Genomic DNA, 55,881 nt, shown 5'->3' on the forward strand with positions numbered 1-55,881 from the left:
GGCGGTCGGCCGAGCTGAGGCTGCGGGCCGGGCGTGGGGTGCGGGCCGAGCTGAGGCGGTCGGCCGAGCTGAGGCTGCGGGCCGGGCGTGGGGTGGGGGCCGGCTGGGGCGGTGGCGCAGTCCGTAGGCCCAGCTTGGGTTGGGGTCGCTGCGGGGCCGTGGCGTGGTCGGCCCGGCGTGAGGTGGACGCCATTGCGAGGCCGTAGCGCCGCAGGTCCACGTGAGGTGGAGGTCACTGCGGGGCCGTAGCACGGCGGCCCGCGTGAGGCGGAGGTCGCCGCGGGGCCGAAGCGGGTGCCAGCCCTGCGTGAGATGCATGCCATTGCGGGGCCGTAGCGCCGCAGGCACGGCATGAAGTGGACTGCCACTGCGAGGCCGTAGCGCCGCAGGCCCGCGTGAGGCGGACGCCACTGCAACGCCGTAACGCCGCAGGACCGGCATGAAATGGACCGCCGCTGCGAGGCCGAAGCGGGTGGCGGCCCGGCATGAAGCGGAGGCCGCCGAAGGGCCGAAGCAGGGGCGGCCCGGCGTGAGGGGGACACCACTGAGGGTCGTAGCGCGGCAGGCCCGACGTGAGGCGGAGGCCGTCGCGATGCCGAAGTGGGTGCCCGGCCCGGCGTGAGGGGGACGCCCTTGCGGGCCGTAGCGCGGCAAGCCCGGCGGGAGGTCGAGGTCACTGCAGGGCCCGTAGCGCGGTCGGCCCGGCGGGAGGTCGAGGTCACTGCAGGGCCCGTAGCGTCGCGCGGTCGGCCCTGCGTGAGGTGGAGGTCACTGCGGGGCCGTAGCGGGGTCGGCCCGGAGGGAGGTGGAGGCTGCTGTGGGGATGGGGCGGGGTGGGTCAGGGGGTGGGTTCGGGGTGGTGGGGGGACGGGGGTGGGGGTGTGGGGGTTGCGGTGGCGGTGGGGGTTAGGTGGGTGCGTACGAGGAGGGCTGCGCCCGCTACCGCCGCCGGCATCGCGATGACCGCCACGAACGGCACCAGGAACAGCAGGAACACCGCCACCCCGAACCCCAGCGACGCCGCCTTGTTACCGCGCAGCAGCGCGAACCGTTGCTTGCGGATCATCCCGCGCCGTTCCAGTGGCAGGGTGGTGAGCTCCACCGTGAGGAAGAAGCCGGACACGGCCGCTCCGAGCACCGGCACCACCGTCTGGCCGAACACGGGGATGAAGCCCAGGAAGAACAGCGGGATCGTGAAGAGGAGCACGTAGCACAGCGTGACCAGGCTGTCCCTGATCGAGCGGGGCAGTGTGCGCCACCACGGCTGCTCGTCGGCCGCCTTGAGCGCGTCCACCTCCGCCGACAACCGCTCGTAGAACGGCTCCCCGATCACCAGCGTCAGCGCGGTGAACGTCAGCACCGCCACCGCCAGCCCGCCGAGCACCAAGGAGATCGCCACCACCGTACGGAAGACCTCGCGCCAGCTCCACGTGTCCGCGAACGGCGTCAGGAACTCGGCCAGGTCGGCGGCGTTGGTGCCGAGCAGGATCAGCACCACCACGTAGACGGCGAACGCGACAAGAGCGGGGATCAGCCCGAAAGCCCACCACCGGCCGTTTCGGGCGACCCACCCCCAACCCCGCAGGAAGAAGCCGACACCGGCCGTGAAGTCGCGCAGTGATCGCATGCCCGGCAGGCTAGCGCCAGAACGACGTCACCGCGTAGCCCAGTTCGGCGAACAGGTCGCGCAGCAGCGGCAGCGAGATGCCGAGCACGTTGCCGTGGTCGCCCTCGATGCCCTCCACGAACCACCCGCCGCGCCCCTCGATGCTGAACGCCCCGGCCAGGTTGAGCGGCTCGCCGGTCGCGGCGTAGCTGGCGATCTCCTCCTCGGACGGCTGGCCGAAGTGCACCACGGTGGTGGCCACCTCGGCGACCTGCCGGCCCGCCGCGACGTCGATCACGCAGTGGCCCGTCACCAGGCGCCCGGTGCGCCCGCGCATGAGGCGCCAGCGCTCCGCGGCCTCCTCCTTCGTGGCGGGTTTGCCGTAGGGGCGGCCGTCGAGCTCCAGGATCGAGTCGCAGCCGATCACCAGCCCCTCGTCCAGCCCGCTCGCGACGGCCTCGGCCTTGGCTCTGGCCAGCACCAGGCTGAGCGCCGCGGGGGTGTGGGCGGTGAACGCCTCCTCGTCGACCCCGCTGACGATCACCTTGGGGTCGAGGCCGGCACTGCGTAGCAGGGCCAGACGGGCAGAGGAGGCAGAGGCCAGAACGATCACTGAGCCAGCCTACCGGTCACCGGTCGGGGTTCGGCGTCCCCGGTGCCCGCTGCGGCTCCTCCACTGGCTCGGACGGGCCTGCCTGCCGCGGCACGACCCCGCCGAAGATGCTGCCGAGCAGCGCTCCGAGCGCGTCGGGCACGGCCGACTGCTCCCGGTTCAGGTGGTCGGCCATCGTGCCGGCGTCCATGTCGGCGTTCGCGGCCCGGGTGGCCAGCAGCGACATGATCATGGGGGCGATCAGAGGCAGCAGCCGCATGATGGTCCCCCGGTCGATGCCGGCCAGCTGCGACAGACCGGACACGACCGCCTCCGTGCCCTGCCCGCCGAGCACGTGGCTGAGGATGCCGTGCCCGTCGCGGGTCAGCGAGGCCACGTCGCCGTTGAACGGATCGGTGTCCACATGCTCGTCCAGCGCCCCGCGCAGGGCCTCGGCGCCGTCCGGGTGCTCGGCGTTGCGGGCCAGTCCTCCGACGATGGTGCCCGACACAGCCTGGACCACGTCGCGGGCCGTGGCCGTGTCCGTGCCGAGCATTCCGGCGATCTGCTCCAGTCCCGAGTCTCCGAGCTGGGCGAGAAGCTCGTCATGCAGAGTCACGACAGTCCCCCCATCGTTGACACGGGAGACGTTCCCCTGCTGATCTCGACCCAACGCCCGGATTGTCTTATTTATCGGAAAAGGTGGCCCGGCTCACCCCGCGGAGCCGGCGGCGGCCACCGAACGGCTTCCTGCCAGGCCCGCGGCGGCGTACGCGTCCGCCTCGTCGAGGGTCTCGTGCTCCAGCAGGGCCGCCACGATCGCGTCCAGCTTCTCCCGGTTTTCGGAGAGCACCTGGATGGCACGCTCGTAGCACTCGTCCACGATCCGCCGCGCCTCCTCGTCCACAGTGGCGAGCATGGCGGGCGAGGCCTGCGGCGGCTGGCCGTCGTTGGGCAGGATGGTCAGCGGTCCGACCTTCTCCGACATGCCCCACCGGCCGACCATGCCACGGGCGATCATGGTGACCTGCTCCAGGTCGTTCTCGGCGCCGGTGGTGATGACGCCGTAGACGACCTGCTCGGCCGCCATGCCGCCGAGCGCGCCGGTGATGCGGCCGCGCAGATACTGCTCGTCGTAGGCGTACCGGTCGGTGTCAGGGGTGGACAGCGTGACGCCGAGCGCCCGGCCGCGCGGGGTGATCGAGATCTTCCTGACCGGGTCGGCGCCCGGCTGGAGCATGCCGAGCAGCGCGTGCCCGGCCTCGTGGAAGGCCGTCCTGGTGCGCTCCTCCTCCGGCATCACGATGCTGCGGGCCGCGCCGAGCTGCAGCTTCTCCAGCGCGTCGGTGAGGTCGGCCATCGCGACCTTCTCCTTGCCGCGCTTGGCGGCGAGCAGGGCGGCCTCGTTGACCAGGTTCGCGAGGTCGGCGCCGGTCATGCCGGGAGTGGTCTTGGCGAGCTTGTCGAGGCTGACCTCGCCGTCGAGCGGCACGCCGCGCGTGTGCACGGCCAGGATCGCGCTGCGGCCGGCCGCGTCCGGCAGGCCCACCTGCACGGTACGGTCGAAGCGCCCGGGACGCAGCAGCGCCGGGTCGAGGATCTCGGGCCGGTTCGTGGCCCCGATGACGATCACGCCCTCGGCCCCGGAGAACCCGTCCATCTCGGTGAGGATCTGGTTGAGCGTCTGCTCGCGCTCGTCGTGGCCGCCGATGCCGCCCGCGCCGCCGCGCGCCCTGCCGATGGCATCGATCTCGTCGATGAACACGATCGACGGCGCCACCTTCCGCGCCTCCTCGAACAGGTCACGCACCCGCGAGGCGCCCACGCCGACGATCATCTCGATGAACTCGGAGGCGCTGGCCGAGAAGTACGGCACCTTGGCCTCGCCCGCGACCGCCCTGGCCAGCAGCGTCTTGCCGGTGCCGGGAGGGCCGGCGAGCAGCACGCCCTTGGGCAGCTTCGCGCCGAGCCTGCGGTATTTGTCGGGGTCCTTGAGGTAGTCGACGATCTCCACCAGCTCGTTCTCGACCTCGTCGATGCCCGCGACGTCCTCGAACGTCACCCGCACCTTCCCAGCCTCGACCGGCTTGGCCGCCTTGGACTTGCCCAGCCCGCCCAGGCCGCCGCCCATCATGCTGGCGCCGCGGCGCATGATCCAGATCCACAGTCCGGCCAGCAGCAGCACGGGCAGCAGTGACAGCAGCAGGTTGGAGAAGAAGCCACGGGTGATCGGCTGCGAGGTGATCTCCACCTGGCCGGTGGCGAGCTGCTGGTCGAGCTGGTCGGTGTTGGCGAAGGCCGGGATCTCGGTCTGGAACCGGGTGTAGGCCGTGTTGCTCTCGGGGTTCTGGGCGGAGGACCGCAGGTCTCCCTCGACGGACAGGCCCTGGGCGTAGATCTCCTTGACGTTCTTGGCGCTCACCTGCTTGGTGAACTCGGTGTACGAGATCGTCTCGACGGATTCGCTGTCGACGAACGACGACACCACGAAGAAACCCGCGTACACGATGAGCAAGGTGACGATGAAACGCCACCAGTTGATCTTGGGTCGGCCGCCCGGCGTCCCGGGCAAGCCCTCCGAACGCCAGGGCGGCTTGCCCTTGCCCTTGTTCGAGGTTTGTGGTGATCCAGAGCGTTCCACGGCGTCACTCCCCATATCGCCGCATACATGATCTTCTAGCCTAGAACACGCACTCCTGACACCACGCGGCCAATGTCCCGCCACTGTTTGTGCTGCGAGTCCGGCACTGTCACGAACACCAGTCCGGGCTTGCTCATTCCCCCGTCTATGACGACAACGGCCGCCCGAGACGTCTTTTTTCCGTATTTAACCCGATAGACGAGTGCCCATCCGCCTTTGACCTGCTGCGACGCCAGCCAAGTGATCTTGGAACCCTTGGGATGGTGGTTGAGCGTCCAGCGGGCGGCCAGCAGCGCCGTGTCACGCGGGGACTCCTGCTCCATGATCGGCAGCGGGCACGATACGACTGTCCCGCGCAGGGTGGTGCCGCGCTGCCGGGGCAGCACCTGCCTGGTGGAGAACGGCGCCGCCCCGTACGCCTTCCACGGCCTGCCGAGCCTGGGGACCACCAGGCCCGAGCGCTTGTCCGTGACCACCTGCTTGCCCGGCGAGCTCAGGGACATGCGCTTGACCCCGCCGGTCAGCCTGGGCACGCGCGGGTCGGCGTAGAGGGCCTCCATGGCGGTGTAGCCGGGCGCGAGCGAGCCGCTGGGGGACGGCGCGCCCTGCTCCTCGGTGGCGCCCTGCTCCTCGGTGGCGCCCTGCTCCTCAGTGGTGCTCGGCTCCTCGGTGGTGCTCGGCTCCGGGCTGGGCGTGGGGACCGCCGCCGCCGGTGCCGGGCCGGACGGGGACGGTACGGCCGGCGGCGCGGTGACCGGCCCCGCCGCGACCTCGTCCGGCCCTGACGGGAGCACCACGATCACTGCCACGGCCGCGGCCACGACGGCGGCGACCACGGCAAGCCCCCGGTACACCACCCGCATGCGGAGATCTCCGATACGGGAGCGTTTGGGGGGTGAAGCCACCGGGGCTCCAGGTCTCGTCGCGGTTCTCACTTCGGAACCCTTGATCACTTCATCCCCATCGAGCACGACGGGAGCGTACGACATATCCCGGCATTGCGCTCAAGAAGCGACCGAAGTGCAATCATGGACTTCGTGCAACAGGTTGAGCTGCGATTCGACCACGCCTCCCGAGCGTCACAGACGCACACGAACCTTTCGGCCATCCGGCAGGGCTCGACCGGCCTGTGGGTGGCCGGCGACGAGACCGCGACGTTCGAGCACCTGGAGTGGACGGGCGACCACTTCGGCGCGCAGCGCACCTTCCGCCTCGCCGACTACGTCAATCTCCCGGCGGGCCCGGAGGACGAGGCCGACATCGAGGGAATGGGCCGGGCCGACGGCCACCTCTGGCTGGTCGGCTCGCACAGCCTCAAGCGCAGGCGGGTCAAGTCGAAGGACCCGGACAAGGCCGCCGACCGGCTGGCCACGGTGGTCAGGGAGGAGAACCGCTTCATCCTGGTACGGCTCCCGCTCGGCGACGCCGAGGCCCCGGAGCGGGGGGCGATCATGTCCGGCGGGCACAACCTCACCACGTACATGAGCGACGACCGGCACCTGGCACCGTTCCTGACGCTGCCGGGCAAGGACAACGGGCTGGACGTCGAGGGCATCGCCGTCCTGTCCGGGCGGGTCTACCTGGGGCTGCGCGGTCCGGTCCTGCGGGGCTGGGCGGTGCTGCTGGAGCTGCGGGTCGAGGACGCCGGCAAGGGGCGGTTGCGGCTGCGGGAGCCGTACCGCAAGCACTTCCTGGACCTCGGCGGGCTCGGCGTGCGGGACCTGTGCCCGGACGGCGACTCGCTGCTGCTGCTCACCGGGCCGACCATGGACCTCGACGGGCCCGTGCGCGTGGTGCGCTGGCGGCCGGGCCACAAGCGGCCGACGGTCGTCCCTGAGGACGAACTGGAAGCCGTGCTGGAGCTGCCCTACGGCGTCGGCTGCGACCATCCGGAGGGGCTGGCGCTGCTGGACGACCGCAGGCTGATGGTGGTGTACGACAGCCCGTCGCCCGCGCGGATCACCCCGGCGGGCGGCGTGCTGGCGGACATCTTCACGATCTAGAGACACGCCCCAGCAACCACGGGGCCTCCGCGACGAACGTGCACGAGCCCGGCTCGATCTCGGTGAACCCCGCGTCCCGCACGACCGGCAGCCCGGCGGCGACCAGGGAGTCGAAGTCGCCCCGGCCGGGGGCGGCGCGCACGGACACCGCCAGCCCGCGCTCCCGCCAGGCCGCCCGCTCGGCCGCGTCACTGGCCCACCAGGCGAGCTGGGCGGCGTGCCCGGCCTGGGCCATGGCCTTGCCCGCCGACATGGCCAGGTCGGGGTTGGCCCACAGGATCGGCCGCTCGGCGGGCGGCGGCGGGGCGGTGTCGGTCAGCTCGGTGCCGGACACCTGCAACCGCGCCAGGTCCCTGGGCCAGTCGTCGAGCGGCACGGGCGGGTGCACGCGCACCTCGGCCGTACGGTGCTCGACGGTGCGGCCGGGAAGCGCGAGCGCGCGGCGCCACTCGGCGCCCCTGGCCCGGCGCACGACCTTGCGGATCTTGCCGGTGGACTGCCAGGCGTGCACCTCGGCGGCCCACTCCCCCGGGTCGTCCAGCAGACTCAGCACGGCCATGGCGGCGGCCTCCAGGGCGTCGGTGCGCTCGGGAGGGCTCACGGTGGGACCCGCACGCTCGATCCGGACGACGAGGGGCAGGACGTAAAGCTCGGAGTTCATCGCCCTCTAGCATGCCCGATGGCCAGGGACATGGCGGCGGCGAGGAGGCAGAGGGCGCCGGCGGCGTACCAGGCCAGGTCGTAGGCGCCCAGGTGGTCGCGGGTGAGCCCGGCTCCGACGGCGGCGATCGCGGCCCCGACCTGGTGCGAGCCGAACACCCAGCCGAACACCACGGCGCCGTCGGCCCCGTAGATGCGCCGGCACAGCGCGACCGTGGGCGGGACGGTCGCCACCCAGTCCAGGCCGTAGAACACGATGAAGATCAGCATGCTGGGCTCGGTGGTGGCCGCGAACAGGCCGGGCAGCACCATCAGCGAGAGCCCGCGCAACGCGTAGTAGACGCCGAGCAGCACCTTGGGGTCGATCTTGTCGCTGAGCCAGCCGGAGGCGATCGTGCCCACGATGTCGAAGATCCCGATGACCGCCAGCAGGCCCGCCGCGACCGGCTCGGCCATGCCGTGGTCGTGCGCGGCGGGGATGAAGTGGGTGCCGACCAGGCCGTTCGTACTGGCGCCGCAGATCGCGAAGCCGCCGGCGAGGAACCAGAACGGCCGCGTCCGCGCCGCCGAGGCCAGCACGGTGACCGCCCGGACGGCCGCGTTCACCTTGCCGGGCTCGGTACGGACCGAGCCGGGTTCAGCGCCGAGGGCCGTCGTGCCCACGTCCTGCGGGTGGTCGCGCAGCAGCCACCACACGAACGGCACCACCGCCAGCGCGGCGGCGGCCACGGTCAGCGACGCAAAGCGCCATCCCGGCCCCTCGGCGAGCTGGGCGAGCACGGGCAGGAAGATGAGCTGCCCGGTGGCGCCGGCCGCGGTGAGCACGCCGGTCACCAGGCCCCGGTGCCGCACGAACCAGCGGTCCACCACCGTCGCGGCGAACACCAGCGCCATCGAGCCGGTCCCGAGCCCCACGAGCACGCCCCAGAACAGCAGGAGGTGCCAGCTCGCCGTCATCAGCACGGTCAGCCCGCTGCCCGCGGCGATCAGCAGCAGCGCGACGGCGACCACCCGGCGCATGCCGAAGCGGTCCATCAGGGCGGCGGCGAAGGGGGCGGTCAGGCCGTAGAGCACCAGGTTGATCGACACGGCCAGGGAGATCGTGCCCGCCGACCAGCCGAACTCCTCGTGGAGAGGAGTGATCAGTACGCCGGGGGTGGCGCGGAATCCGGCGGCGCCCAGGATCGCCACGAAGGCGACGGCGGCCACGAACCAGGCCCGGTGCAGCCGGCGACCCGAGTGGGTGGTGCTGAGTGTCATGCGCCAATACTTATTTACCCCTTACAGGCATACGAGTGGCCGGAAAGCCAATATGTGCAAGAATCCGGCCATGACCCATCGCATCGCGGTCGTGGTGCTCGACCACTTCGCCACGCTCGACCTCGGCGTCCCCGGCCAGGTGTTCAGGACGGCGGTGACCCCGGCGGGCGAGCGCCTGTACGAGGTCGTGACCTGCTCGGAGGGCCGTCAGGCGGTGCGCTGCGAGGCCGGCTACAGCGTGCTGCCCGACCACGACCTCGACGTGCTCGACACGGCGGACACGGTCCTGCTGCCCGGCATCCACGGAGGCCCGGCGATGCAGGGCATGATCTCGGACACGCTGCGCGCGGCGCTGCAGGGGCGGCCGCGGATCATGTCGATCTGCACGGGCGCGTTCGTGCTGGCGGCGGCGGGCCTGCTGGACGGCCGCCCGGCCACCACCCACTGGCGCGACGCGCCCAGGTTCACCACGTTGTTCCCGAAGGTCAGGCTGGACCCCAACGTGCTGTTCGTGGACGACGGCGACGTGCTGACCTCGGCGGGGGTGGCGGCCGGGCTGGACCTGTGCCTGCACCTGATCAGGCGCGACCACGGCAGCGAGGTGGCCAACCGCGCCGCCCGCCGCTGCGTCATGCCGCCGTGGCGGGAGGGCGGGCAGGCCCAGTTCATCGACCGGCACGTGCCGGAGGCCGGGGCCGGCGGCACGGCGGCCACCCGGGAGTGGATGCTCACCCATCTCGAACGGCCGCTCGACCTCAACGCGCTGGCCGGGCACGCCAGGATGAGCGTGCGCACGTTCACCAGGCGCTTCCGCGAGGAGACCGGCGTGAGCCCGGCCCGGTGGCTGACCGGGCAGCGCGTGCTCCACGCCCGGCGCCTGCTGGAGAGCACGGACCTCGGGGTGGAGGAGGTGGCCAGGCAGGCCGGCTTCCGTACCGCGGTCTCGCTGCGCCAGCACCTGCACGCCGCGGTCGGGGTGCCGCCGCTGGCCTACCGCAACACCTTCCGTCGCACGTGACCGGCCGCTCGGCGCACGCCTCGGGGTGTTGATCCGGGTTCGCCCTAGAATCGGCGCTAAAGATCCATATCGAAGGGATCGCCACATGGCCGAGGCGGATCGCGCACCCGCCGGAATCAACCCGAACGTGCCCAGCGTCGCCCGCATGTACGACTACTACCTCGGTGGCAGGGACAACTTCGCGGCCGACCGCGAGGCGGCGGAGAAGATGATCCAGATCGGCCGCCGGCTCGGCAACGACGCCCGCGAGATCGCCCGGGCCAACCGCGCCTTCCTGGGCCGGGCGGTACGCGTGATCGCCGAGGCGGGCGTGCACCAGTTCATCGACATCGGCGCGGGCCTGCCCACCCAGGAAAACGTGCACCAGGTGGCCCAGCGGCACGTCCCCGGCTCCCGCGTCGTCTACGTGGACAACGACCCCGTCGTGCTGACCCACGCCCGCGCGCTGCTGGCCAGGGACCCGAGCGTCGTGGCCGTGGCGGGCGACCTCAGGGACCCGGACGCGATCCTGGACCACCCCCAGGTCACCGGGCATCTCGATCTCACGCGGCCCTTCGCGATCCTGCTGGTCGCGGTGCTGCACTTCGTCCCGGACGACGCCGAGGCCGCGCTGATCGCCGCCCGCGTGCGCAAGCGGCTCGGCCCCGGCGGCTATCTGGTCTTGTCCCACCTGTACGCGGGCGACGTCACGGACGAGGCGGCCCGGGAGGGGCGGCAGGTCTATTCGAGCACCGCCGCCGGCGGCCTGGCCAGGCGCGGCCGCGACCAGATCGCCGCCTACTTCGACGGCCTCAACCTGCTCGGCCCCGGCGTGGTCCCGGTCGCCGACTGGGCGCCCGGCGCCTCCCCCGACGGCCCGTACGACTTCGTCAGATCGGGCATCCTCGCCGGGGTCGGCGCTATTCGAAAAGATCAGGCTGCTCCCGCACGATCTGGTCGTGCAGCGGCTGGTAGTTGACCCAGCCGACCAGGTCGTTGCCGATCTGCCGGTAGGTCAGCGCGGCGTTGTCCGGCTCGATGGGCACGACCTGGCCCGCGGCCTTCGCGAGCAGCTGCACCTGGGCCGAGCGCTCCATCGTGATGAACCACCAGGCGGCCGCGTCCACGGTGTCGCCGACCGTGAGCAGGCCGTGGTTGCGCAGCACGACGGCCTTGTTGCCGCCCAGCGCCGCGGCGATGCGCTTGCCCTCCTCCAGGTCGGTCACCACGCCGGTGTAGCCGTCGAAGAGGCCGCAGTCCTGGTAGAACGCGCACGCGTCCTGGGTGATGGGCTCGATGACCTGCCCCAGGGCCGACAGCGCGCGGCCGTGGACGGAGTGGCTGTGCGCGGCGGCCACCACGCCGGGCCTGGCCTGGTGCACCTGGGAGTGGATGGCGAACGCGGCCTCGTTGACGGGGTAGCGCCCCTCCACGACCTTGCCCTCGTGGTCGACGAGGATGAGATCGCTGACGCTGATGTGCTTGAACGACAGGCCGAACGGGTTGACCCAGAAGTGGTCGGTCCACTCGGGGTCGCGGGCGGTGATGTGCCCGGCCACGCCCTCCTCGAAGCCGAGCTTGCCGAAGATCCGCAGCGCCGCCGCGAGCCGCTCCTTGCGATGGCGCCGCTCCTCCTCGACCGTCTCGAAGGTCGGCGGCAGGCGGAAGATGAGATTGTCCGGCATGGCGCTCCTCGCGTCCAGAACGTTGTTCCACCGGCAGGTTAACGCCCGCCGCACCGGAACGCCCGCCGGCCGGCCGTCACATCAGGGGGTCCGCGAGCGGGACCGTGCTGTAGTCCTCCCCGGTGACCGGGCGAATGTCCTCCCAGCGCACCCACCGCGCGCATTCCTGACGTCCACGCGCCCGCGGCGGCCACAGCAGGAAGCCCCACCGCGCACCCTCCGCATCGTCGCCCCAGGCCAGCAGATAGCGCTCCTCGGTGGCGCTGACCGGCGTGACGTGCTCCACCACGGGCGGGCTCCAGAGCTCGGGCAGTTCCTCAGGGTTGGCATCCATACCGATCATTATACGAACTCACGTTCGATTATCCAGCTTCCCGCGCGGACCTGGAACGGCAGGTGTCCCGTTGCGGTAAAACCGGTGGCCGCCAGGGGCCGTACGTGAAACGGTCGAGCCCTGATGATCCAGTGGACCGAGGCCGGGCAGGAGCGGTCGGCGCTCTGGCGCACCGCCCTGGGCCTGCGCCCGCCCAGCCGGGTGGTGGTCGCCGACGACACGATGAAGGCCGCCGTCGCCTACCGGCTGGCCTGCGAGGGCACCGCGCTGCTGTGGCGGGGCGACTTCCAGAACGCCCGCCAGCTGCTGGCCGCCATGGGACGCCGGTGCAGGCCCGCCGCCCCCGGCTCGGGGTTCCACCGCTACCGCCAGGCCAGGTCCCAGCGGGCCAGGACGCTCGGCATGCTGCTCGTCCCGTACGAGGCGGGCCACGTCGTGCCACTGCGCAGGGCGCCGGACGTACGCGAGGCGTGCACCGAGGTCTACGGCCCTGCGCCGGCGCCCGCGGTGGGCCAGCTCCGGGAGTTGCTCGGCGTGATCGGGGCCCACGAGTGGCGCAAGAAGGGGGTGTACGTCCCCGCGCTGGGCGCCCGCATCCATCCCCACCACGGCGTGTTCTCGCCGGTCAGGGGCGAATACGTGGATCTGGTGGCCGAGGCGCCGCTGCCGGGCGACCGGCTGGCGTTCGACATCGGCACGGGCACCGGCGTGCTGGCCGCCGTGCTCGCCAGGAGGGGCGTCCGGCACGTGGTGGCCACCGATCTGGACCAGCGGGCCGTCGACTGCGCCAGGGACAACCTCGCCCGCCTGGGGCTGGACGACCGGGTGAAGATCGTGCGTACCGACCTGTTCCCGGCCGGACGGGCGCCGCTCGTCGTGTGCAACCCGCCCTGGTTGCCCGCCGACCCGATCACGCCGCTCGACCATGCCGTCTACGACCCGGACGGGCGGATGCTGCGCGGGTTCCTGGGCGGGCTGGCCGAGCACCTGGAGCCGTCGGGCGAGGGCTGGCTCATCCTGTCGGACCTGGCCGAGCACCTCGGGCTGCGCACCCGCGCCGAACTGCTGGCCGCGTTCGAGGAGGGCGGGCTGCGGGTGGCCGGCCGCATGGACGTCGCACCCCGGCACCACCGGCCGCGCGACGTGGAGGACCCGCTGCACGCGGCCCGCGCCGCCGAGGTGACCTCCCTGTGGCGGCTCACGCGGGCCTGACCCACCCGGGCGCGGGCTTCACGCCCCGAAGGCCCGCCGGTACGCCGACGGCGACGTGCGCATGGCCCGCGTGAAATGGTGCCGGAACGTCACCGGGCTCTCGAAGCCCACCGCCGCCCCGATCTCCTCCACCGGCGCCCGCGTCGACTCCAGCATCGGCAGGCTGGCCGCCACCCGCTGCGAGATCACCCACCGCAACGGGCTGGTCCCGGTCTGCCGCCTGAAGTGCCGGATGAACGAGCGCTCCGACATGTGCGCCACCCCGGCCAGGTCCGCCACGCTGATCGGCCGGGCCAGATTGTCCAGGGCCCACGACATCGCCCTGGCCACCGGGTCGTCGTCCGCCACCGGCGGGACCGCGGCCTCGATGAACTGCGCCTGGCCGCCCTCCCGGTGCGGCGCCACGACCAGGCGGCGGGCGACGGCGTTGGCCACGTTCGGGCCGTGGTCGGTGCGTACCAGGTGGATCAGCAGGTCCAGGCCGGCGGCGCTGCCCGCGCTGGTCAGCACGTCGCCGCCGTCCACGTACAGGACGGAGGGGTTGACCTCGACCGCGGGGAAGCGCCGTTGGAGCAGCTCGGCGTAACGCCAGTGCGTGGTCGCCGCGCGACCGTCCAGCAGCCCGGCGGCGGCCAGCGCGAAGGCGCCCGAGCAGATCGACACCATCCGCGCCCCGCGCGCGTGGGCCCGCCGCAGCGCCTCGGCCAGCGTCGCGGAGACGTCCCCGCGCACGTCGGGCACCCCGGTCACGATCACCGTGTCGGCCGCGGCCAGCACGTCGAGGCCGTGCTCCGCCCGCATGGTGAACCCGCCCACCACCCTGAGCGGCTCCCGGGTCTCCGCGCACACCGCGAGCTCGTACCAGGGAACGTCCAGCTCGGGCCGGGGCAGTCCGAAGAACTCCACGACGCAGCCGAGCTCGAACGGGGACATCCCGTCGAAGGCGAGCACCGCCACCCGGTGCGGCCTGGAGGGGGCCGGCAGGAGCATGAACGCATGTTAGCCGGGGCCCCCTCGCGGCAGGAGTGATATATGCACATTTCGGGTGTACAGACCGTTTTGCCCGATCACCGCTACGAGCAGGCGGAGATCACGGAGGCGTTCTCCCGTCTGACCCGATGCGACGAGGAACTCCTCAAGCGTTTCCATACCGCCACCGGCGTGGAGGGCCGCAATCTCGCGTTGCCGCTGACCGACTACCCCAAGCTCGACTCCTTCGCCCGCGCCAACGACGCCTACGTCGAGCTCGCCCTCGAACTCGGCGAGCAGGCCCTGCGCGGCGCGCTCAAGAAGGCCGACGTACGCCCCGAGAAGGTCGACCATCTGCTGTTCTGCTCCACCACCGGCGTGGCCACGCCCTCGCTGGACGCCAAGCTGGCCCAGCGCATGGGGCTGCGGCCGGACGTCAAGCGGGTGCCCGTGTTCGGCCTCGGGTGCGCGGCGGGCGCGGCCGGACTGTCACGCCTGCACGACTACCTGCGCGGCTGGCCCGACCACGTCGCGGCGCTGGTGTGCGTGGAGCTGTGCTCGCTGACGATCCAGCGCGACGACACCTCGATCGCGAACCTCGTGGCCAGCGGCCTGTTCGGCGACGCGGCGGGGGCCGTCGTGGCGACCGGGCGCGGGCCGGGCCACGAGGTCGTCGCCACCCGTAGCAGGCTCTATCCCGATACCGAGCACCTCATGGGCTGGGAGGTGGGCGACCACGGGTTCCGCATCGTGCTCGACCCCGACCTGACCGACTTCGTGGAGCAGGTGCTGGCCGCCGACATCAGGTCCTTCCTGGCCGACTACGGCCTCACCCCCGAGCAGGTGGCCACCTGGGTCTGCCACCCCGGCGGCCCGAAGGTCATCACCAAGATCGTGGAGACCCTCGGCCTGCCGGCCAGGGCCCTGGACGTGACCCGGAACTCGTTGCGCGAGTACGGCAACCTGTCGTCGGTCTCCGTGCTCCACGTGCTCCAGGAGACGCGCGGCCGGTCGGGGGCGCCCGCCGTGCTGCTGGCGCTGGGGCCGGGGTTCTCCGCCGAGTTGCTGCTGCTGCACTGGTGACGCCGGATGGCCGTCCCCGCGCGGCCGATCACGTCTCGATCGCGGTTTGCGCTCGCTTGCGTCACCGGCCCGGCCGCCGAAGATCCACTTCCGTCGTAAGGACCAGGAGGTGGTTCGGTAATGAAACTTCGTCCTTTAGCCGCCGGTACCGGACTTGTCGCCCTGCTGGCTCTCACGGCCTGCGGCGGCGCGCCCAGCTCGACGGCCGGCGAGCGGGCCAACGAGCAGGCGGCCGCCTCGCCGGGCGCACCGGTCCAGGAGCAGTCGCGCGAGAGCGGGGAGCAGCGCGAGAACGACACGACCACGGCGCAGATCTCCACGTTCGCCCTCGACGTGGACACCGCCTCGTACGGCTACGCCCGCCGTACCCTCCAGGAGGGCCGCTGGCCCGAGCCGGGCGAGATCCGTCCCGAGGAGTGGGTCAACGCCTTCCGGCAGGACTACGCGCAGCCGCCGGACGACGGGTTCACCGTGCACGTGGACGGCGCCAGGCTGCCCGCGCCCGACGAGGCCGTGCTGCGCGTCGGCCTGCAGACACGTACGTCGGCGGCGGCCGAGCGGCGCCCGGCCAACCTCACGTTCGTCGTCGACGTGTCCGGCTCCATGGGCGAGCCGGGGCGGCTCGACCTGGTCAAGTCGGCGCTGCTGAAGCTGCTCGACCAGCTCGCCCCCGGCGACCAGGTGTCGATCGTGTCCTTCAGCGACGAGGCCACCTTGCTGGCGTCGATGACCCCCCTGACCGCCAGGAGCGACCTGCGGGACGCGGTGAACGCGCTGACCATCGCCGGCGGCACGAACCTGGAGGCCGGGCTGGTCGCCGGCTACCGGGAGGCGTCCCAGGCGTTCCGCCCCGCCGCCACCAACCGCGTCATCCTGCTCTCCGACGGCCTGGCCAACCAGGGCAGCACGGCCTGGCAGTCCATCCTCGACCAGGCCAAGGAGTACGCGGGCAGGCAGGTCACGCTGCTCACCGTCGGCGTCGGCCGGGAGTACGGGGACGAGCTGATGGAGCAGCTCGCCGACAACGGCGACGGCATGGCCGTCTACGTCAGCACCGAGGAGGAGGCCGCCAAGGTCTTCACCACCCAGCTGCCCGCCACCATCGAGCTGCGGGCCCGGGACGCCAAGGCCCAGGTGGTGTTCAACCCGTCGGTGGTCGAGACCTACCGGCTCGTCGGCTACGAGAACCGGGCCCTGTCCACCGAGGAGTTCCGCGACGACCGGCGCGACGGCGGCGAGATCGGCCCCGGCCACTCCGTCACCGCGCTCTACTCCCTGCGTCTCAAGCCCGGCGCCACCGGCCAGCTCGCCCAGGCCACCGTGCGCTGGCAGGACCCGGACACCAGGGCCGCCTCGGAGGCCGGCGAGTCCCTGCAGGCCGGTGACCTGCACGAATCCGTGTGGGACAAGGCGCCGGTCCGGCTGCAGGTGGACGTGGTGGTGGCCGCGTTCGCCGTCTACCTGCGCGACCGCGAGGCGTTCGGCCTGGACCTGCCCACGCTCGGCGAGCACGCCACGCGGCTGGCGGCGACCGCGGAGGACCCGATGGTGAGCGAGCTGGCCGGACTCATCGACAGGGCCCGGTCGGTCGGATGACGGGCCGGGGCCCGGCGCGCGAGGTCATGGACGAGCCTCGCGCGCCGGGCCGACCCCGCGGACCCTCCTCGGGGAAATGGGGCGTGATTCGCCCGTGTACGCCGGGGGTCGCGAAGTCGGCTACACTCGTACACGGCAAAGGGGCTATGGCGCAGTTGGTAGCGCGCCTCCATGGCATGGAGGAGGTCTGGGGTTCGAATCCCCATAGCTCCACTCGAAATCACCGCCCGCATCACGGTTCCGGTCAGAGCTGGTAGGCGAAGGTGTAGGAGTGACCCCCGTCCGGGGCGATGAGGATCCGCATCTCGCCCCTGAGGCCGGTTAGTTCCCCCGTCGCCGAGTCCGGTACGACCGTGATGCGCAACGACTGTTCCCCCACGTCACTCGTGGCGTCGTGCTGGACGACGAAGCTGCCCGACCGCCCGTGCAGGGTGCCCTCGACACGTTCCAGCGCCACATAGGAGCGCGAGTCCGGCACCGGCGTGGTCACCATCAGCAGGTGAACGACACTGGTGGCATTCAGGTCGCCGTGGAAGGTCTTGGCCAAGGTCACGAGGCCCAGCGAGACGCCGTCCTGGTCGTGGAAGGCGGGGCTGGGGTTCCAGTCGGAAGTGTCGAAGGTTCCCTTTGCGTCCATGGCCGGTCATCCTGCCGGGCGTACCTGTCAGGTCCTGTCAGGTACCGGCGAGCGCCGCAGGGTCTCCGCCATCTCGTCGGCCGTGCCCGTGAGAACCCCGGTGCTGCCGGGGCCGACCGGACCGAGCCGGCTGACCAGCCACGCGGGCGGCTCGGCGCCGGCAGCCGCCAGATTCATGCTGAGCTCCAGGTCGTGGAAGCGGTCGCCGGCCAGCTCATAAAGCTCGTCCAGCTTGGCCGCCACCTGGTCCTCCGTGTAGTGCGGCGGCAGCCCGAGCGCGACGGTGTCGGCCCGCTGCGCGGCCAGCCGGAGCAACCTGGTCCCGGAGGCGGCGACCATGATCCGTACGTCCTTGACCGCGTCGAGGGTCCTGGAGACCTGCTCGATCCGGTGGCTCGGCGTGCCCCACGCGACGCCGAGCGTGGCCGCGTCCTGCTCGGCGCCCGGCCGCCCGGCGCCCAGGCCCAGCTCGAAGCGGCCGCCGGTGAGCCGGTGCAGGGTGGCGGTCTCCCAGGCGACCGTCTCGGGCGTGCGGTAGGGGGCGCTCAGCACGAACGTGCCGACGCGCAGGGTCGTCGTGACCGCGGCGGCGACGGCGGTGGCGACGAACGGGGACAGCGTGCCCAGCGTGTCGGGCACCAGCAAGGTCGAGTAGCCGCGGCTTTCCGCGCGGCGGGCCAGGCCGGCCCAGGAGTCGGCGTCGGGGGCTTGTCCGGCGACCGCGCCGAACCTGAACGGGTGATCGGTCATGCCCCCAACGATCGCCCACCCGAGGGCCCGGCGCATCGTCCCGCGGACCGGTGGCCGGCTACGTCAGGGGAAGCATGCGCCGGCGCGCACACTACTCCCGCAGCAGTATCCGGGTGAAACCGTTGGCGAACTTGCCCGCCGGGTCGAGCCGGCCCACCAGCGAGCGGAACCGGTCGGGGCAGGACGGCCACCGGGTGAACAGCTTTCCCCAGTGCGGCCGGGGGTCGAACGGCGCCAGCGTCTCCTCCACCAGCTCCAGCACCGGCAGCACCCCGGCGGGGTCCTTCACCCAGGTGAAGTGGATGGCCACGCTGTCACGGCCGTGGAACGGGCTGAGCCACAGGTCGTCGGCGGCGACCGTACGCACCTCGGCGATGTGCAGGACCGGCCGGATGCGCTCGCCGATGGCATACAGCTCGCGCAGCGCCTTGACCGCGTGCTCGCGGGGCAGCAGCAGCTCCGACTGGAGCTCGTCGCCCGCACCGCTCGGCGGGAAGTCCGGGCGGAAGTGCGGCAACCGCTCGTGCCAGGGTCCCGGCACGCCGAGCTGGACCGTGCAGCTGTCGGCCGACATGCCGGGCAGCGGGTGGCGGGGGGCGGGCGCGGGGGTGGTGCCGTACCAGTCGGGGGTGGTCAGCTCGTCGGCTCGCTTCAGCCATACGCGGGTGTCGCGCCAGTCGGTGAACAGGCTGACGCTGTAGCCGGCGGACATGATCGCCTCGAAGTCGGCGAGGGCGTCGGTGCTCAGGCCCTCGCGGACGTACTGGCGCAGCTCGAAGGCGGGCACCAGGTCGAGGGTGAGGGTGGTGACGACGCCGAGCGCGCCGAGCGCCACGACCGCGCCGGGGAAGTCGGCGTCGCCGCGGGCGAGCGTCAGCACCGAGCCGTCCGCCGTGACCAGGTTGACCGCGGAGACGGCGGCGGACAGGCTGGGCTGGGCGATGCCGGAGCCGTGCGTGCCCGTCGCGACCGAGCCCGCCACGGAGATGTGCGGCAGCGAGGCCATGTTCGCCAGCGCGAACCCGGCCTCGTGCAGCAGCGGCGCCAGCCGCGCATACGTCATGCGCGCCGGGACCCGCACCTGCCTCGCGGCGCTGTCGATCTCCACGGTCTCCGGCATGCGGTCCAGCACCACGAGGTCACCGGCGACGTCGGGCGCGTCGTGGAAGGCGTCCGCCACGTCGTTGAACGAGTGTCCGCTTCCCAGCGCCCGCACCCGGTCGCCGGCCGCGACCAGCCGCTGGAGCTCGGTCAGCGTAGTCGGATGATGGACGTCGCGCGCCCGAAATGTAGTGTTTCCAGCCCAGTTGGTCAGCTTCACGGCGCCCCATCCTAACGTGCGCCCTGCGCCGCTCCCAGAGACCGGCGCAGGGTTTTCCGTCGTCAGAAGCCCTGGGCCAGCCGGTAGTAGGCCTGGTTCCAGCGCAGCTCCTTGGCGAAGCGCTCGGTGGTGGTGTCGGCGTCGATGACCACCAGCTCCACGCCCAGCATCTCCGCCAGGTCGGTCAGCTCCTCCCGGCCGACGGCCCGGGAGAGCACGGTGTGGTGCGGGGCGCCGGCGGTGAGCCAGGACTCGGTGGACGTACGCAGGTTCGGGCGGGGGCGCCAGACCGCGCGGGCCACCGGCAGCTTGGGCAGCGGCTGGGGCGGCGTCACGACGTCGATCTCGTTGGCCACCAGCCGGAACCTGTCGCCCATGTCGGCCAGCCCGACCACGATGCCGGGCCCGGGCTCGGCGTCGAACACGAGCCTGACCGGGTCCTCCCGGTTGCCGATGCCCAGCGGGTGGATCTCGCACGACGGGGTGCCGGCCGCGATGGACGGGCAGACCTCCAGCATGTGCGCGCCGAGGATGAGCTCCTGGCCGGGCGTCAGGTCGTAGGTGTAGTCCTCCATGAACGAGGTGCCGCCGGTGATCCCCTCGGCCGACATGGCCTTGAGGGTGCGCAACAGCACCGAGGTCTTCCAGTCGCCCTCGCCGCCGAAGCCGTAGCCGTCGGCCATCAGCCGCTGCACGGCCAGGCCGGGGAGCTGGCGCAGGCCGCCGAGGTCCTCGAAGTTCGTGGTGAACGCCTTGTAGCCGCCGGACTCCAGGAAGTGGCGCAGGCCCAGCTCGATCCTGGCCGCGTAACGCAGCGACTCGTGCCGCTCGCCGAGCAGCTCGGGCGCGACGGTGTACTGCTCGGCGTACTCCTTGACCAGCGCGGTCACGTCGGCGTCCGAGGCCGCCTCCACGGCCTCGACCAGGTCGTTGACGCCGTAGGTGTTGACCGAGACGCCGAAGCGGAGCTGCGCCTCGACCTTGTCGCCCTCGGTGACCGCCACGTCGCGCATGTTGTCGCCGAACCGGACCAGCTTCAGCGTGCGCAGCTCGGCGGCGCCCTGGGCGGCGCGGAACCAGGTCAGGATGCGCTTGGCCACGACCGGGTCGCTGACGTGCCCGGCCACGGTCTTGCGCGGCACGCCGAGCCGGGTCTGCACGTAGCCGAACTCCCGGTCGCCGTGCGCGGCCTGGTTGAGGTTCATGAAGTCCATGTCGATGGTGCTCCACGGCAGCTCGACGTCGGCCTGCGTGTGCAGGTGCAGCAGCGGCTTGCGCAGCGCGTCGAGCCCGGCGATCCACATCTTGGCCGGGGAGAAGGTGTGCATCCACGCGATCACGCCGGCGCACTCGTCGTCGGCGTTGGCCTCCAGCATGACGCGCCTGATCGCCGCGGCGTCGGTGAGCACGGGCCGCCACACCACCGGCATGGGCAGCCGCTCAGCGATGCGCTGGGACTGCTCGGCCACCTGGCTCAGCGTGTCCTCGCCGTACAGTCCCTGGCTGCCGGTCAGAAACCAGATCTTCAACGCGGGCTCCTCTGTCCGTAGACGTTCTGATAGCGGTCGTACAGGCGGTCGATGTCGTCCTGCGCGATGGGCAGCGGCTGCCCGAGCTGCCGGGCCACGTGCACGGTACGCGCCACGTCCTCGCACATGACGGCCGCCTTCACCGCGTCCCTCGGGTCCTTGCCGATGCTGAACACGCCGTGGTTCTGCATGAGCACCGCCTTCGAGCGGTGCCCCTTGAGCGTCTCCACGATGCCCTGGCCGATCGAGTCGTCGCCGATCAGCGCGAACGGACCGACCGGGATCTCGCCGCCGAACTCGTCGGCCATCGCCGTCAGCACGCACGGGATGGCCTCGCCGCGGGCGGCCCAGGCGGAGGCGTAGGTGGAGTGAGTGTGCACCACGCCGCCGACCTCGGGCATGTTGCGGTAGACGTACGCGTGCGCGGCGGTGTCGCTGGACGGCGAGTGCTCGCCCGCCACCAGGTTGCCGTCGAGGTCGCACACCACCATGTTCTCCGGCGTCAGCTCGTCGTAGGAGACGCCGGAGGGCTTGATGACGAACAGGTCCTCGCCCGGGACGCGCCCCGACACGTTGCCCGCCGTCCAGACCACCAGGTTGTAGCGGACCAGCTCGGCATGCAGGTCGGCGACGATCTTCCGGATACTCATGAGCCGGCCTCGTTCCTGATCGCGCGGAGGGTGTGGAGCATCCGGCCGTCGGCGAAGAAGTCGTGCAGGCGGCGGTACTCGGCGTAGAGCCGGTCGTAGGCGTCGGCGCGGGCCGGGTCGGGCACGTAGGCGGCCTCCGTACGCTGGCCCATCGCCGCCGCGGCCTGCTCGATGCCCGGGTAGGCACCGGCGGCGACGGCCGCGTGGATGGCCGAGCCGAGCGCGGGCCCCTGGTCGGAGCCGATCACCGACAGCGGGCGGCGCAGCACGTCGGCGTAGACCTGCATGAGGAACCGGTTCTTCAGCAGCCCGCCGGCCACCACGAACTCCTCGACCGGCACGCCCGCCTTCTCGAACGTCTCCACGATCATCCGGGTCCCGAACGCGGTGGACTCGATGAGCGCCCGGTAGACGTCCTCCGGCCTGGTGGCCAGCGTTTGGCCGACGATGACGCCGGACAGGTTGTGGTCCACCAGCACCGAGCGGTTGCCGCCGAACCAGTCGAGCGCGACCAGCCCGTGCTGCCCGACGGCCTGCTTCTCGGCCAGTTCGGTCAGCCGCTCGTGGTCCAGCGAGCCGAAGTTGTCCACGAACCAGGCGAAGATGTCGCCGACGGCCGACTGCCCGGCCTCGTAGCCCCACAGCCCCGGCACGATGCCGTCGCGTACGACGCCGCACATGCCGGGCACCTCGGCGAGCCGGTCGCTGGGCATGATGTGGCAGGTGGAGGTGCCCATGATGGCCACCATCTGGCCGGGCCTGACGGCGTCCGCGGCGGCGGCGGTGACGTGGGCGTCCACGTTGCCGACGGCCACGGCCACGCCCTCGGGCAGCCCGGTCCACTCGGCCGCCCGCGCGGTCAGGCGCCCCGCGAGCCCGCCGAGGTGCGCCACGGTGGTGCCGTTGACCTTCTCGCCGACCTCGCCCGTGGCGAGCTTGCCGACGAACCCGGCGAAACCGGGATTGAGCTCGGCCAGGAACTCCTCGGACGGGTAACCGCCGTCCTGGAAGATCCCCTTGTAGCCGACGGTGCACATGTTGCGGCTCTCGACGCCGGTGAGCTGCCAGATGATCCAGTCGGCGGCCTCGATCCAGCGCTCGGCCCTGGCGTACACCTCGGGGGCCTCTTCGAGGACCTGCAGTCCCTTGGCGAACTCCCACTCGGAGGAGATCTTGCCGCCGTAGCGCGGCAGCCAGCTCTCGCCGCGGCGCGCGGCCAGCTCGTTGATCCGGTCGGCGTGCGGCTGCGCGGCGTGGTGCTTCCACAGCTTGGGCCAGGCGTGCGGCTCCGCGGGGGTCTCGAAGCAGAGCGGCGTGCCGTCGGCCGTGGTGGGCAGCACGGTGCAGGCCGTGAAGTCCGTGCCGATGCCGACGATGTCCGCGGGCGCGACGCCCGCCGCCGCCATGGCCGCGGGCACGGCGACCTTGAGCACGTCGATCCAGTCCTGCGGCGACTGCAGCGCCCAGTCGGGGCCGAGCCGTTCGCCGGAGCCGGGGAGCCGCTGCTCGATGACGCGGTGCGCGTACTCGTGGACGGCGCTGCCCAGCTCGGCGCCGTCGGACACCCGGACGACCACGGCACGCCCGGACAGCGTGCCGTAGTCCACTCCGACGACATAGCTGTTAGCGTTCACATTGCTCTCCAGTAAGTATCGGGGGCATGCCAATCATCTCCACCTACCTGACGGGAGCGGTACTCGACCGCACGACGAAGCTGGGCCGGATGACGAGGCGCTCGTACGCGGTGTGCCCCACGTCGATCTGCCGCAGCAGCACCTCGATGCAGTGCCGGCCCACCACGTCGAAGTCCTGCCTGACCGTGGTGAGCGGCGGCGAGAAGAACTCCGACTCCGGGATGTCGTCGAAGCCCACCACGCTGATCCGGCCGGGCACTCGCACCCCCTCCTCGCTGAGGGCGCGCAGCACGCCGAGCGCCATCTGGTCGTTGGCCGTGAAAACGGCCGTGACGCCGCCCATCGCGGCCAGGCTCTTGCCCGCCTCATAGCCGGCGTGCGGGCTCCAGTCGCCGGCCAGCGGCTCGGGCACCGGCCGGCCGGCCTCCTCCAGGGCGGCGCGCCAGCCCTCCAGCCGGCCCTCGGCCTCCAGCCAGTCGGACGGGCCCCGCACGTGCCAGACGGTCTCGTGGCCGAGCTGCAGCAGGTGCCGGACCGCGAGCTTGGCGCCCTCCAGCTGGTCGATGCACACCACCGAGACGTCGGCGTTGTGCGTGCCCTCGACCGCCACCACCGGCAGCCCGGAGGGCAGCTTGACGAGGGCACGCGCTGCCGAGCGCTGCGGGGCGACCACCACCACGCCGTCCACGCCCTGCTCGGCCAGGTAGTCGATGGCCTCGCGGACGCTGGCCGTGTCGAGGGACTTCAGGCTGACGATGCTGATGAAGTAGCCCGCGGTCCTGGCCGCCTGCTCGATGCCGTAGATCGTGCTGGCCGGGCCGTACAGCTTGGTGTCGAAGCTGACCACGCCGAGCGTCCGGGAGCGCTTGGTGACCAGGGCGCGGGCGACGAGATTGCGCCGATACCCCAGCCGGGTGATCGCCGCCTCCACCCGGGCACGGGTGTCGGCCCGGACGTTCGGATGGTCGTTGAGCACCCGGGAGACCGTCTGGTGCGACACGCCCGCCTCTTTGGCCACGTCGGCCATGACCGGCAGGCGGCGCTTCGGGGTCGTCACGGGTCCTCCTTTCGCTGGGGCACGGCTTCGGCGATCAGCGGGCGGCACCGCCTCTGCGCTTGGTCCACACGTCGAAGGCGACGGCGGCCAGCAGCACGATCCCCTTGACCAGCATCACCCGCTCGCTGGGCGATCCGATCAGCGACATGCCGTTGTTGATGACCGCCATGATCAGGCCGCCGGTGATCGCGCCGACCACCTTACCGACCCCACCCTGTACGGCCGCGCCACCGATGAAGGCCGCCGCGATGGCGTCCAGCTCGAAGCTGTTGCCCGCCGTCGGACCCGCCTGGTTGAGCCGGCCGGCGAAGATGACGCCGGCGATGGCCGACAGCACGCCCATGTTCACGAAGATCCAGAAGACCACCGACTTGACCTTGACGCCGGACATGACGGCCGCCTGGAGGTTGCCGCCGATGGCGTAGATCTGCCGGCCGAAGACCGTACGGTTGGCCATCATCGAGTACGCCAGCACCAGCACCGCCAGCAGCACCAGCACCCACGGCAGGTTCTTGAAGCGGGCCAGTTGCACGACGAGGAAGAGGATCAGCGCCGCGCCGGCCACCAGCTTCAGCACGAACACCGCCATCGGCTCCACCGACTGGCCGTAGCCGCGGCGGGCCTCCCGGGTGCGCCACTGGGTGACCGCCATGCCGGCGATCGCGATCAGGCCGATCAGCAGGCTGAACAGGTCCGCGCCGCCGAGCGGCCCGAGGCCGATGTTGCCGAAATAGCCGTTGGTGAAGCCGTTGGCCAGCGTGCGGACCTGGTCGGGGAACGGTCCGATGCCCTGGTTGCCGAGGACCGTCAGGGTCAGCGCCCGGAACAGCAGCATGCCGGCCAGCGTCACGATGAACGCCGGGATGCCGAAGTAGGCGATCCAGTAGCCCTGCCAGGCCCCGATGAGGGCCCCCGCCACCAGCGTGATCAGCAGGGCCAGCGGCCACGGCAGGCCCATGTTGACCATGAGCACCGCGGACAGGGCCCCCGTGACCGCCACCACCGAGCCGACGGACAGGTCGATGTGCCCGGCGATGATGACGAGGATCATCCCGATCGCCAGGATCAGGACGTAGGAGTTCTGGACGATGATGTTGGAGATGTTCTGCGGCTGGAGCATCGCGCCGTCGGTCAGCACCGTGAACAGCACGACGATCAGCGCGAAGGCGATGTAGATACCGCTCGAACGCAGGTTGAGCGACAGTCCTCCCAGCGACACCCGGCCCGGCTGCCGTGGCGCTCCGCCGTCGCCCTTGGCGCCGACCTCCACGTCGGCGGGCGTGATGCTGCTCATCATTCCTGTCCTTTGGTCATGAGGTGCATGAGGCTTTCCTGGGTGGCCTCACGTCTCGGAACCTCGCCGGTGATGCGACCTTCGGAGAGGGTGTAGATGCGGTCGCACAGTCCGAGCAGCTCGGGCAGCTCGGAGGAGATCACCAGCACCGCCTTGCCCTGGTCCGCGAGGCGATTGATGATCGTGTAGATCTCGTACTTGGCGCCCACGTCGATGCCGCGGGTGGGCTCGTCGAGGATGAGCACGTCGGGCTCGGTCAGGATCCACTTGGAGAGCACGACCTTCTGCTGGTTGCCGCCGCTCAGCTTGCCGACGACGCTGTTGACGCTGGGCGCCTTGATGTTCATGCTCCGGTGGAACTCTTCGGCGACCCGGTACTCCTCGTTCTCGTTGACCCAGCCCCGCCTGGACAGCCCGTGCAGCCCGGCCGCGCTGATGTTGCGCTTGATGTCCTCGATGAGGTTGAGGCCGTACCGTTTGCGGTCCTCGGTGGCGTAGGCGATGCCGTGCCTGATCGCGTCCTGCACGTTGCGGATCTCGATCGGCTTGCCGTCCTTGAAGACCTTGCCGGAGATGTGCACCCCGTACGTACGCCCGAACAGGCTCATCGCCAGCTCGGTACGCCCGGCGCCCATCAGCCCCGCGAGACCGACGATCTCCCCGCGCCGCAGCATCAGGTCGGCCCCGTCGACCACCTTCCGGCCGGGCTGGCTGGGGCTGTAGACCGTCCAGTCCTCCACGCGCAGCGCCTCCGTGCCGATCTTCGACTCGTGCGGCGGGAAGCGGTTGTCCAGCGCGCGGCCGACCATGCCCGAGATGATGCGGTCCTCGGTCACGTGATCGGCGGCCATGTCCAACGACTCGATCGTGCGGCCGTCGCGGATGATCGTGACGGAGTCGGCGATCGCGATCACCTCGTTGAGCTTGTGGGAGATGATCACGCAGGTGATGCCCTCGTCACGCAGCCCGCGCAGCAGGTCGAGCAGGTGGGCGGAGTCGTCGTCGTTGAGCGCCGCGGTCGGCTCGTCGAGGATGAGCAGCTTGACTTCCTTCGCCAGCGCCTTGGCGATCTCGACGAGCTGCTGCTTGCCCACGCCGAGGTCGGCGATCATGGTGGTCGGGTTCTCGCGCAGGCCGACCCGCTTCATCAGCGCGCCGGCCTCGTAGTTGGTGCGGTTCCAGTCGATCCAGCCGCGCCTGGCGCGCTCGTTGCCGAGGAAGATGTTCTCGGCGATCGACAGTTGGGGGCTGAGCGCCAGCTCCTGGTGGATGATGACGATGCCGGCGTGCTCGCTGTCGCGGATGCCGCCGAACTCGCACTTCTGGCCCTCGAAGGTGATCTCGCCCTCGTAGTCGCCGAACGGGTAGACCCCGGACAGCACCTTCATCAGCGTCGACTTGCCGGCGCCGTTCTCGCCGCAGATGGCGTGGATCTCGCCCCGCCGGACGGTCAGATTGACGTCCTGCAGCGCCTTGACACCGGGGAACGTCTTGGTGATCCCGCTCATCCGCAAGATGTGCTCGGTCATATGTCCCTCATTCAGAGAGAGCCCCGGAGGCCGCGCCCCCGGGGCACACCCTTACTTGAGCTGGTCCTCGGTGTAGTAGCCGCTGCCGAGGATGACGTCCTGGTAGTTGCTCTTGTCCACGATCACCGGGTCGAGCAGGTACGACGGCACGACCTTGTTGCCGTTGTCGTAGTCCTTGGTGTTGTTCACCTCGGGCTTGGTGCCCTTGAGCACGGCGTCGGCCATCTTCACGGTCTGCTCGGCGAGCTTGCGGGTGTCCTTGAAGATGGTGGAGTACTGCTCGCCGGCGATGATCGACTTGACCGAGGCGAGCTCGGCGTCCTGGCCGGTCACGACCGGGTACGGCTGGCCGCTGGTGCCGTAGCCGGAGCTCTTGAGCGCCGACAGGATGCCGATCGACAGGCCGTCGTACGGGGACAGCACGCCGTCGACCTTGGTGTCACCGGTGTAGGTCTTGGTGAGGATGTCCTCCATGCGCTTCTGCGCGGTGGCCGGGTCCCAGCGCAGGATGGCGGCGGTCTTGAAGTCGGTCTGACCGCTCTTGATCACCAGCGTGCCGTCGTCGATCTTCGGCTGCAGCACCGACATGGCGCCGTTCCAGAAGAACGTGGCGTTGTTGTCGTCGGGCGAGCCGCCGAACAGCTCGACGTTGAACGGGCCCTTCTTGCCGTCCTCGACGCCGAGGCCCTTGAGCAGCGAGGTCGCCTGCTGCACGCCGACCTTGAAGTTGTCGAAGGTGGCGTAGTAGTCGACGTTCGGGCTGTTGCGGATCAGCCGGTCGTAGGCGATGACCGGGATCTTGTTGTCCGCGGCCTGCTGCAGCTGGGAGGTGATGGCGGTGCCGTCGATGGAGGCCACGATCAGGAGCTTGGCGCCCTTGGTGATCTGGTTCTCGATCTGGTTGGCCTGCGTGGGGATGTCGTTCTCCGCGTACTGGAGGTCGACCTTGTAGCCGAGCTGCTCCAGCTGCTTCTTGACGTTGTCGCCGTCATGGATCCAGCGCTCCGACGACTTCGTGGGCATGGTGACGCCGATCAGCGCGCCGGCGTTGCCGCCGGATGCCTGTGCGGAAGCCTCGGCGTCGACCGTCTTCGTGCTCGAACCACAGGCCGTCAAGGTCGCGGCGAGAGCGATGACGGATAGCACGCCCCCGATTCGTCCCAACCTCATGTGCACTCCTTGCGAAGGGGGTTGCGGCAGACGCGGTGGCTGCCGAAGGTGATGAATTCAGTCACAGAACGTGACGAATCAGAACAAAATTCGCGTTCGCTTCCGCCGATTGTTATCGCTAACAACAACTCTGTCAACGGCGGTGCCGTGCCTCCCCTGGAATCGTTAGGCAACCTTCATGATCGACCCGTCGCAGGTCAGCGCCGTGAGCGGGCGGAGAAGACCCGCTGTAGAAGGATGAAGACGAACAGCAGCAATCCAATGAAGATCTTCGTCCACCAGGACGACAGCGTGCCCTCGAAACTGATGATCGTCTGGATCAGCCCCAGCACCAGCACCCCGAGCACGGTGCCGAGCAGGAAGCCGCTACCGCCCGTGAGCAGGGTGCCGCCGATGACGACCGCCGCGATGGCGTCCAGCTCCATGCCCACCGCGTGCAGCCCGTAGCCGGAGAGCATGTAGAACGACAGCAACACCCCGCCCAGCGCCGAGCAGAACCCGCTGATCGTGTAGACGGTGATCTTCGTCCGGCCCACCGGCAGTCCCATCAGCAGCGCCGACTGCTCACTGCCGCCGGTGGCGTAGATGGAACGGCCCAGCCTGGTGTAGTGCAGCACGTAGACCGCCCCCAGCACCACCAGGGCCGCGATGAGCACGCTCGGCGAGATCCACAGGTCGGCGAACAGGTCGATCCTGTCCTGCGCGAACGCCGTGAACGTGGGGTCCTCGATCGGGATCGAGTCGGTGCCGATCGTGTAGCACAACCCCCTGGCCAGAAACATGCCCGCCAGCGTCACGACGAACGGCTGGATGTCGAAGGCGTGCACGATGTAGCCCATCACCAGCCCCAGCCCCGACCCGATGACCAGCACCAGCGGGATCACCAGGTACGGCGGCCACCCCGGCCCCGCCATGAGACTGGCCGAGATCATCGTGGACAGCGCCACCACCGAGCCCACCGACAGGTCGATGCCCCCGGTCAGGATCACGAACGTCATCCCCACCGCCACCACCAGCAGGAAGGCGTTGTCGATGAAGACGTTGAGGATCACCTGCCCGGAGGCGAACCCCTCGTAGCGGATCCCGCCCACCACGAACATCGCCACGAGCAGGCACCCGGTCACCAGGACCGGCAGGTACTTGGTGGGCACGCCGGTCCGGCCGAGCGTCATCGTGGTCATGTGGTCACCCGCACCCTTTCCTCGGAGGCGGCGCCGGGGAGCACCGCCCGTCTGCGCCTGCGGAACGCCTTCGCGCGGAAGGACGGCGACTGGATGAGGCAGACCGCCGTCACGACCAGCGCCTTGAACAGCAGCGTGGTCTCCGGCGGCACGCCGATCGAGTAGATCGTCGTGGTCAGGGTCTGGATGATCAGCGCGCCCAGCACGGTCCCGCCGAGCGAGAACCGGCCGCCGGACAGCGCCGTGCCGCCGATCACCACGGCCAGGATCGCGTCCAGCTCGATCCAGAGGCCAGCGTTGTTGCCGTCGGCGCTGGAGACGTTCGAGCTGATCATGAGGCCGGCCACGCCCGCGCACAGGGCGGCGAAGGCGTAGACCATGATGATGATCCCGCGGGCCCTGATGCCCGCCAGCCGGCTCGCCTCGGCGTTGCCGCCGACCGACTCGATCAGCATGCCCAGCGCCAGCTGCCTGGTCAGGAACGCCGTGATGGCCAGCACCCCGATCACGATCAGGATGCCGAACGGCAGGGTCAGCCAGTAGCCGCCGCCGATCACCTTGTAGGCCGGGCTGTTGATGGTGATGATCTGGCCGTCGGTGATGAGCTGGGCCAGGCCGCGCCCGGCCACCATGAGGATCAGCGTGGCGATGATCGGCTGGATGCCGATGCCCGCGACCAGGAATCCGTTCCAGGCCCCGAGCAGCAGGCTCAGCCCCAGTGCCAGCACCACGGCCGTGAACACGCCGGCGTCCTCGCTGATCTGCAGGCACGCCAGCGCGCCCGAGATCGCCACCACCGAGCCCACCGACAGGTCGATACCGCCGGTGGCGATGACCAGCGTCATGCCCAGCGAGACCAGGATCAGTGGCGCGCCGAAGCGCAGGATGTCGATCAGGGTGCCGTACAGGTGGCCGTCGCGGACCTGGATCGAGAAGAAGTTGGGCGTGAACACGTTGACGAGCAGCAGCAGCGCCAGCACCACCGCCGGCCAGAGCAGGCGTCTCATGAGTCTCGCCCTCCGTTCGCCATGACGTCGTCCGCCCCGCTCGCGGCCCCGTTGCCGGCGGCCCCGTTGCTCGCCCCGCCGCTCGCGATGGTCTCCAGCAGGACGTCCGTGGTGAGCCGGTCGTCGTTCGGCAACTCGGCGACGAGCCGCCGGTCGCGCAGCACCCCGACCTTGTGGCTGAGCCGCAGCACCTCCTCCAGCTCGGCCGAGATGAACAGCACCGCCATGCCGCCGTCCGACAGCTCCACGACCAGGCGCTGGATCTCGGTCTTCGCGCCGACGTCGATGCCCCGGGTGGGCTCGTCCAGGATCAGCAGGCGCGGCTCCAGGATCAGCCACCTGGCCAGGACGACCTTCTGCTGGTTACCGCCGCTGAGGTTGCCCACCAGGAGCTCGGGGTTGGGCGGGTTGATCTTGAGGGCTTTGACGTACCTGCCGACCAGCTCGTCCTGCTGCTCGCGGGGCACCGGCCTGGTCCAGCCCCGGGTGGCCTGGAGGGCCAGGATGATGTTCTCCCGCACGGTCAGGTCCGGGATGAGCCCGTCGGTCTTGCGGTTCTCCGAGCAGAAGGCGATCCGGTGGGTCATCGCCGTGCGGGGCGTGCGTAACGACGCCGGCGTGCCGCCGATCGCCAGCTCGCCCGCGCCCGCGTGGTCCGCGCCGAACAGCAGCCGGGCGATCTCCGTACGGCCGGAGCCGAGCAGCCCCGCGAGCCCGACGACCTCGCCCTCGTGGATCGTGAGCGTGAACGGCTCGATCGCCCCCTGCCTGCCCAGCCCGCGCGCCTCCACCAGCGGCCGGTCGAAGACCTTGGCCTCACCGTGCAGCCGTTCCAGCGCGGCCAGCTCCTGGCCGATCATCTTGGCGACCAGCTCGACCTGGGGCAGCTCGCGGGTGAGGAACTCCCCCACGAGCCGACCATTCCGAAGAATCGTCATACGATCCGAAATTTCGTAGATCTGGTCGAGAAAGTGGGAGACGAAGAGGATGGCGATGCCCTCCTCCTTGAGCCGCCGCATCACCCGGAAGAGCTGCTCGACCTCGTCCGCGTCCAGGCTGGAGGTGGGCTCGTCGAGGATCAGCACCCGGGCGTCGATGTCGATCGCCCGCGCGATGGCCACCATCTGCTGAATGGCCAGCGAGTACGACGACAGCGGCGCGGACACGTCCAGGCTCAGCTCCAGCCGCGACAGCAGCTCGGCCGCCCTGGCCCGCATCCGCTTCCAGTCGATGCGCCCCCGGCGGCGCGGCTCCCGGCCGATGCAGACGTTCTCGGCGACCGAGAGGTTCGTGCAGAGGTTGACCTCCTGATAGACCGTGCTGATGCCGCCCTGCTGCGCCTCCAGCGGGGTGCCGAAGGCCACGGCCCGCCCGTCGAGCTCGATGGTGCCCGCGTCGGCCGGGTAGACGCCGGTGAGCACCTTGATCAGGGTGGACTTGCCCGCGCCGTTCTCCCCCATGAGCGCGTGCACCTCGCCGGGCAGCAGCCGCAGGTCCACGCCGTCCAGGGCTTTCACGCCCGGAAACTGCTTGCCGATCCCGCTCATCGTCAGGACAGGCGCGGGAAGAGCCATTCGCCTCTTTCCTTCCGCCGCGATGCGGGCCGGCCGGGGGGCCGGCCCGATCAAATAGGTGTCGGATCAGTACTGGCGGGTGGACAGGACCTGCTTGGCCTGCTCCTGGGTGAACGTCGTCTCCTCGGTCACCACGCGGGCCGGCACCTGCTCGTTGTTGAGCACCTTCTTGGCCAGGTCCATGAGCTGCGGGCCGAGCAGCGGCGAGCACTCGACGATGTAGTTGATCTTCCCGTCGGCCAGGGCCTGCATGCCGTCCTTGACCGCGTCCACGGTGATGATCTTGATGTCCTTGCCCGGCACCTTGCCCGCGCCCTCGATGGCCTCGATCGCGCCCAGTCCCATGTCGTCATTGTGCGCGTAGAGCACGTCGATGTCCGGGTTGGACTTCAGGAAGGCCTCCATGACCTCCTTGCCCTTGGCCCGGGTGAAGTCGCCGGTCTGCGAGGCGATGATCTTGAACTTCGGGTCGGCCCCGATGACCTCCTGGAACCCGGCCTTGCGGTCGTTGGCCGGCGCCGAGCCGGTCGTGCCCTGGAGCTCGACGATGTTCACCGGGTCGGTGGCGTCCTTGTACTCCTCCACCAGCCACTGGCCGGCCTTCTTGCCCTCCTCGACGAAGTCCGAGCCGAGGAAGGTCTTGTAGAGGGACTTGTCAGGGGAGTCCACGGCGCGGTCGGTCAGGATGACCGGGATCTTGGCGTCCTTGGCCTCCTTGAGCACCGTGTCCCAGCCCGACTCCACCACCGGCGAGAAGGCGATGATGTCCACCTTCTGCTGGATGTAGGAGCGGATGGCCTTGATCTGGTTCTCCTGCTTCTGCTGGGCGTCGGAGAACTTGAGCGTGATGCCCGCGTTCTTGGCCGAGTCCTGCACGGACTTGGTGTTCGCGGTGCGCCAGCCGCTCTCCGCACCGACCTGGGAGAAGCCCATGGTGATCGAGCCGCCGTCACCGCCCGTGCCGCCGCCACCGCCGCTGCCGCAGGCCGCCATCGCCATCGCGGCGAGCCCCGCGACCACTAACGTCGAGATCCTCTTTAACACGTGGGGGGTTCCCTTCTAAATGTGAGCGCTAACATTCAGGGCTCGGCTCCTACCGCCTCCCCGACCACGACCCCCTATGCGTTCACGCGGGTCGTGCTGAGCCTGGTGACGAACCTCGGCGGGACCACGAGCCGCTCATGCTCCTGTGGGCCGCCTTGCAACTGCCGTACGAGCACCTCGATGCTGTGCCTGCCCACCGCGTCGAAGTCCTGTCTGATGGTCGTGAGCGGCGGCGAGAAGAACTCCGACTCCGGGATGTCGTCGAAACCGACCACGCTCACCTCCTCGGGCACTCTCACCCCCTGCTCGGTGAACGCCCGCAGCACGCCGAGCGCCATCTGGTCGTTGGCGACGAACACCGCGGTGACGTTCTTCATGCTCGCCAGGCTGCGTCCCGCCTCGTATCCCGAGCGCGGGCTCCAGTCCCCGGCGAGCGGTCGCGGGGCCTCACGGCCCGCCTCCCGCAGCGCGGCCCGCCAGCCGGCCACCCGCCCTTCGGCCTCCAGCCAGTCAGAGGGGCCCCTGACGTGCCAGACGGTCTCGTGGCCGAGCGACAGCAGGTGCTCGGTGGCGAGCCGGCCGCCCTCGACCTGGTCCACGCACACCACGGACACGCTGCCGGCCTCGCCACCTTCGACGGCGACGGTCGGCTTGCCGAGTGGCAGGTCCGCCAGCGCCTGCGCGGCCGAGCGCTGCGGCGCGACCACGACGACGCCGTCCACGCCCTGGTCGGACAGGTAGTCCAGGGCGTCGCGGACGCCGGCCTTGTCGATGGACTTGAGGCTCACGATGCTGACGAAGTAGCCGGCCGCCCTGGCCGCCTGCTCGATGCCGTAGACGGTGCTGGCGGGGCCGTAGAGCGTGGTGTCGAAGTTGACCACACCCAGCGTCCTGGAGTGCTTGGTGACCAGGGCGCGGGCGACCAGGTTGCGGCGGTAGCCGAGCTTGTCGATCGCCTCGAGCACCCTGGTACGGGTCTCGCTGCGCACGTTCGGGTGATCGTTGAGCACCCGGGAGACCGTCTGATGCGACACGCCCGCCTCCTTGGCCACGTCGGCCATGACCGGTAGTCGCCGCCCCAGGGTTGATCCCACAGCCGCGCTCCTTTCTGGCTTGGCCCTGACTGTGAACGTTAACAAAGGGTCCCGTCAAGGGCCCGCCAGATTACGGTCGGGTTACACGGACCCCCCTTGACGAGGGCGTTGAGCAGTCCTTACCTTGTCGCCGATCGGAGTTGTTAACGCTCACTCTTTTGTTAACGCTAACAACCCTTGAGGAGCCCCCCACTCATGACCCGAATCACCTTGTCGGCCCTGCTCCTGGCGGGTCTGCTGGTGGCGCCCGCCGGAGCCGGGCCCGCCACGGCCGCGGCGGACCCGATCCCGGAGGGCGCGGTCGTCGACCAGTTCGACGGCTCGGCCCTCGGCCCGGACTGGACCGTCTCGTCCCCCGACCGCTCCCGCTGGTCGGTCGCGGACGGCGCGCTGCACCTCGACACGCTCACCGGCGACACCCACCAGGCCACCAACAACGCCCGCAACCTCTTCCTCCTCGACATCCCCGACGGCGATTTCGAGGTCGTCACCAAGCTCAACGCCCCGGTGGCAGTCGACTACCAGAGCGCGGGCCTGCTCGCCTGGCAGGACTGGGACAACTACGTCCGGGCCGGGCTGGCCCACGTCGGCTTCGCCGGCGGGCCGGTGATCGAGACGGCCACCGAGGTCGGTGCCGCCTTCACCTCCGGCTTCGCGGCCCGGCCCGGCTCGGCGGCCGAGACGATCAGACTGGCCAGGACGGGCGACGAGTTCGTCTCCTCCTACTGGGACGGCTCGGCCTGGGTGGAGGCGGCCAGGATGACGGCCCGGCTCGACGTCAGGCAGGTCGGGCTGTTCGGGCTGTCGGCGCAGAACGGCACCTCGATGCGGGCCGACTTCGACTACCTCGCGGTCAAGGCCGCCGAGGGGCGGGCCGTCGTGCCGCAGGGGCCGTTCACGTTGCGGGCGGCGGCGTACCCGTACCTGACCGTGGACCGGTCCGGGGCGGTGCGGGCCGCGGCGAAGGCGTCGATGACCGGCCTGGCCGTCACCGCCGAGCCCAGCGGCGCGGGCGTGCGGCTGAAGGACCTGGCGACCGGCGGATATCTGCAGGCCACGCAGCCGCCCGACGGCCGCGTGCGGCTGGGCGGGACACCGTCGGTCTTCCAGCTCAAGGACGCGGGCGGCGGCAAGGTCACCGTATCCACCGGCGACAGGCCGGTCACGATCGACGGCGGCCGGCTCGTGGTGGGGACGGAGGCGACCAGGTTCGCCGTCGAGCGCTACGGCTCCGGGGAGCTCACCGTGGACACCGGGGCCCGGGGCACGAAGGTCAGCCCCAACCTGTACGGCGTCTTCTACGAGGACATCAACCACGCCGCCGACGGCGGTCTGTACGCAGAGCTGGTGCAGAACCGCTCGTTCGAGTTCAACTCCACCGACGAGCGCTCCTACACCGGGCTGACCGCCTGGACTAAGACCGAGCGCGGCGCCACCGCCACCCTCGCCGTCACCGGCGAGGCGCCGCTGAACCCCAACAACCGCAACTACCTGCGGCTGGAGGTCACCGGCGAGGGCACGGCCGGAGTGAGCAACGCCGGCTTCAACCGCGGCCTGCCGCTCAAGGCGGGCAAGCGCTACGACCTGTCGCTGTGGGCCAGGCGCGCCGACGGCGCCCCGCTGACGGTCACCGCCGAGGCGGGCACCGCCGTGCTCGGCAAGGCGACGCTGCGGGTCAAAGCGGGCCGCTGGGCCAGGTACACCGGCTCGTTCGTGTCGTCGGGCACCACCGACGCCGGCCGCCTGGTCGTCCAGGCCCCTGGCGGGCGGACCGACCTGGACATGGTCTCGCTGTTCCCGCGTGACACGTTCAAGGGCCGCGAGAACGGCATGCGGGCCGACCTGGCCACGATGATCGCCGACCTGAAGCCGCGGTTCCTGCGCTTCCCCGGCGGCTGCGTGACGAACGTCGGCACGTACGACCCGTACTCGCTCAACCAGGACCGGCGCCGCATCTACCAGTGGAAGGAGACGATCGGCCCGGTCGAGGAGCGGCCGACGAACTTCAACTTCTGGGGCTACAACCAGAGCTACGGCATCGGCTACTACGAGTACTTCCAGTTCGCCGAGGACATCGGGGCCGAGGCGCTGCCGGTGCTGTCGGTGGGTGTGAACGGCTGCGGCGAGAACCGGCCGCTCACCGACGAGGCCAAGCTGGCCCGGTGGGTGCAGGACACGCTGGACCTGATCGAGTTCGCCAACGGGCCGGTGACGTCGGAGTGGGGCAGGAAGCGGGCCGAACTGGGGCATCCCAAGCCGTTCGGGCTGGACTACATCGGGCTCGGGAACGAGGAGATCTACCCGGAGTTCTTCGCGAACTACCCCAAGTTCGCCGACGCGATCAGGGCCAGGTACCCGTCCATCAAGATCATCAGTAACTCGGGGCAGACGTCGCAGGGCGCCTGGTTCGACCGGATGTGGCAGTTCGCCCGCGACCAGCGGGCCGACCTGGTCGACGAGCACTACTACAACAACCCGGACTGGTTCCTGGCCAACAACCGCCGCTACGACTCCTACGGCCGGAGCGGGCCGCAGGTGTTCGTGGGCGAGTACGCCTCCCGGGGCAACACGTTCTACAACGCGCTGGCGGAGGCGTCGTACGTCACCGGCCTGGAGCGCAACTCCGACGTCGTGGAGCTGGCCTCGTACGCGCCGCTGCTGGCCAACGTGGACTACGTGGACTGGACGCCGGACCTCATCTGGTTCGACAACGATGAGGCGTACGGCTCGCCGAGCTACCACGTGCAGAAGCTGTTCTCCACGAACGTGGGCGACCGGGTGCTGCCGAGCACGTTCGAGGGCGAGGCCAGGCCGGTCGACGACATCAAGGGCGGCGTCGGGCTCGGCTCCTGGAACACGGCCGTCAGATACGACGACGTGAAGGTCACCGCGGCGGACGGCACCGTGCTGCTGTCGGACGACTTCTCGGCCGGCTCCGCCGCGTGGACGCCCGGCCGCGGCACCTGGGCCGTGCAGGACGGCGCATACGTGCAGACCGCCCAGACCGAGGACGCCAGGTCCACGGCGGGCTCGGCGGACTGGTCGAACTACACGATCGAGGCGACCGCCCGCAAGATCTCCGGCGCGGAGGGTTTCCTGCTGATGTTCGGGGTCCGCGACACCGGCACCTACTACTGGTGGAACGTGGGCGGCTGGAACAACACCCAGTCGGCCGTCGAGAAGGCCGTGAACGGTGGCAAGTCCTCGATCGCCACCTCCACCACGACCGTCGAGACCGGCCGCGACTACCGGCTCAAGGTCGTGGTGAACGGCCGGAACATCTCGACCTGGCTGGACGGGGAGAAGATCAACGAGTTCGTGGACAGCGCGGCGGTGGAGCCGCTGTACCAGGTGGTCTCCAGGGACGGGAAGTCCGTGACGCTCAAGGTCGTCAACGCGCAGGACACGGCCGTACGCGCCGCCGTGGACCTGGGCTCGGCCCGCTTCAGGCCGACCGCCACGGTGACGTCGCTGACCGGCGCGCCGGCCGACACCAACTCGATCGCCGAACCTGACCGGGTGGCGCCGGTGGAGTCCCGGATGGACGGCTTCTCCTCGGCCTTCACCTACGACTTCCCTGCGTACTCGGTGACGTTCGTACGCCTCACCGAACGGTGAGGTGAGGGCGGGGCCGCCCGCTACCGGACCACCCGGTAGTGGGTGGTCATCCGCCCCTCGTCGTCCAGGACGTGGAAGGCGACCAGCGGCGGCAGGTCGTGGTCCACGCAGGTCTCGAACGACGTCCCGCCCTCCCACGGCAGCTTCAGCGTGGACACGACCCCCGCGGCGACCAGCAGCGGCCGGCCGGCGAACGTCGTGGCGGCGGGCGTGTGCGCGTGGCCGACCAGCACGGCGGGCACGTTGGGCCGGGCGGCGAGCAGGTCCGCCAGCCGCTCGGGCCGGTGCAGCCTGATCCCGTCCACCGGCGGGCTGTGCAGCGGCACCGGCGGGTGGTGGAAGGCCACGAACACCGGCAGGTCCGTGCCGTCCAGCACGCCCTCCAGCCAGTCGAGGGTCTCCTCCTCCAGGTCGCCCGGGTTCTCGCCGGGGATGGAGGAGTCGCACATCGCGTAGACCGCGTTGGCGGTGCGGAGCACCTGGTTGACCGGCCCCGGCGCGGGCGGCTCGCCGAGCAGCACCCGGCGGAACTCGGCGCGGTGGTCGTGGTTGCCGGGGCCGACCAGGACCGGGTGGCGCGAGGTGAGCAGCTTGGCCGCCTGCTCGTACTCCGTGGCGCTCCCGTGGTCGGCGATGTCGCCGGTGACGAGCACGGCGTCGAGGTCGCCGGGCAGGTCTTCCAGGTAACGCATGACAGAAGCGGCGCGTCCGACGCTCTCGGGGGTGGCGCCGATGTGGATGTCGCTCAGGTGAGCGATCACGATCATGGAGGTGTCCTTCCGGATTCTGCCTGCTCACCTACCGTAAACCGGACGACGGACCACACGTAAGATCCGGTGCCGTGCGGGAAAGTTGGGCCGGTTCCGGAGTGGACCTGCATCTGGAGCTCCGTCCTTCGGGCGGGCGGCGGCGCGCGCTGGAGGACGCGCTGCGCGGGGCGATCAGGGACGGGCGGCTCCCGCGCGGCACCCGGCTGCCCTCGACCCGCTCCCTGGCGGCCGAGCTGGGGCTGTCGCGGGGGACGGTGAGCGCGGCGTACGACCAGCTCACCGAGGAGGGTTACCTGACGACCCGGCCGGGCTCGGCGACCCGCGTATCCGACATGTCGACCCCGGTCCCCGCCGCGCCGCCGCCTGCCGGTGTGCTCCCGGTGCCTTCGGCCGGTGCCGTCGCCTGGCGGGCGTCGCCCGGGGGGCCGGCTCATGACCTGCGTCCGGGGCTGCCCGACGTGTCGGCGTTCCCCGTACGGGCCTGGCTGCGCGCCACCCGCCACGTGCTGGCCACCGCGCCCGCCGAGATCTTCGGCGCCTGCGACCCGCGCGGCCGGATCGAGCTGCGGACGGCCCTGGCCGGCTACCTGGCCAGGACCCGCGGGGTGGTCACCACGCCGGACCTGATCGTGATCACCACGGGCTTCGTCCAGACCCTCAACCTGCTCGCCACCGCGATCGACGGCCCGGTCGCCATGGAGGACCCGGGCCACGACTTCTACCGCGAGGTCGTCCGCCGCACCGGGCACGACGTCGTCCCGCTGCCGGTGGACGAGCTGGGCGCGAGGACCGGCACGCTCACGCCGGACGTCGCGGCCGCCGTCGTCACGCCCACCCATCAGTACCCCATGGGCGTCCCCCTGCACCCCCGGCGGCGCCGCGCGCTGCGTGACTGGGCCGTCGGCGGCGGGCTGGTGATCGAGGACGACTACGACGGGGAGTTCCGCTACGACCGCCAGCCCGTCGGCGCGTTACAGGGCACCGCGCCCGAGCACGTGGTGTACTTCGGCACCACCTCCACGACGCTGGGCCCGGCCCTGCGCCTGGCCTGGATGGCGGTGCCGCCGGCGCTGATCGGCCCGCTCACCGAGGCCAAGCTGCACGCCGACGCCCACACCGAGGCGCTTGGCCAGCTCGTACTGGCGCGGCTGATCGAGACCCACGACTACGACCGGCTCATCCGCGCCGCCCGCCTGCGCTACCGCCGCCGCCGCGACCTGCTGCTCGCCCGCCTCACGGCCGCGCTGCCCGGCGCGCGGTTCCCGGGGGTCGCCGCGGGCCTGCGCGCACTGCTCCTCCTGCCCCCGGACGGCCCGGCGGAGGCCGACCTGCTGGCCGCGTGCGAGCGCCGCGGCATCGCCCTGCGCGGCGCCTCACCCCTCTGGCAGACCGCCGGTCCCGAGGGCCTGCTCATCGGGTACGCCGCCGCGCCCGAACGCGCCTACCCGCGCGCCCTCGACGCCCTGGCGGAAACGTTGAAGGACTTCTCGTGAACCGGGAACCCACCGGGCACGCCACCCGTTGTCCAGGTGAGCGCACGCTGACGGAGGAGGGACATGGGCTGGCACTACCGTAAGTCGATCAAGGTCGGGCCGTTCCGGATCAACCTGTCGCGGCACGGTGTCGGCCACAGCTACGGCAACCGGCGATTCCACATCTCGGCCACTCCCGACGGCCGCCGCCACGTGACCGTGCGGCTGCCAGGAGGCTTCCAGGTGGGCAAGACGTTCGGCAAGCGCCGCTACAGACATTACTGACCTTCGGCGGTCTTCGACCGCTTGAGATAGAACGGGCCGGGGGCGAAAGCCTCCGGCCCGTCCCCTTTTCCCGGTGGCGGCAATGCCTGCAAAGTGGTCAGATGAGTGCCCACATGAGCCCGGAGGAGTTCCGCCGCCACGGCAAGCAGGTCATCGACTGGATCGCGGACTACCTCGCCGGCATCGAGTCCTATCCCGTGATGTCCCAGGTCAAGCCCGGTGAGATCCGGCGCGCGCTGCCGCCGGAGCCGCCCGAGCACGGGGAGCCGTTCGAGGACGTGCTCGCGGACCTGGACCGGGTCCTGCTGCCCGGCATCACGCACTGGCAGCATCCCGGCTTCTTCGCCTACTACCCGTCCAACGCCAGCGGCCCGGCCATCCTGGGCGACCTGCTGTCCAGCGGGCTCGGCGTGCAGGGCATGCTCTGGGTGACCAGCCCGGCGTGTACGGAGCTGGAGACGGTCGTGGTCGACTGGCTGGCCGGGCTGCTGGGGCTGCCGGACCACTTCCGCACCGACGCGAGGGGCGGCGGCGTGATCCAGGACTCGGCGTCGAGCGCCTGCCTGGTCGCGCTGCTGGCCGCGCTGCACCGGGCGGGCGGCGGCCGGTTCGCCACGCACGGCGCGGACCGTCCGTACACGCTGTACGTGTCGAGCCAGACGCATTCGTCGCTGGAGAAGGCGGCCCGGATCACCGGGCTGGGGTCGGCGCGGGTACGGGTGGTGGACGTCGACCCGCGTACCTTGGCCATGGACCCCGGCCACCTGCGCGCCCTGCTGGACCAGGACGTGGCCGCGGGCGCGGTCCCGGCCATGGTGTGCGCCACGGTGGGCACCACCTCCACCGCCGCGATCGACCCGGTGGCCGCCCTCGGCGAGATCTGCCGCGAGCGCGGGATCTGGCTGCACGTGGACGCCGCCTATGCCGGGGTCGCGGCGATCTGCCCGGAGTTCCGGTGGGTCAACGACGGGGTGGCCGACCACGCCGACTCCTACTCCACCAATCCGCACAAGTGGCTGCTGACGAACTTCGACTGCACCGTGCTCTGGACGGCCGACCGCGCCCCGCTGCTCGGCGCGCTGTCGATCCTGCCGGAGTTCCTCATTAACGCCGCGACCTCCTCCGGCTCCGTCATCGACTATCGGGACTGGCAGGTGTCGCTGGGGCGGCGGTTCAGGGCGCTGAAGTTGTGGTCGGTGATCCGCTGGTACGGCGCCGAGGGGCTGCGCGCGCACATCCGCAAGGGCGTGGGCCTGGCGCAGGACCTCGCCTCGTGGATCGCCGCCGACCCGGGGTTCGAGGTGCACGAGCCGCATCCGCTCGGGCTGGTGTGCTTCCGCCCGCGGTGGCCGGGCCTGACCGGGGCCGCGGCGGACCAGGCCACGACCCGGCTGATGGAGCTGCTCAACGCCGGTGGGGAGCTGTACATGACGCACACCAGGATCGACGGCCGGGTGGTGCTGCGGATGGCCATCGGCGGCGTGGCCACCGAGCGGCGGCACGTGGAACAGGCATGGGAGCGGATCCGCCGGGAGCACGCGGCCCTGTCGGCCCCCGGCCACTGACGCCGATCCGAACCACCGTCATCCCTGATAGCGGGCGACGAGCTCCGCGCCGATCCGCGCCAGCTCGGCCCTGACCTGCTCCGGCTCCACCACTTCCACGAGCGACCCCCACCCGGCGAGCTGCTCGGCGATCGTCAGCGGCGTCGGGGCCGCCACCCGCGCCCTGATCCGCCCGTCCGCCTCGACGCCCTCGGGGTCGCAGTGCCGGCCGAAGTGCGAGCGCAGGATCGGCAGGAACCGCTCGGCGATGAGCACGGTGGCCGAGACCAGCGACCGCCGCCGTTCCATCTCGGCCACGACCTCCTCCCACGCCTGCGACAGCTCGAAGCCCGCGGGCCGCTCGAAGGTCCGGTCGGTCACGGTGGCCGCGGCGATCCGGTCCACCCGGAACGTACGCTGCCCGTCCCCGGTCCCGGCCACCAGGTACCAGACGTCGTCCTTTGCCACCAGGCCCCAGGGCTCGACCAGGCGCAGCGTGGGTTTCCCCGAGCGGCCCTCGTACCGGAGGCTGACCTGGCGGCGGCGTACGGTGGCGCTCTGCAGGGTCTGCACCAGCGCCGGCCGCTCGGGCTCGCGCTCGCCCCAGCCGGCCGGGTCGACCACCACGGCCCCGGCCGCCGCCTCGGCGTCGGCCCTGAACGTGCCGGGCAGCGCCCGCAGCAGCTTGCGCAGCGCCGACCTGAGCTCCGGCGCGACGGAGGCGGCCGGGCCGGCCAGCAGGAAGAGCGCCTGGGCCTCGGGCGCGGTGAGCCCCGTCAGATCGGTCCTGGCGCCGCCCACCAGCGACCAGCCGCCACCACGCCCGGCCTGCGGATACACCGGCACGCCCGCCGCGGACAGCGCTTCGAGGTCGCGGCGCGCGGTGGCGACCGACACCTCCAGCTCCGCCGCCAGCTCGGCCGCGGTCACCCGGCCCCGCGCCTGCATGAGCAGCAGCACCGCGACGAGACGATCAGCACGCATGCCCGCGATTCTCCCCCCGAACCTGCCCGATCTCCCCCCGAACGTGCCCGATCGACGAGCGCTTCGCCCCGGCGAACCGGCGCCCGGCCCCCCGTCTGTGGCCACCTGTGGCCGATCCCGCACGGGTTGTTCTCGCAGGGTGACGAGTCTGCGATCCTGTACCCGTGTCCAGGCCGCACATCCTGATCACCGCCCCGCCGCGCACCGGCAAGACCACCGTGGTCCGCCGCCTCGCCGACCTGCTGCAGGCGGTGGGTGTGCCGGTCTGCGGCTTCGTCAGCGACGAGCTACGCGAGCACGGCCAGCGGGTGGGCTTCACCGTGGAGGAGTTCGGCGGGCGCAAGACGGTCATGGCCCACGTCTCTTGGGCCTCCGGCCCCCGGATCGGGCGCTACGGGGTCAACGTGCCCGACTTCGAGCGCATCGCGTTGCCCGCCATGGAGCGGGCGATGACCACCAGGGGCGCCGTCGCGCTCATCGACGAGATCGGGCCCATGGAGCTGCTGTCGCCCGCGTTCCTGCCGCGCTGCATGGCGCTGTTCAACGCCGACCTGCCCGTGGTGGCCACGGTTCACCAGCGCAGCCATCCGATGCTGAAGACCCGTCTTGAGGCCGACCTGATCACGGTCACCCCGCAAAACCGCGACGAACTCCCGGAGACCCTGAAGCGACTGCTGTCGGACTGAGCCTCGCCCGGCTCGCCCGCACGGTGCATTAGTCGTGAATTATCGGCACCGATAATCGCTCGCGAGTGGCAAAGTATGGTGTCGAAAGGGAGCCGCAGAGTAGGATTAGCTATGGCGAAAAGGGTCAAAATAGGGCATTGGCTTTGGGTGGTCCCGCTCTTCATCGCCACGGGCTCCCTTTGCGTCTGGCTGTTCACCCTCGGCGCCAAAAGCGCCGAGACCTCGGCCATCCTTTCCCTTCTCGTCAGCATCCTGAGCGGGACATTTACGGCCCTCACCTATTTCAGGACCGTCAGCCCGCCGGCCACCCCCGAACAGCGCAGGATGATGTCACGGTGGGCCAGGAAATCACTGGCCGCCGGCCTCACCGCGGCTCTGGGCCTGGGCCTGGGCGCCTATTACTGGCTCGCCGTGCACAAGCTCGACGTGGACGTCATCGACCACCTGCCCACGAGGGAGTGGACCAGAATGAAGGCGAACTCCGCGATATCCATCCAAATCCCGGGGAAACCGCCAGAGCGCGACAATCTGGCCCTACGTTTCGCAATCGCGAACCGCTCGACCGTGGGCGACTGCGTCGTTCCGGCAAAACTCTACATCGAGCCGATCTTCGACAGGAGAGGGCCCGCGCCGGCCGACACCGCCCTGGCCATCCGCCCCTCGCAGGAGCTCCGCCTGGACGTCTCCGACGCGCTGGGCCACGTCATCATCAAGGTGACGTTGCTCGAACCCGACCTCTCCTGCACCGTCGATCTTCGGATCATCGAAGCGATCCTCTACAACTGACTCCGACCCGCAAGCGAGGTTTCCATCATCGATGGCCAGACTTTTCCGTAAGGGTGCGGCCACCCTGATCGCGGCACAACTCCTCCTCACGTCCGCGTGCACGGACATTCCCGTATCGAGGACAGGCACGGGAACCCCCGACCCCGGCCACGGCAGGCTCGCAAGAGGGGGCACGATCGCGGTGGGCGTGACCACCGACCTGCCCGGCTGGAGCGCGCTGACGATCGGCGAGAACTCCCGCAGCGGGTTCGACATCGACCTTGTCAAATGGCTCGCGAGCCGGCTCGATTTCACGCCGAACTACGTTGACCTCACCCTGGCCCAGCGCGAGAGCGCGTTACGGGGCGGAGCCGACGAGCGCAAGGCGCACCTGGTCGCGGCGGTGTTCTCCATCACGGACGAACGCCGGAAGCGGGTCATGTTCGCCGGGCCCTACATGGTCACCCGGCAGGGGTTCATGGTCAGGAAGGGAGACACCCGAATCAACGCCATGGCCGACCTGAAGGGCAAGACGGTCTGCACCGGCGCGGGCACCACGTCGCTCAAGCAGTTGAAGGATTCGGGCATCAAGATGAACGTCACCGACGAGCAGGGCATGAACGCCTGCGTCGCGCGCCTGCTGGAAGGGAAGTCGGTGGACGCCGTCTCGACGGATCAGCTCATGCTGGCGGGGCTCGCCCAGACCGACCCCGAGCGCCTGGAGGTCCTGCCGGATCTCACCTTCGGCGCCCAGGAGAGATATGGCCTGGGGCTCCCCCTGGGAGACGTCGCGGACTGCGAGATCGTCACGAAAGAACTTCAGGACTTCATCAACCAGGGCTATTGGTCCCAGTTTTTCCGGCAACGATTTCCCGGGCTGGAACCGGACCCCTATCAACCCGATCCGTTCAACCTGAACGCATGCGAGTGAATGGACTTTCCGGTGGAGCTATGGGGACTCGAACCCCAGGCCTCCTCCATGCCATGGAGGCGCGCTACCAACTGCGCCATAGCCCCTTACGATCATCAAGTGTATAGGAGTTCCGGAGCGCTCGTGTCACACCGAAGGATCCATGGTACGTCTTAGGGTTTATGTCGACTTTCGAAGACCATCGCACCTTGCTGACCGGCGTCGCCTACCGGATCCTGGGCAGCGTCGCCGACGCCGAGGACGTCGTGCAGGAGGCATGGTTGCGCTGGTCGGGGGTGGACCAGGAGGCGGTTGACGACCCCAAGGCCTATCTCGTCAGGGTGACCTCCCGGCTGGCCATCGACCGGTTGCGGTGGGCCAAGTCGCGGCGGGAGTCGTACGTCGGGCCCTGGTTGCCCGAGCCGATCAGCACCGGGCCCGACGTGGCCGAGCACGCGGAGCTGGCCGACTCCGTCGAGCTGGCGCTGCTCGTGGTGCTGGAGACGTTGTCACCGCTCGAAAGGGCGGTGTTCGTCCTGCGGGAGGCGTTCGATCTGCCGTTCGCCGAGATCGCGGAGATCATCGGCCGGGCCGAGCCGGCGACCAGGCAACTCGCCCGGCGGGCGCGCGAGCACGTACGGGAGAAGCGGCCGCGCTTCGACGTGGACCGGGGCGAGCGCCGGCGGATCACCGAGCGCTTCATCAACGCCTCCGCGAACGGCGACCTCGACGGGCTGATCGAGCTGTTCTCCGACGAGGTCACGATGGTCAGCGACGGCGGCGGCAAGGCCAGGGCCGCGCTGCGGGCGATCACCGGGGCCGAGCACGTGGGCCGCTACCTGCTGTCGATCAACACTCCGGCGAACATCGCCCGCTTCATGGCCTCGATCGGCATGACGGACGTCCCCGGCATATCGTTCGGCACGGCGACGGTGAACAACGCTCCCGCGCTGGTCCTCTCGGCCGGCGGGCGGGTGATCACGGTCGTCTCGTTGCTGGTCGCGGACGGCAAGATCGACACGATCTACCTCATGGCCAACCCCGAGAAGATCACCCACCTGGAGCCCGACGCCATCCCGGAGACCGATCCGGCCTGACGCCCCCCGGCACGCCCACGGACGGCCCGCACATTCCGGACCGTCCATGCCGGCTTCCAGGCGTGGATCAGGCGGCGCGGCGGCGCGGGATCGCGGCCTCGTCTACCAGCCGGTCCAGGTCCACCCCGGCCTCCCGGAGGAGCCGGGCGGCCCCGTTGGAGGTGTCGGCGAGCAGCCCCCACAGCAGCCGCTCCCCCGTGACGGCCCCCGGCTGCCATTGCGCCACCTCGATCACCTTCCGGGTATGCATGGCCAGGGGGAGCTCCCCCAGCGGCCCGTACAGGGTGACCCGCAGCGGCCGCACCCGGGAGCGGCGCAGCCGCCACAGCCCGGGCTCGTCGGCGCCGGCCCTGGTACGGCGGCGCACCACGTCCAGATCGATGCCCAGGGTGGCCAGCAGCGCCCGCGCGTTCCCGAGGTCCACCAGCTCCCGTACGTCGGCCTCCGACGCGGTGAACGACGGCAACGAGAACGGCCGCACCTCGGCCAGTGCCAGCACCAGCATGTCGACGTCGAGCGTGGCCCGTCCGGCGTCGAGCGAATGCATCCCTGCCCTGACCACCGCCCGGCGGGCGCCCTCCGTGTACCTGGCGAACATGCGCTACCTCCCTGTCCTGCGAGCGTGCTTGCGATGAGCGGTCTGCCGCCGGACACCCAGCGCGTCGGCGATCTGCTCCCACGACCAGCCCTGGGCGCGGGCGTTGGACACGTGCGCCGCCTCCAGCTCTTCCAGCAGGGTCCTGAGCGCGGCGACCGCCGCCAGCCCCACCCCGGGGTCTCGATCGGCGGCCGCCTCGGCGAGTTCGGTGGCGTTCATGCCGTCAGCATATGCTGACACGCCACCGTTTGTCAGCATATGCTGACGGGCTCGCAGGTGGTGTTCATGGTCAGCGACGTGCCCTCCGGCGACAGCGACAGCGCGACCTCGACCCGGCCCAGTTCCCCGGTACGGCTCACGTGGGTGCCGCCGCACGGAATGGAGGCCTCCCCGTCGGGCAGCGAGCAGTGCCACGTACGGCGGGCGGTCAGCCCGGGCCCCGGCACCTCCAGCCGGACCGGCGCGTCGGCGGCCACCCACGCACCGAGCAGGTCGTTCACCTGCCGCACGACCTTGTCGAGATCCAGCCCCTCGGCCGTGAACCCCTTCTTGCGCAGCGACTTGCCCAGCCGGTAGACGTCCACGCTGCCGCCGGGCACGATCCGCGACGAGTCGATGGCGGCCTGGTCGAAGTCGGGATGCCCGAGCCGGTCCAGCGCCGCCTCCTTGCGCCAGCGGTCGGCCAGGGCGGCGTTGAGCGCGAGCGCGGCCAGGTGGCAGGCGGTGTGACCGGCCGACAGCGCGGCCCGGAACTCGGCGTCCACCAGCAGGTCCACCTCCTCCCCCACCGGCAGCGGCGCCTCGGTCACGTGCACGACCAGCCACTCCCATCCCTCCGCGCCGCGCCGCACGGGAATGGCCTCCCCGAGGAAGACCTCGCCGGAGTCCGACCGCGCCCCCGTCACACAGTCGAGGACCGGCAGCCCGCCGATCGTGCCCCGGTCGGCGGGCTGGTCGGGCCAGGTGTGGTCGAGGGGGTGGAAGGGCGTCTCGGAGACGACGAGGCCGTGCCGGGCCCCCACCGGCACGGCCCCGACAACTGGGGAACGGCCTGCGACCAGGCCCTCAGGAAAGGTGACAAGAGTGGATTTCACCTGGTCATTGTCCCAGGGACGACTCGTCCTCCAGGTAGCGGTCGCGGCCCGCGTACAGACCGGTGAGAAGCTGCACCACCAGCACCGCGAAGATCATCATGTACGGCACCGACCAGCCGCCGGCCGCCTCCCGCAGCACGCCCACCAGCAGCGGCCCGGCACCGGCGAGCAGATACCCGACGCTCTGCCCGAACCCCGACAACCCGGCCGTGGCCTCCGGCGTACGGGTGCGCAGCGCCAGCATCATCAGCGCCAGCGGGAACGACCCCATGCCGATGGCGATGAGCGTGATCCACAGCAGCGTCAGCGACATGGGCCCGAACCAGAGCCCGAGGAACCCGGCCACGTAGAACACCACGAGGCCCACCACAGTGGGCCGCTGGTCACGGAAGCGGGCGGCCACCATGGGCACGAAGATGGACACGGGGATGTTCAGCGCCGTGAACACCGCGAGCACCAGCCCCGCCTGCGAGGTGCTGTAGCCCCCGTCGGTGAGGATCGTGGCGAGCCAGCCGAACATGATGTAGGCGATCATCGACTGGGTGCCGAAGTAGATCGCGATCATCCACGCGAGCCTGCTCCTGACCAGGCGCCGGATGCCCGCCTCCCGGCGGCTCGTGTCCCGCTCCGGCTCACTGCGCAGCAGCGCAAGCCACGGAATGGCGGCGACGACGGCCAGCGCCGCCCACACGCCGAGCGCGATGTGCCAGTCACCGGACACGCGCTCGATCGGCACGGTCGCGGCGGCGGCCAGCATGGTGCCCACCGCCAGGGCCGTGGTGTAGACGATGGTCATGATCCCGGTACGCGCCGGGAAGTGACGCTTGATCAGCGTCGGGATGAGCACGTTGCCGACCGCCCCGCCGGACAGCGCGACCGCGCTGCTCAGCAGGAACACCGGCGCCGAGCCGACCAGCGACCGGACCAGCAGGCCCGCGCCCAGCGTGACGAGCGCGAGCAGCAGCAGCCGGTGCTCGCCGAGCCGCCGGGCCAGCGCCGGGGTGATCGCCCCCACACCGGCGAAGGCCAGCACGGGCAGCGTGGTGAGCAGCCCGGTGGCGGCGCTGGACATGCCGAGCGAGCCGGTGAGCTGGTCGAGCAGGGGGCCGACGCTGGTGACGCCGGTGCGCAGGTTCAGCGCGGCGAGGACGATTCCCAGCACGAGCAACCAGGCGAGAGGACCGGGCTTGGCCCGGGACTCCGGGGCGTACGCGCTCATGCGCAGGAATCCTCCGTTCATCAAATCATGGGACGAATCACTACCTTACAGTAGCGGCAGAGGTGTTTGTCAGAAATGTACCTTTTCGGGTCATCCGAGCGGCCACCGGCCCCTCGCAGCGCGTGCCGTCGTCCGGCACGCCGCAGGTCAACGCCTGCGGCGCAGCCAGTAGAGCCCCACGAGGGGCAGCACGAGCGGGATGAACAGGTAGCCCCTGCCGTACGCGGACCAGACCGTCGCGTCGGGGAAGGCGGCCGGGTCGAGGAGGCTGAGCGTGCCGACGATCAACACCCCCGCCAGCTCGATGCCGAGCGCGACCAGCGCCAACCGGCGGGCGCCGCGCAGGAGGGCGACCGTGAGCAGGATGTAGACGAGCGCCGCGAAGGCCGACAGCGAGTACGCCAGCGGCGCCTCGCCGAACTTGAGGGCGATCTGCACCCCCGCCCGTGCCCCGGCGGCCAGCGAGAACAGCCCGTAGACGGCGACGAGCGCGCGTCCGGGCCCGGCGCCGATCGAGGTGGTCACGCGGTCCCCTGCCAGATCTGCAGCAACCGCCCGGTCATCACCGCGATCGCGAACCCGGCCACCGCCAGGATCCCCGGCCCCCACCGGCTCCGCTCCGCCAGCGCCAGGAACACCCCGGCCGGCGGGATGAGCACCTCGCCCCCGACATAGCCGAACAGCGTCACCTTGTCCGCGGGCCCCGCGCCGCCCGCCACGGCCGCGATGACGAAGCCCGCCTGCACCAGCACCGCCACTTCGAGCACGGCGAAGCCCACCAGCAGGACCATGCCCATCGGCCGGTTGCGGATGGCAGTGACCAGGCTCGCCAGCGTCAGCAGCACGGCGAGCACGATCACGATGGTGGCGACGGTCGTGTTCATCGGGACAAAGGCTATCGCCCGGGGGGCTCGCCCCTGATTCCGTCCGGCGCTCAACTCCCAGGACGCTCATAGGATCGAAGGTGTGGAGACGATCCTCGTCAGTGCCTGCCTGATGGGACGCAGGGTGCGCTTCGACGGCGGCGCGAAGACCAGCTCGGACGCCTGGCTCGCGGCCTGGCGCGCCGAGGGGCGGCTGGTCCCGTTCTGCCCGGAGGTGGAGGGCGGGCTGGCGATCCCCCGTCCCGCCGCCGAGATCGAGGGCGGCGCGGGCGGGGCGGCCGTGCTGGCCGGTGACGCCCGCGTGCTGGCGGCCGACGGATCGGACGTGACGGCGGCCTTCCTGGCGGGCGCGCGGGCGGCGCTCGCGGCGGCGCGGTCGGCCGGGGCCCGGCTGGCGGTGCTGAAGGAGGGCAGCCCGTCGTGCGGGGTGCTGTCGATCCACGACGGCACGTTCGGCGGGCGGCGCGTCGCCGGGCAGGGCGTCACGACGGCGCTGCTGGAGCTCAACGGCATCCGCGTGTTCGGCGAGGATCGCGTCGCCGAGGCGGCCGGCTACCTGCGCACCCTGGAGACGTAGAAGGCTACCTGCGCACCCTGGAGACGTAGAAGGCCCCGGCCAGCCCGGCGGCGAGCATGGTCGCCATCGTGCCGTGATACCAGGTGAGCAGCGCGTTCTCGCCGCCCGCGCGAAACGCCACCGCCATGATTCCCAGCAGCACCCCGGCCAGCGCGCCCGCGTGCGTGTAGATCAGCCCGTCCCAGGCCCACGCCCGGCCGGACAGCGCGCCGACGGCGCCGGTGAGCATGGCCGCGGCGCACAACGTCTCGACGATCACCGCCGGGACGATCACGGGCTGGTGCAGCGGGCCGAGCGCGACCCCGGCGTGCGACAGCCCGAAGCAGGCGAAGACCAGCAGGTAGACCAGCGAGAGCAGGCCCAGCGCCCGGCGGAGTGCGTCCATGGCCTCCACGGTCGCAGCCGGGCCCGCCCCCGCCATCGTCCCTGGGGAGGTGGCGCGGATACGTCCTGCGCAGTAGGCGGCAGCCGGCGCACGAGGCGGACCACCCCGTCGATGGTCACCCGGGCATGAACGCTCGGCGGGCGAATCCGATCGGGAAATCACGCGAGGCGAATTCCGGAAACTTTCTCGATCGCCCGGGAGTCGTACAGGTGGGGCAGCGTTGGAAATCCGGGGGGAATCGCGCGGTGCGTTCCTCCTGCGACGCGTCAGGGGGCCCGATTTCTTTGGAAACGGGGAAAGGACTCGACAATGCCTGTCGACCTGAACAACGCACTACCACTGGCCTGGGACTCGGCCACGCTCGACGCGGACACGAAGGCGATGCTGGACAACCTCCAGCCGAACATCCTGCGCGCTCACGTGCGCGAGCACATGTCCGTCCTGTTCGTCCGGTTCAACGACGTGGCCGAGGGCAGGGCCTACCTGCGGCGTCTCGCGGTCACGAAGATGAAGTCCGCGCTCAGGCACCTGCGGGAAGTGCGCGACTTCGCCGCTCAGGGGCGGCGCGGCAGCCCGTACGTGGGCGTCGGGATCAGCAAGGCCGGATACCGCGACCTCGGCCACTCGGTCGAGGAGGTGCGCGCGTTCGGCGACAAGGCGTTCCGCGACGGCATGAAGCGGCGGCTCGCCGAGGTGAACGACCCGCCGGTGGAGCAGTGGGAATGGGTCTACCAGCGGGAGATCCACGCCGTCATCCTGATCGGGGACGACGAGCCGGACACGGTGGCGGCGCTGCGCGAGGAGATCGTCGGGGACCTGCCGGACAGCGCCAGGCTGCTCGGTGAGGAGACCGGGACGGGCATGCGCAACCCGGCCGGCGACGGGATCGAGCACTTCGGTTACGTGGACGGCCGCAGCCAGCCGCTGTTCCTGAAGGACGAGGTGGACAGGGAGCCGAAAAAGCACTGGAACCCGGCGTTCCCGCTGTCGAACATCCTGGTTCCCGACCCCTTCGCCCCCAACCCGGTCCGTCACCACGGCAGCTACCTGGTGTTCAGGAAGCTGGAGCAGAACGTCCGGGCGTTCAAGGAGATCGAGCAGGAGCTGGCCGACAGCCTCGGCCTGGCCGGCGACGACCGCGAACGGGCCGGCGCGCTGCTCGTCGGCCGCTTCGAGGACGGCACGCCGCTGACCTCGAAGCCCAGGGGCGCCGGCGGGCCGGTGAGCAACGACTTCACCTTCGACGCCGACGACGGCACCAAGTGCCCGTTCAGCGCGCACGTCAGGAAGACCAACCCCCGTTCCTTCGGGCGTGAGGTGCTGATGGCCCGGCGTGGCCAGACCTACGGCGAGCGTTCCGACCAGCCGTGGGACGACTCCCCGCCGGAGGCCCGGCCGAGGGGGGACGTGGGGCTGCTGTTCATGGCCTTCAACAGCAGCCTGGTGGACCAGTTCGAGTTCACGCAGCAGCAGTGGGCGGACAATCCTGATTTCGAGAGGCCGGCGACCGGCCACGATCCGGTCATCGGGCAGGGGGATCGCGACATCAAGGTCACCTACCCCAAGGCCTGGGGCAAGCCCGAGATGTCGGAACCGCAGGCCCAGGTGGCTCAGACGGTCACGATGAAGGGCGGCGAATACTTCTTCGCGCCTTCCCTGGCCTACCTGCGCAACCTGTGAGATCGCGCTGAGGGCGGGCCGCCCGGCGGCCCGCCCTCGGCATGACTGGCGGCGGCGGGGGCTCGGGGGTTTTGGGGCGACCTAAAATCAGGTCTTCGGGGGAGATCTGACATGCTGCGAGCCTTTTTCCGTACCGAGGCGGGGAGCACAAGCGTGCTGCTCACCGCCACCGTGCTGGCCCTGCTGTGGGCCAATTCGCCGTGGGGGCACACCTACGAGGCGTTCTGGCACACCCACATGGGGATCTCCTTCGGCGACGCGCGCTTCTCGCTGGATCTGCGGCACTGGGTCAACGACGGCCTCATGACCGTCTTCTTCTTCCTCATCGGGCTGGAGGTCTCCTACGAGGTAAGGCTCGGGCAGTTGCGCAACCGGCGGCTGATCGCCGTGCCCGCCGTGGCGGCGTTCGGCGGGATGCTCGTACCGGCCGGGATCTACCTGCTGCTCAACTACGGCGGGCCGGCGGCCGGCGGGTGGGGGGTGCCGATCGCCACCGACACCGCCTTCGTGCTGGGCGTGCTGGCCGTGGTCGGCGCCCGGTGCCCCGATCCGCTGCGGGCCTTCCTGCTGACGCTGGCCATCGTGGACGACGTGCTCGCCATCATGATCATCGCGATCTTCTACACGGCCAGCCTCTCCGTTCCCGCCCTGCTCGCCGCCATCGTGCTGCTCGGGGCCGTGGTGACCCTGCGGTGGCTGAGGATCTGGCGGGCGCCGGCGTACATCGTGCTGGGGTTCGCGTTGTGGGTGGCCACGCTGCAGAGCGGAATCCACCCGACGCTCGTGGGCATCGCGATGGGGATGCTGGTCTTCGTGTACGCGCCCAGCGACCAGAAACTGCTGCTGGCCGGCGAGGCCGTGCACGGGTTCACCAGCGATCCCAGCGCGGAGCGCGCCAGGGAGGCCGCCCGGCGGGTGCAGCGGGCCGTCTCCGTGAACGAGCGGCTGCAACTGCGGTTGCACCCGTGGAGCAGCCACGTGATCGTGCCGGTCTTCGCCCTGGCCAACGCCGGCGTCCGGCTCGACGCGGAGATCCTGCGGGCCGCGCTGACCTCGCCGGTCACCATCGGGGTGGCGCTGGGGCTGCTGGCCGGGAAGTTCCTCGGGATCTCGCTCGGCACGTGGCTGCCGCTGCGCTTCGGGTGGGGCATCCTGCCGGGGAACCTGGTGTGGGGGCAACTGCTGGGCGGGGCCGCGGTGTCCGGGATCGGGTTCACGGTGGCGCTGTTCATCGTGGACCTGGCCTTCAAGGACCAGGCCCTGCACGACCAGGCGAAGATCGGCATCCTGGCGGGGTCGCTGCTGGCGGCCGTGCTGGGGTGGGTGATCTTCAAGCTGGCCTGGGACCGGGGCGGAGTCTGCGCGCCGCCCGAGGCCGAGCCCGCCGAGGAGCTGCCCGAGGTGCTCTCGGTGCCCGTCGGGCCGACGGACCACGTACGGGGGCCGGCGGACGCCCGGGTGACGATCGTGGAGTACGGGGACTTCGAGTGCCCGTACTGCGGCCGGCTCCATCCCGTCCTGGAGGAGCTGCTGCGCAAGCACGCCGACGTGCGGCTGGTGTTCCGGCACTTCCCGCTGCGTACCCTGCACCCGCGGGCCGCCCCGGCCGCGATCGTGTCGGAGGCCGCCGCCGAGCGGGGCAGGTTCTGGGAGATGCATGATGTCCTCTACGACAACCAGCGCTTCCTCACCGACGCCGACCTGGAGCAGTACGCCGCCGAGATGGACGTCGTCCCCTGGTCGAACGTGCCGGGCCACGTCGCCAGGATCGCGCTCGACGAGGAGTCCGGCCGCGACAGCGGCGTGCGCGGCACTCCCACCCTCTTCCTGAACGGGATCCGCTACCAGGGCCCGCTCGATCTGGACTCGATCGACCGCGCAGTGGCGAATCTACGCAAATCCCCGTAGCGTCGAAAGGTCGTCTTCCAGCACCACCGGAGCTCTCGTGCCCCCTGCATACGTTGTGACCAGCATCATCGCCTTCGTCATCATGGCCGTCGTCCTGATCGCCGGCATCGTCGTGACCACGATGAGAAGACGCGACCACGGGCGGGCCGCGATCCTGGGAATGACAGGCTGCATCGTGCTCCTGCTGGGGGTGCTGTTCAACGTGTTGTACAGCTTCCTCCTCCCGACGATGAGCGCGACGTACGGGCTCAACCCCCTGTCGCTGTCGGCGATCTTCACCATGGTCTCGGTGCTCTTCCAGGCGGTCGGCATCGGGCTGCTCATCGGGGGCGTGGTCGCCCGCCGGAACGCGCCGCAACCGGCCCAGCCGCAGGGCGTGGGCTGGCAGCAGCCCGCACAGAACTGGTCCCACGGCCCGCAGCAGCCCACCGAGCAGTGGCCACCTCACGATCCGCAGCAGCCCGCCCAGTGGCCGCACCAGACTCCCCAGCAGCCTCCCGCCCAGACTGCCGCCCAGCAGCCCCCTCTGCAGCCCCAGGCCCAGCAACCTCTGGCCCAGCAACCTCTGGCCCAGCAACCTGCCCAGCAGCCTCCCGCCCAGGAGCCGCCTGGGTGGCAGTCCCCCGCGCAGCAGCCGCCCGGGTGGCAGCCGCGGCAGCAGTCGCCCTTTGGCGAGGGTCAGGGCTGACCGGGACGCGGAACGCGACGGCTCTCAGGTTCGTCTCAGGTTCGTCTCAGGTACTCCTCCCAGGTGGTGTCGCCCGAAGGCCGCGCCTTCGTGGTCAGGTGCCCGGCTCTGAAGGCCCGGCCGAGCCTGCCCGGCACCCGGAGCCGCAGCACCCGCCTGCGCAGCCCGCGAGCCCGCAGCCAGGACTCGGCGAGCTCGGCCATCGTACGTACCTCCGGCCCGCCGAACTCCTCGATCTGGTCGCCGGGGCCGCGCCCGACCAGTGACACGAGATGCCGGGCCAGGTCACCGGCGTCCACCGGCTGGGCGGGGATCCCCGGGTCGGCGACCACCACGCCGACCCGGGCCATCGCGCGCAGCGCCTCCACCACGAACCCGTGGAACTGCGTGCCCCGGACGATCGTCCACGGCACGCCGCCCTCACTGACGAGCCGCTCCGCGCGTACCTTCGTACGGAAATAGCCCCAGGGCACCTGGTCCGCGCCCACGATCGAGAGGTAGATCAGGTGCCTCACGCCGACCTGACGGGCGGCCGCGAGCAGTGCGGACGTCCCGTCAAGCTCGACCTTGAGCGTGTAGCGGCCCTTGTACGGCGCCGAGGCCAGATG

Annotated in this window: 53 protein-coding genes and 2 tRNA genes (1 of these 55 only partly in view); 19 read left to right on the forward strand and 36 right to left on the reverse strand. The window is 70.7% G+C overall.

Going from position 1 to position 55,881, the window contains the following annotated elements:
* Positions 1–838: 838 nt before the first annotated feature.
* The 5 genes from BLS95_RS48795 to BLS95_RS48815 form a co-directional block, all read right to left on the reverse strand.
* Positions 839–1,627, reverse strand: a complete 789-nt coding sequence (locus BLS95_RS48795; RefSeq protein ID WP_176993812.1) for an EI24 domain-containing protein — start codon at positions 1,625–1,627, stop codon at positions 839–841.
* 10 nt (positions 1,628–1,637) lie between these two features.
* Positions 1,638–2,219, reverse strand: a complete 582-nt coding sequence (locus BLS95_RS48800) for a Maf family protein (RefSeq protein ID WP_090946460.1) — start codon at positions 2,217–2,219, stop codon at positions 1,638–1,640.
* 16 nt (positions 2,220–2,235) lie between these two features.
* Positions 2,236–2,817 (reverse strand): DUF937 domain-containing protein, encoded by a 582-nt coding sequence (locus tag BLS95_RS48805; protein WP_176993813.1) that lies wholly within the window; start codon positions 2,815–2,817, stop codon positions 2,236–2,238.
* Between the two features lie 93 nt (positions 2,818–2,910).
* A complete protein-coding gene (ftsH, locus tag BLS95_RS48810) occupies positions 2,911–4,839 on the reverse strand; it encodes an ATP-dependent zinc metalloprotease FtsH (RefSeq protein WP_090946530.1) in 1,929 nt (642 codons plus the stop codon).
* Between the two features lie 35 nt (positions 4,840–4,874).
* Positions 4,875–5,702, reverse strand: coding sequence for a hypothetical protein (locus BLS95_RS48815; protein WP_090946462.1), 828 nt, complete (start codon positions 5,700–5,702; stop codon positions 4,875–4,877).
* 165 nt (positions 5,703–5,867) lie between these two features.
* Here BLS95_RS48815 and BLS95_RS48820 point away from each other — a divergent pair, with 165 nt between their 5' ends.
* Entirely contained in the window at positions 5,868–6,842 is a 975-nt protein-coding gene (locus tag BLS95_RS48820; protein WP_090946463.1) for a DUF3616 domain-containing protein, read from the forward strand.
* On the opposite strand, the gene BLS95_RS48825 is transcribed toward BLS95_RS48820, so the two are convergent.
* Positions 6,832–7,503 carry an aminoacyl-tRNA hydrolase gene (locus BLS95_RS48825; protein WP_090946464.1) on the reverse strand — a complete coding sequence of 224 codons (672 nt, stop codon included), beginning with the start codon at positions 7,501–7,503 and terminating at the stop codon, positions 6,832–6,834. The genes BLS95_RS48820 and BLS95_RS48825 overlap by 11 nt on opposite strands.
* Entirely contained in the window at positions 7,500–8,762 is a 1,263-nt protein-coding gene (locus BLS95_RS48830; RefSeq protein WP_090946465.1) for an MFS transporter, read from the reverse strand. The genes BLS95_RS48825 and BLS95_RS48830 overlap by 4 nt, the downstream gene beginning before the upstream one ends.
* 70 nt (positions 8,763–8,832) lie before the next feature.
* On the opposite strand from BLS95_RS48830, the gene BLS95_RS48835 reads away from it, so the two are divergent.
* Positions 8,833–9,780 carry a GlxA family transcriptional regulator gene (locus BLS95_RS48835; protein WP_245765741.1) on the forward strand — a complete coding sequence of 316 codons (948 nt, stop codon included), beginning with the start codon at positions 8,833–8,835 and terminating at the stop codon, positions 9,778–9,780.
* Between the two features lie 85 nt (positions 9,781–9,865).
* Positions 9,866–10,738 (forward strand): SAM-dependent methyltransferase, encoded by an 873-nt coding sequence (locus BLS95_RS48840; RefSeq protein WP_090946467.1) that lies wholly within the window; start codon positions 9,866–9,868, stop codon positions 10,736–10,738.
* Here the strand turns inward: BLS95_RS48840 and BLS95_RS48845 are convergent.
* Both BLS95_RS48845 and BLS95_RS48850 read right to left on the reverse strand, forming a co-directional pair.
* Complete coding sequence (locus BLS95_RS48845) at positions 10,680–11,444, reverse strand: class II aldolase/adducin family protein (protein WP_090946468.1); 765 nt, start codon at positions 11,442–11,444, stop codon at positions 10,680–10,682. The two genes, BLS95_RS48840 and BLS95_RS48845, sit on opposite strands and share 59 nt — an antisense overlap.
* 76 nt (positions 11,445–11,520) lie before the next feature.
* Positions 11,521–11,778 (reverse strand): hypothetical protein, encoded by a 258-nt coding sequence (locus BLS95_RS48850; RefSeq protein WP_090946469.1) that lies wholly within the window; start codon positions 11,776–11,778, stop codon positions 11,521–11,523.
* Between the two features lie 123 nt (positions 11,779–11,901).
* Here BLS95_RS48850 and BLS95_RS48855 point away from each other — a divergent pair, with 123 nt between their 5' ends.
* A complete protein-coding gene (locus BLS95_RS48855) occupies positions 11,902–12,990 on the forward strand; it encodes a methyltransferase (RefSeq protein WP_090946470.1) in 1,089 nt (362 codons plus the stop codon).
* A gap of 18 nt (positions 12,991–13,008) precedes the next feature.
* Here the strand turns inward: BLS95_RS48855 and BLS95_RS48860 are convergent, their stop codons facing one another.
* The gene (locus BLS95_RS48860; protein WP_090946471.1) at positions 13,009–13,980 is read right to left on the reverse strand and encodes a helix-turn-helix domain-containing protein; all 972 of its coding nucleotides are present in this window, start codon (positions 13,978–13,980) and stop codon (positions 13,009–13,011) included.
* A 42-nt stretch (positions 13,981–14,022) separates the two neighbouring features.
* Here BLS95_RS48860 and BLS95_RS48865 point away from each other — a divergent pair, with 42 nt between their 5' ends.
* The 3 genes from BLS95_RS48865 to BLS95_RS48875 all read left to right on the forward strand — a co-directional run bounded on the left by BLS95_RS48865 (position 14,023) and on the right by BLS95_RS48875 (position 16,851).
* Positions 14,023–15,042 carry a type III polyketide synthase gene (locus tag BLS95_RS48865; protein ID WP_090946472.1) on the forward strand — a complete coding sequence of 340 codons (1,020 nt, stop codon included), beginning with the start codon at positions 14,023–14,025 and terminating at the stop codon, positions 15,040–15,042.
* A gap of 120 nt (positions 15,043–15,162) precedes the next feature.
* Complete coding sequence (locus BLS95_RS48870; protein WP_090946473.1) at positions 15,163–16,638, forward strand: vWA domain-containing protein; 1,476 nt, start codon at positions 15,163–15,165, stop codon at positions 16,636–16,638.
* 140 nt (positions 16,639–16,778) lie between these two features.
* Positions 16,779–16,851 (forward strand) — tRNA-Ala (locus tag BLS95_RS48875).
* Between the two features lie 31 nt (positions 16,852–16,882).
* Here the strand turns inward: BLS95_RS48875 and BLS95_RS48880 are convergent.
* The 15 genes from BLS95_RS48880 to BLS95_RS48950 form a co-directional block, all read right to left on the reverse strand.
* Positions 16,883–17,275 (reverse strand): DUF3224 domain-containing protein, encoded by a 393-nt coding sequence (locus BLS95_RS48880; protein WP_090946474.1) that lies wholly within the window; start codon positions 17,273–17,275, stop codon positions 16,883–16,885.
* A 27-nt stretch (positions 17,276–17,302) separates the two neighbouring features.
* Entirely contained in the window at positions 17,303–18,025 is a 723-nt protein-coding gene (locus tag BLS95_RS48885) for an LLM class flavin-dependent oxidoreductase (RefSeq protein ID WP_090946475.1), read from the reverse strand.
* 91 nt (positions 18,026–18,116) lie between these two features.
* Positions 18,117–19,346 carry an FAD-binding protein gene (locus tag BLS95_RS48890; RefSeq protein WP_090946476.1) on the reverse strand — a complete coding sequence of 410 codons (1,230 nt, stop codon included), beginning with the start codon at positions 19,344–19,346 and terminating at the stop codon, positions 18,117–18,119.
* A 62-nt stretch (positions 19,347–19,408) separates the two neighbouring features.
* Positions 19,409–20,875 (reverse strand): L-arabinose isomerase, encoded by a 1,467-nt coding sequence (gene araA, locus BLS95_RS48895; RefSeq protein ID WP_090946477.1) that lies wholly within the window; start codon positions 20,873–20,875, stop codon positions 19,409–19,411.
* Positions 20,872–21,525, reverse strand: coding sequence for an L-ribulose-5-phosphate 4-epimerase (locus BLS95_RS48900; RefSeq protein ID WP_090946478.1), 654 nt, complete (start codon positions 21,523–21,525; stop codon positions 20,872–20,874). The genes araA and BLS95_RS48900 overlap by 4 nt, the downstream gene beginning before the upstream one ends.
* A complete protein-coding gene (gene araB / locus BLS95_RS48905; protein ID WP_090946479.1) occupies positions 21,522–23,159 on the reverse strand; it encodes a ribulokinase in 1,638 nt (545 codons plus the stop codon). Before araB ends, BLS95_RS48900 begins: the two co-directional genes overlap by 4 nt.
* Before the next feature lie 43 nt (positions 23,160–23,202).
* Positions 23,203–24,216: a LacI family DNA-binding transcriptional regulator gene (locus tag BLS95_RS48910; RefSeq protein ID WP_245765742.1), complete on the reverse strand. Its 1,014-nt coding sequence runs from the start codon at positions 24,214–24,216 to the stop codon at positions 23,203–23,205.
* 34 nt (positions 24,217–24,250) lie between these two features.
* The gene (gene mmsB / locus BLS95_RS48915) at positions 24,251–25,510 is read right to left on the reverse strand and encodes a multiple monosaccharide ABC transporter permease (RefSeq protein ID WP_176993814.1); all 1,260 of its coding nucleotides are present in this window, start codon (positions 25,508–25,510) and stop codon (positions 24,251–24,253) included.
* Positions 25,510–27,039 carry a multiple monosaccharide ABC transporter ATP-binding protein gene (gene mmsA, locus BLS95_RS48920; RefSeq protein ID WP_090946480.1) on the reverse strand — a complete coding sequence of 510 codons (1,530 nt, stop codon included), beginning with the start codon at positions 27,037–27,039 and terminating at the stop codon, positions 25,510–25,512. Before mmsA ends, mmsB begins: the two co-directional genes overlap by 1 nt.
* Positions 27,040–27,090: 51 nt before the next feature.
* Complete coding sequence (gene chvE, locus BLS95_RS48925) at positions 27,091–28,209, reverse strand: multiple monosaccharide ABC transporter substrate-binding protein (RefSeq protein ID WP_090946481.1); 1,119 nt, start codon at positions 28,207–28,209, stop codon at positions 27,091–27,093.
* 197 nt (positions 28,210–28,406) lie between these two features.
* On the reverse strand, positions 28,407–29,390 hold the full coding sequence (gene yjfF / locus BLS95_RS48930; protein ID WP_090946482.1) for a galactofuranose ABC transporter, permease protein YjfF: 984 nt from the start codon (positions 29,388–29,390) through the stop codon (positions 28,407–28,409).
* Positions 29,387–30,397, reverse strand: coding sequence for an ABC transporter permease (locus BLS95_RS48935; RefSeq protein ID WP_090946483.1), 1,011 nt, complete (start codon positions 30,395–30,397; stop codon positions 29,387–29,389). The genes yjfF and BLS95_RS48935 overlap by 4 nt, the downstream gene beginning before the upstream one ends.
* Positions 30,394–31,971: a sugar ABC transporter ATP-binding protein gene (locus BLS95_RS48940; RefSeq protein ID WP_090946484.1), complete on the reverse strand. Its 1,578-nt coding sequence runs from the start codon at positions 31,969–31,971 to the stop codon at positions 30,394–30,396. The genes BLS95_RS48935 and BLS95_RS48940 overlap by 4 nt, the downstream gene beginning before the upstream one ends.
* A gap of 66 nt (positions 31,972–32,037) precedes the next feature.
* Entirely contained in the window at positions 32,038–33,015 is a 978-nt protein-coding gene (locus tag BLS95_RS48945; protein WP_218136383.1) for an ABC transporter substrate-binding protein, read from the reverse strand.
* Between the two features lie 74 nt (positions 33,016–33,089).
* A complete protein-coding gene (locus BLS95_RS48950; protein ID WP_090946485.1) occupies positions 33,090–34,076 on the reverse strand; it encodes a LacI family DNA-binding transcriptional regulator in 987 nt (328 codons plus the stop codon).
* Positions 34,077–34,304: 228 nt separating this feature from the next.
* On the opposite strand from BLS95_RS48950, the gene BLS95_RS48955 reads away from it, so the two are divergent.
* A complete protein-coding gene (locus BLS95_RS48955; protein ID WP_176993815.1) occupies positions 34,305–37,727 on the forward strand; it encodes an alpha-L-arabinofuranosidase C-terminal domain-containing protein in 3,423 nt (1,140 codons plus the stop codon).
* Positions 37,728–37,747: 20 nt separating this feature from the next.
* Here the strand turns inward: BLS95_RS48955 and BLS95_RS48960 are convergent, their stop codons facing one another.
* The gene (locus tag BLS95_RS48960; RefSeq protein ID WP_090946486.1) at positions 37,748–38,494 is read right to left on the reverse strand and encodes a metallophosphoesterase; all 747 of its coding nucleotides are present in this window, start codon (positions 38,492–38,494) and stop codon (positions 37,748–37,750) included.
* Positions 38,495–38,568: 74 nt separating this feature from the next.
* Here BLS95_RS48960 and pdxR point away from each other — a divergent pair, with 74 nt between their 5' ends.
* From pdxR to BLS95_RS48975, 3 genes are all read left to right on the forward strand, one after another.
* A complete protein-coding gene (pdxR, locus tag BLS95_RS48965; RefSeq protein WP_090946487.1) occupies positions 38,569–39,990 on the forward strand; it encodes a MocR-like pyridoxine biosynthesis transcription factor PdxR in 1,422 nt (473 codons plus the stop codon).
* Between the two features lie 63 nt (positions 39,991–40,053).
* Positions 40,054–40,254 (forward strand): DUF4236 domain-containing protein, encoded by a 201-nt coding sequence (locus tag BLS95_RS48970; protein ID WP_090946488.1) that lies wholly within the window; start codon positions 40,054–40,056, stop codon positions 40,252–40,254.
* Positions 40,255–40,355: 101 nt separating this feature from the next.
* On the forward strand, positions 40,356–41,819 hold the full coding sequence (locus BLS95_RS48975) for a pyridoxal-dependent decarboxylase (RefSeq protein ID WP_245765743.1): 1,464 nt from the start codon (positions 40,356–40,358) through the stop codon (positions 41,817–41,819).
* 18 nt (positions 41,820–41,837) lie between these two features.
* On the opposite strand, the gene BLS95_RS48980 is transcribed toward BLS95_RS48975, so the two are convergent.
* Positions 41,838–42,782 carry a helix-turn-helix transcriptional regulator gene (locus BLS95_RS48980; RefSeq protein ID WP_090946490.1) on the reverse strand — a complete coding sequence of 315 codons (945 nt, stop codon included), beginning with the start codon at positions 42,780–42,782 and terminating at the stop codon, positions 41,838–41,840.
* Between the two features lie 164 nt (positions 42,783–42,946).
* Here BLS95_RS48980 and BLS95_RS48985 point away from each other — a divergent pair, with 164 nt between their 5' ends.
* From BLS95_RS48985 to BLS95_RS48995, 3 genes are all read left to right on the forward strand, one after another.
* On the forward strand, positions 42,947–43,468 hold the full coding sequence (locus BLS95_RS48985; protein ID WP_090946491.1) for a nucleoside-triphosphatase: 522 nt from the start codon (positions 42,947–42,949) through the stop codon (positions 43,466–43,468).
* Between the two features lie 111 nt (positions 43,469–43,579).
* Complete coding sequence (locus tag BLS95_RS48990; RefSeq protein ID WP_090946492.1) at positions 43,580–44,254, forward strand: hypothetical protein; 675 nt, start codon at positions 43,580–43,582, stop codon at positions 44,252–44,254.
* A gap of 187 nt (positions 44,255–44,441) precedes the next feature.
* The gene (locus BLS95_RS48995; RefSeq protein ID WP_176993816.1) at positions 44,442–45,164 is read left to right on the forward strand and encodes a transporter substrate-binding domain-containing protein; all 723 of its coding nucleotides are present in this window, start codon (positions 44,442–44,444) and stop codon (positions 45,162–45,164) included.
* Positions 45,165–45,177: 13 nt separating this feature from the next.
* Here the strand turns inward: BLS95_RS48995 and BLS95_RS49000 are convergent.
* Positions 45,178–45,250: transfer RNA gene (locus BLS95_RS49000), tRNA-Ala, on the reverse strand.
* 75 nt (positions 45,251–45,325) lie between these two features.
* On the opposite strand from BLS95_RS49000, the gene BLS95_RS49005 reads away from it, so the two are divergent.
* Positions 45,326–46,240 carry an RNA polymerase sigma-70 factor gene (locus BLS95_RS49005; protein WP_090946494.1) on the forward strand — a complete coding sequence of 305 codons (915 nt, stop codon included), beginning with the start codon at positions 45,326–45,328 and terminating at the stop codon, positions 46,238–46,240.
* 67 nt (positions 46,241–46,307) lie between these two features.
* On the opposite strand, the gene BLS95_RS49010 is transcribed toward BLS95_RS49005, so the two are convergent.
* From BLS95_RS49010 to BLS95_RS49035, 6 genes are all read right to left on the reverse strand, one after another.
* On the reverse strand, positions 46,308–46,838 hold the full coding sequence (locus BLS95_RS49010) for a Clp protease N-terminal domain-containing protein (RefSeq protein ID WP_090946495.1): 531 nt from the start codon (positions 46,836–46,838) through the stop codon (positions 46,308–46,310).
* Positions 46,839–46,841: 3 nt separating this feature from the next.
* The gene (locus BLS95_RS49015; protein WP_090946496.1) at positions 46,842–47,057 is read right to left on the reverse strand and encodes a helix-turn-helix domain-containing protein; all 216 of its coding nucleotides are present in this window, start codon (positions 47,055–47,057) and stop codon (positions 46,842–46,844) included.
* Positions 47,058–47,089: 32 nt separating this feature from the next.
* A complete protein-coding gene (locus BLS95_RS49020; RefSeq protein WP_090946497.1) occupies positions 47,090–47,932 on the reverse strand; it encodes an alanyl-tRNA editing protein in 843 nt (280 codons plus the stop codon).
* A gap of 4 nt (positions 47,933–47,936) precedes the next feature.
* Complete coding sequence (locus tag BLS95_RS49025) at positions 47,937–49,172, reverse strand: CynX/NimT family MFS transporter (RefSeq protein ID WP_245765744.1); 1,236 nt, start codon at positions 49,170–49,172, stop codon at positions 47,937–47,939.
* Positions 49,173–49,298: 126 nt separating this feature from the next.
* Entirely contained in the window at positions 49,299–49,676 is a 378-nt protein-coding gene (locus BLS95_RS49030; RefSeq protein WP_090946498.1) for a hypothetical protein, read from the reverse strand.
* Positions 49,673–50,035 carry a hypothetical protein gene (locus BLS95_RS49035; protein ID WP_090946499.1) on the reverse strand — a complete coding sequence of 121 codons (363 nt, stop codon included), beginning with the start codon at positions 50,033–50,035 and terminating at the stop codon, positions 49,673–49,675. Before BLS95_RS49035 ends, BLS95_RS49030 begins: the two co-directional genes overlap by 4 nt.
* 82 nt (positions 50,036–50,117) lie before the next feature.
* Between BLS95_RS49035 and BLS95_RS49040 the strand changes: the two genes are divergently transcribed.
* The gene (locus BLS95_RS49040; RefSeq protein ID WP_090946500.1) at positions 50,118–50,612 is read left to right on the forward strand and encodes a 2-thiouracil desulfurase family protein; all 495 of its coding nucleotides are present in this window, start codon (positions 50,118–50,120) and stop codon (positions 50,610–50,612) included.
* Positions 50,613–50,616: 4 nt separating this feature from the next.
* On the opposite strand, the gene BLS95_RS49045 is transcribed toward BLS95_RS49040, so the two are convergent.
* On the reverse strand, positions 50,617–50,997 hold the full coding sequence (locus tag BLS95_RS49045) for a hypothetical protein (protein ID WP_143044231.1): 381 nt from the start codon (positions 50,995–50,997) through the stop codon (positions 50,617–50,619).
* 309 nt (positions 50,998–51,306) lie between these two features.
* Between BLS95_RS49045 and BLS95_RS49050 the strand changes: the two genes are divergently transcribed.
* The 3 genes from BLS95_RS49050 (at position 51,307) to BLS95_RS49060 (ending at position 55,273) form a co-directional block, all read left to right on the forward strand.
* Positions 51,307–52,677 (forward strand): Dyp-type peroxidase, encoded by a 1,371-nt coding sequence (locus tag BLS95_RS49050; protein ID WP_090946502.1) that lies wholly within the window; start codon positions 51,307–51,309, stop codon positions 52,675–52,677.
* 111 nt (positions 52,678–52,788) lie between these two features.
* The gene (gene nhaA / locus BLS95_RS49055) at positions 52,789–54,585 is read left to right on the forward strand and encodes a Na+/H+ antiporter NhaA (RefSeq protein WP_090946503.1); all 1,797 of its coding nucleotides are present in this window, start codon (positions 52,789–52,791) and stop codon (positions 54,583–54,585) included.
* 55 nt (positions 54,586–54,640) lie between these two features.
* Positions 54,641–55,273, forward strand: a complete 633-nt coding sequence (locus BLS95_RS49060; RefSeq protein WP_090946504.1) for an ABC transporter permease family protein — start codon at positions 54,641–54,643, stop codon at positions 55,271–55,273.
* 35 nt (positions 55,274–55,308) lie between these two features.
* Here BLS95_RS49060 and BLS95_RS49065 read toward each other — a convergent pair whose 3' ends face one another.
* Positions 55,309–55,881: the 3' portion of an SDR family oxidoreductase gene (locus BLS95_RS49065; protein ID WP_090946505.1), read on the reverse strand. Its footprint extends 198 nt past the window's final position; only the last 573 of its 771 coding nucleotides appear in the window; its start codon lies off the right edge, out of view; the stop codon is at positions 55,309–55,311.

The sequence above is a fragment of the Nonomuraea jiangxiensis genome (assembly GCF_900099965.1).
Lineage (GTDB): Bacteria > Actinomycetota > Actinomycetes > Streptosporangiales > Streptosporangiaceae > Nonomuraea > Nonomuraea jiangxiensis.

Excerpts from the sequence above, each read along its gene's own strand:
- BLS95_RS48795 (WP_176993812.1), bottom strand. The coding sequence starts at position 1,627 with ATGCGATCACTGCGCGACTTCACGGCCGGTGTCGGCTTCTTCCTGCGG.
- BLS95_RS48815 (WP_090946462.1), bottom strand. The coding sequence starts at position 5,702 with ATGCGGGTGGTGTACCGGGGGCTTGCCGTGGTCGCCGCCGTCGTGGCC.
- BLS95_RS48820 (WP_090946463.1), top strand. The coding sequence starts at position 5,868 with ATGGACTTCGTGCAACAGGTTGAGCTGCGATTCGACCACGCCTCCCGA.
- BLS95_RS48825 (WP_090946464.1), bottom strand. The coding sequence starts at position 7,503 with ATGAACTCCGAGCTTTACGTCCTGCCCCTCGTCGTCCGGATCGAGCGT.
- BLS95_RS48830 (WP_090946465.1), bottom strand. The coding sequence starts at position 8,762 with ATGACACTCAGCACCACCCACTCGGGTCGCCGGCTGCACCGGGCCTGG.
- BLS95_RS48835 (WP_245765741.1), top strand. The coding sequence starts at position 8,833 with ATGACCCATCGCATCGCGGTCGTGGTGCTCGACCACTTCGCCACGCTC.
- BLS95_RS48840 (WP_090946467.1), top strand. The coding sequence starts at position 9,866 with ATGGCCGAGGCGGATCGCGCACCCGCCGGAATCAACCCGAACGTGCCC.
- BLS95_RS48845 (WP_090946468.1), bottom strand. The coding sequence starts at position 11,444 with ATGCCGGACAATCTCATCTTCCGCCTGCCGCCGACCTTCGAGACGGTC.
- BLS95_RS48850 (WP_090946469.1), bottom strand. The coding sequence starts at position 11,778 with ATGGATGCCAACCCTGAGGAACTGCCCGAGCTCTGGAGCCCGCCCGTG.
- BLS95_RS48855 (WP_090946470.1), top strand. The coding sequence starts at position 11,902 with ATGATCCAGTGGACCGAGGCCGGGCAGGAGCGGTCGGCGCTCTGGCGC.
- BLS95_RS48860 (WP_090946471.1), bottom strand. The coding sequence starts at position 13,980 with ATGCTCCTGCCGGCCCCCTCCAGGCCGCACCGGGTGGCGGTGCTCGCC.
- BLS95_RS48865 (WP_090946472.1), top strand. The coding sequence starts at position 14,023 with ATGCACATTTCGGGTGTACAGACCGTTTTGCCCGATCACCGCTACGAG.
- BLS95_RS48870 (WP_090946473.1), top strand. The coding sequence starts at position 15,163 with ATGAAACTTCGTCCTTTAGCCGCCGGTACCGGACTTGTCGCCCTGCTG.
- BLS95_RS48880 (WP_090946474.1), bottom strand. The coding sequence starts at position 17,275 with ATGGACGCAAAGGGAACCTTCGACACTTCCGACTGGAACCCCAGCCCC.
- BLS95_RS48885 (WP_090946475.1), bottom strand. The coding sequence starts at position 18,025 with ATGACCGATCACCCGTTCAGGTTCGGCGCGGTCGCCGGACAAGCCCCC.
- BLS95_RS48900 (WP_090946478.1), bottom strand. The coding sequence starts at position 21,525 with ATGAGTATCCGGAAGATCGTCGCCGACCTGCATGCCGAGCTGGTCCGC.
- mmsB (WP_176993814.1), bottom strand. The coding sequence starts at position 25,510 with ATGAGCAGCATCACGCCCGCCGACGTGGAGGTCGGCGCCAAGGGCGAC.
- mmsA (WP_090946480.1), bottom strand. The coding sequence starts at position 27,039 with ATGACCGAGCACATCTTGCGGATGAGCGGGATCACCAAGACGTTCCCC.
- chvE (WP_090946481.1), bottom strand. The coding sequence starts at position 28,209 with ATGAGGTTGGGACGAATCGGGGGCGTGCTATCCGTCATCGCTCTCGCC.
- yjfF (WP_090946482.1), bottom strand. The coding sequence starts at position 29,390 with ATGACCACGATGACGCTCGGCCGGACCGGCGTGCCCACCAAGTACCTG.
- BLS95_RS48935 (WP_090946483.1), bottom strand. The coding sequence starts at position 30,397 with ATGAGACGCCTGCTCTGGCCGGCGGTGGTGCTGGCGCTGCTGCTGCTC.
- BLS95_RS48940 (WP_090946484.1), bottom strand. The coding sequence starts at position 31,971 with ATGGCTCTTCCCGCGCCTGTCCTGACGATGAGCGGGATCGGCAAGCAG.
- BLS95_RS48950 (WP_090946485.1), bottom strand. The coding sequence starts at position 34,076 with ATGGCCGACGTGGCCAAGGAGGCGGGCGTGTCGCATCAGACGGTCTCC.
- BLS95_RS48955 (WP_176993815.1), top strand. The coding sequence starts at position 34,305 with ATGACCCGAATCACCTTGTCGGCCCTGCTCCTGGCGGGTCTGCTGGTG.
- BLS95_RS48960 (WP_090946486.1), bottom strand. The coding sequence starts at position 38,494 with ATGATCGTGATCGCTCACCTGAGCGACATCCACATCGGCGCCACCCCC.
- BLS95_RS48970 (WP_090946488.1), top strand. The coding sequence starts at position 40,054 with ATGGGCTGGCACTACCGTAAGTCGATCAAGGTCGGGCCGTTCCGGATC.
- BLS95_RS48975 (WP_245765743.1), top strand. The coding sequence starts at position 40,356 with ATGAGTGCCCACATGAGCCCGGAGGAGTTCCGCCGCCACGGCAAGCAG.
- BLS95_RS48980 (WP_090946490.1), bottom strand. The coding sequence starts at position 42,782 with ATGCGTGCTGATCGTCTCGTCGCGGTGCTGCTGCTCATGCAGGCGCGG.
- BLS95_RS48990 (WP_090946492.1), top strand. The coding sequence starts at position 43,580 with ATGGCGAAAAGGGTCAAAATAGGGCATTGGCTTTGGGTGGTCCCGCTC.
- BLS95_RS49005 (WP_090946494.1), top strand. The coding sequence starts at position 45,326 with ATGTCGACTTTCGAAGACCATCGCACCTTGCTGACCGGCGTCGCCTAC.
- BLS95_RS49010 (WP_090946495.1), bottom strand. The coding sequence starts at position 46,838 with ATGTTCGCCAGGTACACGGAGGGCGCCCGCCGGGCGGTGGTCAGGGCA.
- BLS95_RS49015 (WP_090946496.1), bottom strand. The coding sequence starts at position 47,057 with ATGAACGCCACCGAACTCGCCGAGGCGGCCGCCGATCGAGACCCCGGG.
- BLS95_RS49025 (WP_245765744.1), bottom strand. The coding sequence starts at position 49,172 with ATGAACGGAGGATTCCTGCGCATGAGCGCGTACGCCCCGGAGTCCCGG.
- BLS95_RS49035 (WP_090946499.1), bottom strand. The coding sequence starts at position 50,035 with ATGAACACGACCGTCGCCACCATCGTGATCGTGCTCGCCGTGCTGCTG.
- BLS95_RS49045 (WP_143044231.1), bottom strand. The coding sequence starts at position 50,997 with ATGGACGCACTCCGCCGGGCGCTGGGCCTGCTCTCGCTGGTCTACCTG.
- BLS95_RS49050 (WP_090946502.1), top strand. The coding sequence starts at position 51,307 with ATGCCTGTCGACCTGAACAACGCACTACCACTGGCCTGGGACTCGGCC.
- nhaA (WP_090946503.1), top strand. The coding sequence starts at position 52,789 with ATGCTGCGAGCCTTTTTCCGTACCGAGGCGGGGAGCACAAGCGTGCTG.